Here is a 56,695-nt window from a genome sequence, read left to right as displayed (position 1 = left end):
CCGCCGCACGGCCGATGATGACGCGGGCTATCATGCCGCCGCGCAGGCGATGGTGGAAGAAGCCGGCCGCCAGCCGGGATTCGTCGGCATCCACAGCGTGCGTGCCACCGATGGCGAAGGAATCACCATCAGCTATTGGGCCGATGAAGCCGCCGCACTCGCCTGGCGGAAAAATGCCGAACATGCCGCGATCCGCGAACAGGGCCGCGCGCGCTGGTACGAATATTATCACCTGATCGTCGCCGAGGTTCGCCGGGACTATCAATGGCATCGTTGAACATGTCCGGCACCCGGCGCGATTTCGCGCTGCTGTTTCTCGTCATGCTCACCATCGCGGCGGGCAACACCGCGCTGCAATCGGTGCTGCCCGCGATCGGCCGGCTGCTGGCGCTGCCCGATGCGGTGATCGCGCTCACTTTCTCCTTTTCCGCGCTGGTCTGGGCGCTGGCCGCGCCGGGCTGGGCGCGACGGTCCGACCGGCAGGGCCGCAAGCGCATGGTGCTGACCGGGCTGATCGGCTTCGTCATCTCGCTGCTGCTCTGCGCGCTGGCGCTTACCGCCGGAATTTCGGGCTGGGCCGCCGCCTTGCCCGCTTTTGCCGGCTTCATCGCGGCGCGGATGATCTACGGCTTTCTCGGCGCGGCCGCCCCGCCGGCCGCGCAGGCGCTGGTCGCATCGCGCACCAGCCGGGCGGAACGCACCAACGCGCTCACCCTGCTCGCCTCCGCCTTCGGGCTGGGGACGATCCTCGGCCCCGCGCTCGCCCCCTTCTTCATGCTGCCCGTCGTCGGCCTTGCCGGCCCGGCCTATATCTTCGCGCTGATGGGCGCGGTGGTGCTGGTCGCGACATGGCGGCTGCTGCCCGATGATGGCCCGGACATGCGCGTCCACGGCGCCGCCACCGCCGAACCCAGCATCGGCGGCGAACCCAGCGGCGCATCGGTGATCGCCGCGCTCAACGAACAGACCAGCGAACGCCTGCGCTGGACCGATCCGCGCCTCCTGCCCTGGATGATCTCCGGCCTCGTCGCCGGCCACGCGCAGGCGATGGCCGGCCAGGCGATCGGCTTCCTCGTCATGGATCGGCTGGAATTGCCGCCCATCGCCGCGCAGCCGGTGATCGGCGTGGTGCTGATGGCCGGTGCCGCCGCCGCCCTGCTCGCCCAATGGGGCATCATCCCGCGCCTGCGGTTGGGCCCGCGCGCGATGGTGATCTGGGGCGCACTGATCGCCGCCGCCGGCTGCGCGATGATCGCCAGCGCCAGCGACATTCACGGGCTGGCTGTCGCCTTTGCACTCGCCTCGCTCGGCTTCGGTTTCCTGCGGCCGGGCTTCACCGCCGGCGCCTCGCTCGCCGTCGGCACGCGCGAACAGGGGCTGGTCGCAGGCCGCGTCACCTCGATCAACGGCGCCGTGTTCGTCCTCGGCCCGTCGATCGGCATCGGCCTCTACCAGATCGCGCCGCCCATCCCCTATCTGCTGGCGGCGGGGGCATTGCTGCTCAACGCAGCCTATGCCGCCCGCCGCCTGCAACGCTGATCGGGATCAAGCCGGCCGGCTCACTCCCCCTTCTTCTCGCCCCGGGGCTTCAGCATCCCCGGCCCGACAAAGCCGATCGGCGCCAGCGCCAGCGCATCCTGCTTGATCTTGGCGGCGATCTGTTCGTACTCGCGCTCGATCTCGGGCGTCACGCTGGGCCGCGTATCTTCCAGCGCCTGCTCGAAATGCCTGGCGTTCACGTTCGGCGTGTCGATGCCCTGCCGCAGCGCGAACAGGCCGGCCCGCCGCACCAGATCCTCCAGATCCGCGCCGGTGAAGCGATCCGTCCGCCGCGCGATGCTGTCGAGGTCGACATCATCGGCCAGCGGCATTCGAGCGGTGTGGATATCGAGAATCCGGCGCCGGCCAACCTCGTTCGGCACCGGCACATAGATCAGCTCGTCCAGCCGCCCCGGCCGCAACAGCGCCGGATCGATCAGGTTGGGCCGGTTGGTCGCGCCGATCACCACCACGGACTGCAGTTCCTCCAGCCCGTCCATCTCGGCAAGGATGGTGTTCACCACGCGCTCGGTCACCTGCGGCTCGCCCATGCCACCGCCACGCGCCGGCACCAGGCTGTCCAGTTCGTCGATGAAGATCACCGTCGGCGCCACCTGCCGCGCGCGGGCGAACAGGCGGGCGATCTGCTGCTCGCTCTCGCCATACCATTTCGACAGCAAGTCGCTCGATTTGGTGGCGATGAAGTTCGCCTCCGCCTCGCGCGCCACCGCCTTGGCCAGCAGCGTCTTGCCGGTGCCCGGCGGGCCATAGAGCAGAAAGCCCTTGGCCGGGCGGATGCCCAGCCGGCGGAACGCATCGGGGTTCTTCAGCGGCAGTTCTACGCCTTCGCGCAGCCGTTCCTGCGCGTCGTCCAGGCCGCCCACGTCCTCCCAGCGGACATTGGGCTTCTGCACCATCACCTCGCGCATCGCGGAAGGCTGGACGCGCTTGATCGCCTCCTGGAAATCCTCGCGCGTCACCGAAAGCGTGTCGAGCACCTCGGGCGGGATCGTCCGCTCCTCCAGGTTCAGCCGGGGCATGATCCGCCGCACGGCCTCGATCGCCGCCTCGCGGGCCAGTGCCCCCAGGTCGGCGCCGACGAAGCCGTAGGTCTGCCGCGCCAGTTCGGCCAGATCCACCTTGTCGCCCAGCGGCATGCCGCGCGTGTGGATGCCCAATATCTCGCGCCGGCCGCGCTCGTCCGGCACGCCGATCACGATCTCGCGGTCGAAACGGCCGGGGCGGCGCAGCGCCTCGTCGATCGCCTCGGGCCGGTTGGTCGCGGCGATGATCACCGTGTTCTGCCGCGCTTCCAGCCCGTCCATCAGCGTCAACAACTGGGCTACCAGCCGTTTCTCGGCCTCACCCTGCACCTGCCCGCGCTTCGGCGCGATCGAATCGATCTCGTCGATGAAGATGATCGAAGGCGATGATTTCGCCGCCTCGTCGAAGATCTCGCGCAGCCGCTTCTCGCTCTCGCCATAGGCCGAACCCATGATCTCGGGCCCGTTGATCAGGAAGAAACTCGCGTCGCTTTCATTGGCCACCGCGCGCGCCAGCCGCGTCTTGCCGGTTCCGGGCGGGCCGTGCAGCAGCACGCCCTTGGGCGGATCGACCCCCAGCCGCTGGAACAGTTCGGGATAGCGCAGCGGCAGCTCCACCATCTCGCGCACCTGATCGATCGTCGCGCCCAGCCCGCCAATATCGTCATAGGTCACATCGGCGCGGCGCTGGTCCTGCGGCGCCTGATATTCGGATCGCAGCTCGACCTCGGTATTCTCGTCGATATGCACGATGCCCTTGGCCGGCACCGTCGACACCACGATCAGGCGGATTTCCTGCAAGGCAAAGGCCGGCGCATTCAGCATCTGGCGCAACTGCGGCGGCATGTTCGACTGATCGATCCGCTGCTGGCCTGCGGTCGCCACGGTGTCGCCTGCGGTCAGCGGCCGCATGCCGAAGCTGCGCTTCAGCGCCTCGCCCGATCCCTGCAGCCGCAGATTTTCCACCGCAGGCGCGAAAACCACGCGCTGCGCCGGCTTCGATTCGGCCTTGCGCACCTCCACGAAATCGCCCGATCCGATCCCGGCATTGGCGCGTTGCAGGCCGTCGATGCGCAGGATTTCCAGCCCCTCATCCTCGGAATAAGGCAGCACCGCGCGCGCCGCCGTCATCCGCTTGCCGGTGATCTCGACGACATCGCCTTCCGTCAGGCCCAGCGCGCCCATCGTGGCGCGCGACATGCGGGCAATGCCCCGGCCGCTATCGTCGGGGCGGGAATTGGCTACTTGAAGCTTGCGGTTTCCGGTCTCGGGGGCGGGATTGTCGTCGTCTGCCATATCATCCTCTCCGCTCGGGACTGCAGACATAAGAGTTCGAAACCGGATTTCGATCCGGCCAAGCAACAAAAAATCTGCGGAGGAGATAAGCCGGGCTGCCGAAGCCCGCGCGAGCGCCATGCGGTGACACGCCATTGCGCCGGGCAAAAAAAGGGCCGACCCAAAAGGGCCGGCCTTGAAAGTCTTTAGGAGAGGATGCCTGAAAGGCCCGTCCCTTTTGCGTCGCAGCGATAAATTGTGCAAGTGCGAAAAGATTGATTGTGGTTGCATAATATGCAATCACAATCGCAAGTTTTTGGCGGACACGCGTGTTCGCTCTGGCGAAGCGCCAGATTGCAGTGCACAATAAACGCCAGTCATTGGAGGCCAGCATTGCGTCGATTGCCACCGCTTACCGCTGTCGAGGCGTTCGTGCAGGTTGCGCGGCTGGGTTCCGTAAAGGCAGCGGCCGAGGAACTGGCACTGTCGTCCCCCGCGCTCAGCCGCCGCGTGCAGGCGATGGAACGCTTCGTCGGCCGCTCGCTGTTCGAACGCCGTCATCAGGCGATGCTGCTCAACAGCGATGGTGAACTTCTCCTCGCCCGCCTCGCACCCGCGCTCGACTCGCTGGCCGAAGCGATCGAAATGACGACGGGTGAGGCCGAACTGCTCCGCCTGCGCCTGGCCGTGCTGCCGCTCTTCGCCTCGCAGCGCTTGATGCAGCGGCTCCCCGAACTGCGCGGCCTCCATCCCGAACTGCATATCGATATCGACACCGCCGCCCATGGCCTGTCGCGCCTCGGCGAAGGGGTGGATGCCGCAATCGTCCTCGCACGCGAAGTCGAACCCAGCCTCTATTCGCGCCGGCTCGATCGCAACAAGGTGGTGGCCATCGGCGCACGGCGCCTGCTCGACGGGCGCAACCCGCTGCGCGCGCCCGATGATCTGCGGCGGATGACGATCTTCCTCCACCGCGACATGCCCGAAACCTTCAACAGCTGGCGCGAAGCGCTGCGCCGCCCCGATCTCGAGCCTGCGGCCGTCGATCATTTCGATTCTGGCCACCTGATGCTCGATGCCGCCGCGCAGGGGCTGGGTGTCGCCTTCATGCTCGACAGCCATCTCCACGACGCCAACGATGCCCGGCTGGTCGAACTGTTCGACGATGTCGATGTCGACAGCCAGTATAGCTACTGGTTCGCCTGCCGCCGCTCCGCCCTCTCGCGCCGCCCCGTCCGCATCTTCCACGACTGGCTGTTCGAAGCGATCGCACGCGATTGAACGCCGCCGGCCGCGCCGCCCGTCGCGAACGGCCGACACCGTCCGCTTTCAGAATCAACGCCCCGTCCACGCCGTGACCGAAAGGCAGGGTCTAGCGGTCAGCCGAATGCACGGCGACCAATCAGAAGATTGCCGAGAGAACCTCCGTTCCCGCGCTTTTTAGTAGCGGCTCGTTTCTCTTCTGCACCTCAGCGCCGACACGGTTGGCAAATTTCATGTATGTGGCTTTATCTCTGTCGCCCAGAGCGGTGCAGACCTGCGCAAGCTCATCTGAGGAAAGTGTGCCCCAAGCGCTGACGAGGTTCCGCTCCCATTCACGATGATGGCGCTCAACGGCAGCGTCGATGGCTTTCGAAAGTGCGTCACCTGCTGATGATCCGCCACGCTGCGCAGCGATGGCGGCGGTCTGGGTCCGCTTCGCAACCGCCTCCAGCATCGACCGAAATTGCTCTTTAGGTTGCAAAGCACTCACGACGCCTTGAGCATCGAGAGACGCGCACTTAGGCGCTGAACCGCAACCAGTTAGGGCGTATGTGGCGGCAAGCAATAGGACGGCGCGGTACATGGAGGAAAGACTTGGCACGCCACCGTTAAGTGCGGCTTAAGGCGGCGCCTCGAATGTCAACTCCGTCCGCGTGTCCCGACGGGCAGCTTTAAGCGCCCCCCTACGGAAAACGCCCCGCCCGGCCACAGCCGAACGGGGCGTCCTCAAAAAGCCCGGCGTGCGGCCGGAGCTCGATCGGCCGATCAGGCGTCGGCGGCGATCTTCGCCTTGACGATCTTGCCCGGCGTGCGCGGCGGCTCGCCCTTGGGCAGCGCGTCGACATGCTCCATGCCTTCGCTCACGACGCCCCACACCGTGTACTGGCGGTCGAGGAAGGTCGCGTCGTCGAAGCAGATGAAGAACTGGCTGTTCGCGCTGTTCGGGTTCTGCGCGCGCGCCATCGAGCAGACGCCACGGACGTGCGGCTCGGCGTTGAATTCGGCCTTCAGGTCCGGCCGGTCCGAACCGCCCATGCCGGTGCCGGTCGGATCGCCACCCTGCGCCATGAAGCCGTCGATCACGCGGTGGAACACCACGCCGTCATAGAAGCCCTCGCGGACCAGTTCCTTGATCCGCTCGACATGGCCCGGCGCCAGATCGGGGCGAAGCTGGATCACGACGTCGCCGCCGCTGTCGAGCGAAAGGATCAGGGTGTTCTCGGCATCGGCCATGATGGTCTCCTGGGAAATAGGCCTTGGAAATGATTAGGCCCAACTACGCGGCGGCGGCGATATCCGCCAGCCCATATTCGGCGGCGATCAGCGCGTAGCTGCGCCGCCGCGCCGCATGGTCGGACATGATGTTGACCAGCATTACCTCGTCCGCGCCATATTCGTCGGCCACCGCATCCACCTGGGCGCGCACGTCGGCCGGCGTGCCAAGGATCGTGCGGCGCTGGCGGCGATGCCCGTCGCCATGTTCGGCAAGCCAGGCGAGCGCCTTGTCCATCGGCGGCACCGCGATCAGCTCGCCCCGGAACAGATGGGCGAACATCATCGCCGCCGGCGCGGCCAATTGGGTCGCCTCCTCTGCCGTCGGCGCGGCGATCGCCCAGCTCGCCACCATCACATGCGGCGCGTCGAGCCAGCGCGACGGTTTGAAGTTGCGCCGATATTGTTCGGCCATTTCGGCGCCCGCCGGGTTGATGAAATCGGCGAAGCAATAAGGCAGCCCGCTGCCCGCCGCCCAGATCGCCGAATCCATCGACGATCCCAACAGCCATGGATCGGGCGATCCCTGCCCGCCCGACGGCAGGCTTGCCACCAGCGGCGCGAAGGCATGATCCTCGGGCATCGTATCCGAAAGATAAGCGAGCAATTCGGCCAGATTCTGCGGAAAATCGTCCGAAGGCATCCGGCGTGACCGGTCCCGCTGCAGGGCATAAGCGGTGCGCCCGTCCGTTCCCGGCGCACGGCCCAGCCCCAAATCGATCCGCCCCGGCGCCAGCGCGGCCAGCATGCGGAAGGTTTCCGCCACCTTGAAGGGCGAGAAATGCGGCAGCATGATCCCGCCCGATCCGACACGGATGCGTTCCGTGGCCAGCGCCACCGGCCCGATCAGCGCCTCGGGCGCGACGCCGGCGATCCCGGGCGAGGCATGATGTTCGGCCAGCCAGTAGCGATGATAACCCAGCTTATCGGCGGCGCGCGCCAGATCGAGCGTGTTGGCAAGCGCGTCGGCCGCAGTGGAACCTTCGGCAATCGGCGACTGGTCCAGAACGGACAGGCGATAGGATCGGGTCATAGATGGACCATATGGGTATTCCGTAGCGGGTTGAAACCCTTGTCCACCGGGTCTAGCGGCGATCTGTCATGGAAGCCCACGCCTCGGCCCCGCAGGCCCTGCCCTCACCCGCCAAGCGGCTGGCGATCACCATCACGGTGATGGCCGCCACGCTGATGCAGGTGCTCGATTCCACCATCGCCAACGTGGCGCTGCCGCATATGCAGGCGTCGCTGGGCGCCACCCAGGAATCGATCGCCTGGGTGCTCACCTCCTACATCATCGCCGTCGCCATCGCGACGCCGGTGACGGGCTGGCTCGAATCGCGCTTCGGCCGGCGCGAACTGTTCACCGCCTCGGTGATCGGCTTCACGGTCGCCTCCGCCGCCTGCGGCCTGGCGCCGACGCTGGAAACGATGGTCGCCGCGCGCATCCTGCAGGGCGTGTTCGGCGCCTTCATCGGCCCGCTCACCCAGGCCGCGATGCTCGACAGCTATCCGAAGGAAAAGCACGCCCAGGCACTCACCATCTGGGGCATGGGGGTGATGATCGCGCCGATCATGGGCCCGGTGCTTGGCGGCTGGCTGACCGATCAGTGGAACTGGCGCTGGGTGTTCTTCATCAACGTGCCCTTCGGCATCGTCACCGCCATCGCCTGCTGGGTGCTGCTGTCCTCGGCCCGGCTGCAGAAGACGGCGCTCGACATCACCGGCTTCATCCTGATTTCGATGATGCTCGTCGGTTTCCAGCTCATGCTCGATCGCGGCACGCATCTCGACTGGTTCGAATCGACCGAGATCATCATCGAATGCGCAATCTTCGTGATCGGCCTGTGGATGTATATCGTCCACAGCGCCACCACCGCGCACCCGCTGATCCCCCTCGGCCTGTTCCGCGATCGCAACTTCATGGTCGCCAACCTGTTCATGTTCCTGGCCAGCGGCGTCAGCATCGCGGGTTCGGCGCTGATGGCGCCCATGCTGCAAACCCTGCTCGGCTATGATGCCTATGGAGCGGGCCTGCTGGTGGCGCCGCGCGGCGCGGCGATGATGCTGTCGATGTTGCTGGCCGGCATCCTCGCCAAGCATGTCGACGGGCGGATCATGATCGGCTTCGGCCTCGCGCTCATCGCGATCTCGCAGATGATGATGGCGGGTTTCGATCTCGACATGGGGTCGGGGCCGATCATCTGGTCCGGCGTGATCCAGGGCCTCGGCACCGGTTTCGTCGTGCTCTCGCTCAACCTGCTCGCCTTCGCCACGCTCGCCCCGCATCTGCGCACCGAAGGCGCGGCGCTCTACAGCCTGTCGCGTAATATCGGCTCGTCGGTGGCAATCTCGGTGTTGTCGGCATTGCTCGCCCGCAATGTCCAGGTCAGCCATTCGGACCTGTCGGCGCATGTCACCGCTTCGTCCCTGCCCTTCGTCACCCCGGCGGTGATCGAAAAGCTGGGCGCCCAAGGCGCCGATCTTCTGCGCCTGATCGATAGCGAGGTGAACCGCCAGGCGCTGATGATCGCCTATATCGACGATTATTGGCTGATGGGCTGGGCGGTGGTCGTGCTTCTGCCCTTCGTGCTCCTGATGCGCAGCGCCAAGCCGCAGCCGGGGGCCGAACCGCCACCGATGATGGAATAGGCACGATCCCGCGATCGCCACAAAAACCGCGATCGCGGGCAAAGGCCCCGCCCCGCCCGCCGATTTTCGCGTGAATGAAGGCATTCTGCAGGCTGACAGCGGCCGCTTGCCCGCCTAGAAAGCAGCCGAATCCAAGACGCGCGCCAAAGGTGGGGACCGATGAGCGAAACCGAAATCGATCCCGCGCACGCCGAAGCGATCGTCGAAACCAATCTCGACGAGGATGATCGGCTGAAGCCGGAATTCGTCACCGCCGTCCTCACCCATGTCGAGGCGGGCGACGATGAAGGCACGCGCGCGCTCGTCGCCCCGCTCCACCCGGCCGATATCGCCGATCTGTTCGAACTGGTGCCGGGCGAAATGCGCCGCCCGCTCGCCGCCGCCATTGCCGACATGCTCGACGGCGACGTGCTGTCGGAAATGAACGAATGGGTGCGCGAGGAGCTGATCGACGCGCTCGCCCCGCACGAAGTGGCCGAAATCGCCACCCAGCTCGAAACCGACGATGCCGTCGCGATCATCGAGGAACTGGAGGAGGATGAGCAACGCGCCGTCCTCCGCGCGATGGAGCCGGACGATCGCGCCGCGATCGAGGAAGCGCTTAGCTACCCGGAGGAATCCGCCGGCCGCCTGATGCAGCGCGATCTGATCGCGGTGCCCGAACATTGGACGGTGGGCGACGTCCTCGATTATCTCCGCTCGAACGAGGATCTGACCACCGATTTCTGGGAAATCTTCGTGGTCGACGGGCGTCACCATCCGGTCGGCACCTGCAATCTCAGCTGGATCCTCCGCACGCCCCGCGCGATCGCCGTCGCCGATGTGATGAAGCGCGAACAGACGCTGATCCCGGTCGACATGGATCAGGAGGAAGTGGCCCTCCGCTTCCAGAAATATGCGTTGATCTCGGCCGCCGTGGTCGATCAGTCGGGCCGCCTCGTCGGCATGATCACGGTCGACGATATCGTCCACATCATTCAGGAAGAAGCGGGCGAGGATATCCTCCGCCTGTCCGGCGCGGGCGACGACGATATCAACCAGCCAGTGGTCGACAGCTACAAGGCGCGCGTCCGCTGGCTGCTCGCCAATCTGCTGACGGCGCTGGTCGCCTCCACCATCATCGGCATCTTCGAAGGCACGATCGCCAAGATGGTGGCGCTCGCCACGCTGATGCCCATCGTCGCCGGCGTCGGCGGCAATGCCGGCACGCAAACCATGGCCGTCACCGTGCGCGCCATCGCCACCAATCAGCTCACCCAGTCCAACACGGTGCGCGCCATCGTCCGCGAAATCCGGATCGCGCTGCTCAACGGCCTCACCGTCGCGGCGGTCATCGGCTGCGGCGTGGCGATCGTCTTCGCCAATCCGGCACTGGGCGCGGTGATCGCTGCCGCCATGCTCACCAACATCGTCATTGCCGGCCTGTCCGGCGTGCTCGTGCCGGTCGCGCTCGATCGCATGGATGTCGATCCGGCGGTGTCCTCATCCATCTTCGTCACAATGACGACGGACTCCATGGGATTCCTTGCTTTTCTTGGCCTCGCCACGGCTGCCGGGCTCGCCGGCTAGAGCACCCGGCCACGCACCTTTGCAGTCGCGCCGTCTGCTCGACTTCGTTTTGCACAGGCTTGTTTCGGCATCCGTCGCCGCTACATCGGCAATGCCATCGCGCCATGGCGCCCGGCCTTCGTCGGGACGGCGCGGTCAATTCAGGTAAGCGGTTCGTGACACTCCATCTCACCAAGATCGCCGTCGGCTGTTCCAGCCTCGACATTCTCGATGAACGGATCGCCGCGCGCGCGGGCGGCGGCACGGTCGCGATCCACACCCGATACCGCCCCAAGCGCGCCGAAGAACTGGTCGGCGGCTCGCTCTACTGGATCATCGCACACCGCCTCGTCGCGCGACAGGCGATCCTCGGTTTCGAAGAAGCCGAAGGCGGCCGCTGCATCATCCGCGTCGCAGCCCGCCTCATCCCCGTCCGCGCCCGCCCCAAGCGCGCCCATCAGGGCTGGCGCTACCTGGAAGCCAAGGACGCCCCCGACGATTTTGGCGACGGCGGCGATACCGACATCTCGGCCATGCCCAAGGCCCTCGCCGACGAATTGTCGGCGCTGTCCTTGATCTAGAAGGCCGGCGACACCGTTTCGCGAAGCCGCCGGTTATCCCCAATTTGCCTTAAGCTTAGCCGCAGCGCGCGTCGCCGGACCCCAGCTTGCGGACGCTGCATTTGGCGCCGCCGGTGATCGTGGCGTTGCCCGATCCGATCAGCGTCACCGATGCGGTCTGGCGCACGCCAAGGCTGGTGTCGCCCGATCCGGCGGTGGTGATCGACGCCGCGTCGCTGGTCAGGCCGGCGCCTTCGATATTGCCCGATCCCGCGATCGAGCTGCTCACCTTCTGCGCGGTGCCGGTGATCGTGATGTCGCCCGATCCCGCGATCGAAAGGTCCACCGTCTCGGCTTCCAGCGCGCCCACGGCCAGATCGCCCGATCCCGCCACCGAACCGCTGAACGCCCGGCCCTTCACCCGGTCGATGCGCATGTCGCCCGATCCCGCGATCGCGGCCTCGGCCAGCTGCGGCAAGGTCACCGTCACCTTGGCGGCACCCTTGGGGCCGTTGGTGTTCCAGCTGTCCTTCTTGCGCTTCACGCGCAGCTCGTTGTCGACGACCACGATCTCCATGCGGTCGAGCACCGCATCGTCGCCCTCGGCGCGCACGGACGCCGCCGGGCCGACGCGCACCGTTACGTCGTCGGGCCCTTCCAGCGAAATCTTGTCGAACCCGGTCAGCGCATATTGGCGGCTGCCGGCGGTGCCGGCCTTGCCGGTTTCGCTATGGCTAACCTCCGCCTGGCCGATGTCTCCGCATCCCGCCAGCACCACCAGGGGCATGATAAGCAAGCCAAAACGCATTCCGAAGCCTCCTGCCGTATTAATACAGCAATACAGAAGTCGGAGGACCGCTGCAACCCCCGCCGGCAGTGCCGACCAGACGATCCACCGCGCGCCTTACCGCACCCGGATCCGAGGGTCCGGCGCGCCGCGCCGCATGCGGTTCAGGAATTCGCCGATCGGCGCGGGCGCCGCCACCTCGGGTTCGTCCTCCTTAGGCGGGTTGGCCCAGAAATCCTTCCACGACGGCCACAGCGCATGGAAGCTGCCTTCATAAGGCTCGCGGCCCGGCCAGCGCATCTTCATGTCGCCGATCGGCGGCTTGTTGAGATCGGTGGCGTACCAGTAGCAGGGCAACCGCCGGCGGAAATACCACACGCCGTCGATCCGCTCATAATTGTCCCAGTAGAGCATCTGCATGATCACCCATTCCGGGCCCGTCTCATGCTCGTTCTTGGAATAGACGACGCCATGGGCGTGATCGGCATCGTCGAACTCGATCACATGGTTGCCCACATGGTGCGAGGTGCCGGTGAACTGCAGGCGAAGCGTGTCATCCAGCCAGCGCTTCAGATGGCCCCGCCCCACCTTTTCGCGGCTGACGCGAATATCGGGCGCGAACAGGCCGACATGCGCGTCGAGATCGCGCATATCCAGCGACAGCGAGTATTTGGAGACGAGCTGGCGGATGGCGTCGGTCGATTCCAGCCGGTCGATCCGGGCTTCCAGGTCAGTCATCGGCTTGTGTCTCCTGCGCTTTATGGGAACAGTATCGGCGGACGAGCGTCGACAGTCACGACTGGCGTTGCCGCGAATGCGGACGGGCGTCTAGGGTGTGGATGTTGCGCTGGAGGACTATCGCTTGCTGAATTGCGCCAGATGGCCATTTTGGGCCGCACTGCTGAGCCTGCTTGCGGGTTGCGCATCAAGCGGCGATCGGGCGGATGCCGCCACGGCACCGTCACCCGCGAACTGGCGAAGCCTTGCCACGGTGAACGACCGCGAACGCATCCGCACCTGGCGCGATGCCTGGGTGAAGGCCACCGCCCAGATCAACGCCGCCGGCGAAGGCGCGAAGCTACCCCCGCTCGGCCCGCTGATGCAGCCCGATGCCGCGCTTGCCAATCCCGGCCTGCCGCCGGGCGCCTATTCCTGCAAGATCTACAAGCTCGGCACGCGCCAGGCCGACGGCCCCGTGTTCCGCGTGTCCCAACCCTTCACCTGCCGTGTCGCGCAGGAGGGCGACATGCTGAGCCTGAGCAAGCTGGGCGGCGTCCAGAAGCCGGTCGGCTTCCTGTTTCCGGGCGACGACAGCCGGATGATCTTCCTGGGCACGATGATGCTGGGCGACGAACAGCGCGCGCTGGATTATGGCCGCGACCCCGAACGCGACATGGCCGGCGCGCTCGAACGGATCGCGCCCCAAAGGTGGCGGCTGATCCTGCCCTTCCCGCACTGGGAATCGACGCTCGACGTGATGGAACTGGTGCCGAAAGCCTGACTCCTCAGCCGCGTTCGGCGCGCCATTTCGCGGTCAGGATCTGCGCCGCCTCAAGATCGGGCATGAAATCCACTTCCTGCCATTCGAGGCCGTGGATCGACGTGGTGGACACGATATCGAGCGGCGCAAGCTGATCGATCAGCTTGAGATACCAGCTGGAAACCCCTTCCGGCCCGTGCATCAGTGCATCAACCGCATCAACGAAGACCTGCGGCCCCTGCCCGCGAAACGCCAGGAAGCCGATCGACTCGGCGTTGCATTCGGTGATCGTCTTGCCGATGCGCAGCAGGCGATCGCCATCGCGCAGCACCTTCATGTCATCATCGTCATAAGCGGGCTTTTCATCGACCGTGACGGTGATGGGCGCGGTCGCCCCCGCGATCACCTTGCGGACGATATCCGGGCCGATCAGCGTGTCGCCGTTGAGGATCAGGAAATCCTCCTTCATCTCCTCGCGCGCCATCCACACCGATCCGGTATTGTCGGCGACGTGGTAGAAGGGGTTGTAGAGCGTCCGCGTCTTGCCATCGGCACGCGCCGCGACCAGCGCATCGACCAGATCGGAACGGAAGCCGGTGACAATCACCGCTTCTTCCACACCGCCGGCATACAGGGCATCCAATTGCCATTCGAGCAGCGTCTTGCCCGAACAATCGAGCAGGCATTTCGGCCGGTTTTCGGTGAGCGGCAACAGGCGGGAGCCCTTGCCCGCGCTCAGGATGACGGCCTTGCGAATGCTCATGATCGGATCGTGCTTCTCGAAAAATATGGGGGATCGAGCCAGCGCCTATCGGCTGCAATCGTGACTTTTCCGGGGCGAACGCTATAGCCTCGCCTTTCCAATATCATCGCAAGGCGCAACGGCGGCGTGAACGAACAAGGCAAGTGGACCGCGATCCTGCTGGCGGGATCGCGCCCCGGTGGAGACCCCTTCGCCGAACAGCATGGCGAACGGTTCAAGGCGCGCGTGCCGATCGCCGGCGAAGCGATGATCGCCCATGTCGTCCGCACGCTGGCCGCCGTCGATCGCATCGGCCGCATCGTCATCCTGTCGCAAGAGCCCGAAGCAGTGATTGCCGGCGATCTGGGCTGGATCGGCGAGCATCCGAAGGTCGCGCTCAAGACGAGCGGCCAGGGGATTTCGCGGAGCATCGCCGATATCGCCGGCACTGCGGCCGCGCCATGGCCCGTGCTGATCGCGACCGCCGACCATCCGCTTCTTGCACCATCCGACGTCGAGCTGTTCCTGAATGGCGTGGGCGATGCCGACGTTGCCGTGGCAATGGTGCCGCAGCATGTGCTGCTGGCCGCTTATCCCGACAACAAGCGTACCTGGCTGCGGTTCAGCGACGGCGGCTTCACCGGCGCCAACCTATTCGGGCTTACCGGGCCCAACGTGTCCGCCGTTCTGGATCTGTGGGCCAACGCGGAAAAGGATCGCAAGGCCGCGCGCAAGCTGATGCTCCGCTTCGGCCCCTGCCTCGCCATCCGCGCGCTCACCCGCACCATCACGCTGGCCAGCGCGCTGGCAACCGCTGGCAAGCGGCTGGGGGTGAAGGTGCGCCCCGTGCTGCTCGATCGCGCCGAGGCGGGAATCGACGTCGACAAGGCAAGCGACTACGCGCTCGCCTCAAGCATATTGGAACGGCAGAACGGCTAAAGCGAGGTTCAGTCGCCGAGGATCAGCGTCATATGTTCGACGCGCGGCGGCTTGGCGAAGCATGGGCCGGCGAGCTTGCGCCATTCCAGAAATGCATCCGAATTGCGGAAGCCGACCATATGATCGTCCACCGTTGCCCAGCGGACGAGCAGCCGGAAACGGTGCGGATGCTCGATCGAACGCGTCACCTTCATCCCCAGGCAGCCCGGCGAACCGAGAAAATAGCGCGATGCTTCGCCGATAACGGCTTCGAAATCGGCTTCCTTGCCGGGCAGGATATCGATTTCGGCGAGTTCGAGGATCATGGCCGTAACCTTAGCCCAGCGTGGCGTAACAAGCGAGTGCGATCGTCGCGCCTGCGCAATGGATCGGCCGGCTGTGGCTGCCGTGCATCGGGGCCGCATGCATTCTATGTCGTTACTGGCACGGTCCGGCGACGTTACCCGTAAATTTAACCCGCAAGCAGTTTACATCAGCGAAAGTAGGGCGCAGAAACTGCATATGACTTAACCCGTTACCCGTCAGGGTCGCGGAGAAGCGCTCGGCGGATCAACCGCCGAGCGCTTCTTTCATTTCTGGCTATGCTATTTGTGGCTGGCGCGCAGGCCGCTGATCGTTGCCGCCGGCCCGATCTGTTCAATATCGGTCTTGAGGTGGAGCAGCGCGACACCTGTCTGCTCCTTGGCGCGGGCCAGCGCCGGGCCGAATTCCGCCGTCTCGGTCACCGTCTCCGCCCAGGCACCATAGGCGCGGGCCAGCGCGGCGAAATCGGGGTTGGCGAGGTCCGTGCCCGAAATCCGCGCCGGATAGCGCTTTTCCTGATGCATGCGGATGGTGCCGTAACTGCCATTGTCGATCACCAGGATCAGCATCTTGAGGCCATAACGGACGGCGGTCGCCAGTTCCTGCCCGTTCATCAGGAAACAGCCATCCCCCGCCAGCACGACAACCTGCCGCTGCGGCGCGCGCAAGGCGGCGGCGACGCCCGCTGGCAACCCATAGCCCATCGAGCCGGCGGTCGGCGCAAGCTGGCTGACCGGCCCGGCATAATGCCAGAAGCGATGCCACCAGCTGGAGAAATTGCCCGCCCCATTGCAGATGATGCTGTCCGCCGGCAGCTGATCGCGCATCATCGCGACACACTGGCCGAGATCGAGGCGCTGGCCATTGGGCGCGGGCGTTGCCCAGGCTTCCCATTCGGCATGCGCCTCCCGCCCCGAAGCGAAGCGCGGAAACACCTTGCTGGAAGGCATGCCCGCCTCCCCCACCCGGTAGAGCGCGGTTTCCAGCGCGAGGGCGAAGCTGTTGACGCCCGCGCAGATCGCGAGATCGGTCGCAAAGACGCTGCCCAACTCATTGGGATCGGGGTGAATATGGATCAGCTTCTGCCCCGGATGATCGGGCGTGATCAGCGTATAGCCATCGGTTGTCGCCTCTCCGAGACGCGGGCCCACGACGAGCAGCAGGTCCGCCGCGCGCACCCGGTCCAGCAGCTTGGGATTGGGGCCATAGCCAAGGTTGCCGGCATAGACCGCACATTCATTGGCAATCGCATCCTGCCGGCGGAAGGCGACTGCGACGGGCAGTCCCCACGCTTCGGCAACCTTGGCGAAGCTGCGCGCGGCCGTATCCGTCCAGCCCGCCCCGCCGACGATCGCCACCGGGTTCTTCGCCTCCGCCAGCAGATCGGCGACCTGCGCGATGGTGCCGGCTGCCACCGCCTGGCTCGGCCGTTCGACGCGGGGACGGTCGGTGGCGTCGGCCAGATCGGTCAGCATGTCCTCCGGCAGTGCCAGCACGACCGGGCCGGGCCGTCCCGACATCGCCACCGCATAGGCCCGCGCGACATATTCGGGGATGCGGGCGGCATCGTCGATCCGTGACGCCCATTTGGCGATCGGCGAGAACATCGCCGTGAAATCGATTTCCTGAAACGCCTCGCGATCGCGATCGCCGCGCGCAACATCGCCAATGAACAGGATCATCGGCGTCGAATCCTGCATCGCCGTGTGCACTCCGATCGACGCGTTGGTGGCCCCCGGCCCGCGCGTGACGAAGGCGATACCCGGCCGCCCCTTCATCGCGCCATCGGCTTCGGCCATGAAGCCGACGCCGCCTTCCTGCCGCGCGACGATCAGGTCGATCTCCGGCGTGTCGTGCAACGCATCGAGCACGGCCAGATAGGATTCGCCGGGAACGCAGAAGATGCGGTCACAGCCTTGGGCGAGGAGGGCGTCGACAAGGATGCGACCGCCGGTGCGCTGATTGCTCATTGCGCATTCATAGCGGGGGCGGATCGACGGAAAAAGGCCCCTCCCGGCGACGCATCCGGCGTGCGCGGTTGCGTCGGGCGTAATCGGAACGCGCTTTGATTGACGGCCCTCCCCGTGGCCATCTATTTGCGCAGTCATACACCCTTAGCGGAGAGGGGAATGGCGAAAAAAATTTATCCCGACGCGGCAGCGGCGCTGGAAGGCCTGCTGTTCGACGGCATGACGATCGCAGCCGGCGGCTTCGGCCTGTGCGGCATTCCCGAACGGTTGATCGATGCGATCCAGGCATCGGGCGTGAAGGGCCTGACGGTCGCGTCCAACAATGCCGGCATCGACAATGAGGGGCTGGGCAAGCTGCTGCGCACCCGCCAGATCGCCAAGATGATCTCGTCCTATGTGGGCGAGAACAAGGAGTTCGAGCGGCAATATCTCGCCGGCGAACTGGAGGTTGAGTTCTGCCCGCAAGGCACGCTGGCCGAACGGATGCGCGCGGGCGGAGCCGGCATCCCCGGTTTCTACACCAAAACCGGCGTCGGCACGCTGGTGGCCGAGGGCAAGGAACTCAAGGAGTTCGACGGCGAAACCTATGTGCTCGAGCGCGGCATTCGTGCCGACCTGTCGATCATCAAGGGCTGGAAGGCGGACGAAGCGGGCAATCTCATCTTCCGCAAGACCGCGCGCAACTTCAACCAGCCGGCGGCGACGTCGGGCAGGATCTGCGTGGCGGAGGTAGAGGAGATCGTGCCGGTCGGCAGCCTCGACCCCGACTGCATCCACGTGCCGAGCATCTATGTGAAGCGTCTCGTGCTGGGCGCGCCATATGACAAGAAGATCGAGTTCCGCACCGTGCGGACGCGGGAGACGGCATGATGGCCCAGGACAGCAAAGGGTGGGATCGCAACGCAATGGCCGCGCGCGCGGCCAAGGAATTGCAGGACGGCTTCTACGTCAATCTCGGCATCGGCATCCCGACCCTGGTGGCGAACAACATCCCGGCCGGCATGGAAGTCACGCTCCAGTCGGAAAACGGGATGCTCGGCATCGGCCCCTTCCCTTATGACGACGAGGTCGATGCGGATCTGATCAACGCCGGCAAGCAGACGATCAGCCAGTTGCCGCAATCCTCTTATTTTTCGAGCGCGGACAGCTTTGCTATGATCCGCGGCGGGCATATCGACCTGACCGTGCTCGGCGCGATGGAAGTCGCCGAAAATGGCGACATCGCCAACTGGATGATCCCCGGCAAGATGATCAAGGGCATGGGCGGGGCGATGGATCTCGTCGCCGGCGTGAAGAAGATCATCGTGGTGATGGAACATAACGCCAAGGATGGCAGCCCGAAGTTCATCCCGGCCTGCACCTTGCCGCTGACCGGCAAGAATGTGGTCGACATGATCGTCACCGATCTCGCCGTGTTCCAGCGCCCCGATCATCAATCGCCGTTCCGGCTGATCGAGCTGGCGCCGGGCGTCACCGCCGAGGAAGTGGCCGCCAAGACGACGGCGCATTATCTGAGCTGAACATAAAGCCCCGGCACGCGGACCGCCCGATGGCGACGCGCGTGCCGGCCGGTCAGGGGCGTCCGTTGACGACCGCGACCGAGGCTATTTCCCGGGCGAGCTTCGCGGCGAGCGCGGCGGTGATCCCGCCGACATCGCGGGTCGGGTTGAACTCGACGATATCGGCGCCGACCAGCGGCGCGCGGATGCGATGGATGAGCGCGAGCACCTCGCGCACGGTCAATCCACCCGGTTCGACATGCGACACGCCCGGCGCAAAGGCGGGATCGATGCCGTCGATATCGAGGCTGAGATAGACCGGCCCGTCGAGGCCCGGCACCGCATCGAGCGTAAAATCGCGCATCGCCACAATCTCCACGCCGAAGCGCGCGGCCTGTTCCCGGCAATGGCGGTTGAGTGTGCGAATGCCGACCTGAACCAGCCGTCGGGCAAGCCCGCGCTCCATGATCCGCGCAAATGGCGACGCGTGGCTGAGCGGATCGCCTTCGAAATCGTCATAGAGATCGGGATGCGCGTCGATGTGCAGGATATCGACCGGGCCATGCGCCGCAGCCACCGCCTCGATAATCGGAAAGGTGACGCTGTGATCTCCGCCCAGAGCCAGCGGGAAAGCCCCGTCCGCGATCGCGCGCGCTACGGCATCGCGGATCAGCGCGCGATCGCCCGCATCCTCGCGCAGGGGCAGATCACCGATATCTTCGATGGGAATGTCGCTGCCGAGTTCCAGCCCGTTCTCGCACGCCGCGTTGCCGGCCTCGCTCCACAAGGCCGAGCGGATCGCGGCGGGCGCCGAGGCCGCGCCGCGCAGGAAGGAGGAATGCGTGTCGGTCGGCAGCCCGATGATGCGGACCGGCCGCGCCTCCCCCTTCCCCATCACCGTCTCAGATATCGTCGTCGGGTTCCGGCCCCGCCATCATGGCGTCGCCAACTTCGGCCGAATTGCCGCGAATGGCCTTTTCGAGGCGAGTGGCGACCTCGGGATTTTCGCGAAGATAGTTCTTCGCATTTTCACGCCCCTGGCCGATGCGGATCGAATCATAGCTGAACCAGGCGCCCGACTTTTCGACCAGGCCCGCCTTGACGCCAAGATCGAGAATCTCGCCGACCTTGGACACGCCTTCGCCATACATGATGTCGAATTCGACCTGCTTGAACGGCGGGGCGACCTTGTTCTTGACCACCTTCACCCGCGTCGCATTGCCGACGATATCGTCGCGATCCTTGATCTGCCCGGTGCGGCGGATGTCGAGACGGACCGACGCGTAGAATTTCAACGCGTTGCCGCCCGTCGTGGTTTCCGGATTGCCGTACATCACGCCGATCTTCATGCGGATCTGGTTGATGAAGATGACCAGGCAGCGCGACCGGTTGATCGAGCCGGTGATCTTGCGCAGCGCCTGGCTCATCAAGCGCGCCTGCAGGCCGACATGGCTGTCACCCATCTCGCCTTCGATTTCGGCGCGCGGCACCAGCGCGGCGACCGAATCGACCACCAGCACGTCGATCGCGTTCGAGCGGATCAGCGTGTCGGTGATTTCCAGCGCCTGTTCACCCGTATCCGGCTGCGATACGATCAGTTCGTCGATATCGACGCCAAGCTTCTTGGCATAGATCGGATCCAGCGCATGTTCGGCATCGACGAAGGCGGCGGTGCCGCCGGCCTTCTGCGCTTCGGCGATGGCGTGGAGCGCCAGCGTCGTCTTGCCCGAGCTTTCCGGGCCGAAAATCTCGATGATGCGGCCACGCGGCAGGCCGCCAATGCCGAGGGCGATATCCAGGCCCAGCGATCCGGTCGAGATCGCTTCGATCTCGATCTTCTCGCGGCTGCCCAATTTCATTGCGGAGCCCTTGCCGAACGCGCGATCGATCTGCGCGAGCGCGGCTTCGAGGGCTTTTTGCCTATCCATGTCGGCCTTTTCCTTTTCGGAACCGATGAGCTTCAACTGTGCGGCCATCCGGTCAGCTCCCTCGTTAGATCGCGCGTCCGCGCGGTTCAACCGGGATGCTTCGTACACGGATTGTTCTTATCGAACAAGAGGGGAACAAATCAGGCCGATGCGGTGATCCCGTCGAGCCCCATACGCACCCCATCCATCGTGTAGGGCTTGGTCAGCACAGGTGCCGATGCGTGGCGGGATGGCGGCGGTTCGACATGCCCGCCGGTCGCCACGAGGAATGGCTTGGCGGCCGCGACCAGCGCATCCGCCACCGGCCAGCTCGCTTCGCCACCACGCAAATGAACATCCAGGATGGCCGCATCGAAATCGCCGGCCGCAACGAAAGACAGCGCCGTTTCAACCGTTTCGGCCAGCCCGGCGACCCCGTGGCCGAGCATGTCCAGATAGTCCTCGAGAACCATCGCGATCAACGGTTCGTCCTCAATGACGAGGATGCGCAAAGGGCTGGTCATTGCGTAGGTCATACAATGGGCGCGCGCCGCCCGCCAGCATCTGCGCGTCGTTTCGTCGCTTTCCTATGCGACGAGCGGTTCGACCTTGCGAACGAGGCGGCCGGGGCGTTCGCCCGTCGGTTCGCCATTTTGCCATGTCATCCGCCCGGCGACAAAGGTCGCGTCATAGCCCTCGGCGTCCTGCAACAGCCGTCGCCCGCCCGCCGGAAGGTCCGCCGCCCAGCGCGGCGGCAGGAGCCGCAGCCGATCGAAATCGATGATGTTGAGGTCCGCGCGCTTGCCCGGCGCGATCACGCCGCGATCGGTGAAGCCCCACATCGCGGCGGTTCGCCCGGTCTGGAAATGCACCGCTTCCTCCAGCCCCAGCCGGGCGCCGCGCTCACGCGCCTTCACCCAGTGGGTCAGCTGGAAGGTCGGCGCGCTCGCATCGCAAATCAGCCCGCAATGCGCCCCGCCATCGGCGAGGCTGATCACACCGCCCGGATCGCGCATCATCTCCAGCTGCGGTTCCAGGCTGCCTTCCGAATAGTTGATCATCGGGAAATAGAGCCATTCCAGCCCCTCCCCCGAGATCATTAGATCATAGACCAGTTCCTGCGGCGTGCGGCCCGCGCGCGCGGCCTGCGCGGCAATCGAACGCTCCGGCCCCGGCTCATATTGGGGCGGATCGCCGAGCGGGAACATATTGCCCCATGCCTGCATCTTGGGGCGCCAATAACGGTTCTGGCTGATGCTTTCTTCGGCCAGAAGCTGCGTGCGGAATGCAGGATCGCGCATCCGCTGCAGCTTCGCGGCGAGCGGCAGCTGCGCGATCGCCGCGTAAGACGGGTGATCGGAAAAGGGATGGATCTTGCTTTCGAGGTTGATCAGCATGCCCACCGGGCGTGATCCGACCCCGGCGTGAATCGGCAATCCTTCCGCCCGCGCCTCGGCCAGCAGCGAAAGCAGCCGACGCGGATGGTCGGGCGTTTCATCGAACTGGACGAGCGTGAACGACAGCGGCTGCCGCGTCTCCCGCGAAAGGCGCCTGATCCATGCGAATTCGCGCGCCGGATCGTCGCGCGACCAATCGCAGACGAGCTGGAGCATCCCGCCCCCGCCCGCGCCGACCGCATGGCCAAGGCCGAGCAATTCTTCCATCTCGACAAAGCTGCCGGGCACCGGCTTGCCATCGGCGCCGAGGTGCAGCTTGGTTCGCGACGTCGAAAAGCCGATCGCGCCGGCCGCCATGCCATCGCGGACGATGGCCTCCATCTCGGCCATCTCCGCCGGCGTCGCGATGCCGCGTATCGAGGCTTCCGGCCCCATCACATAGGCCCGCACCGCGCTGTGGGGGATCAGGGCCGCGATATCCATCACGCGCGGCATCTCGTCCAGCCGGTCGAGATATTCGGGGAAGCCCTGCCACGTCCACGGCAGTCCTTCGGAAAGGGCGCTGCCGGGAATATCCTCAACGCCCTCCATCAGCGTGATCAGCGCCTCGCGGTCCTCGGGCCGGGCGGGCGCGAAGCCGACGCCGCAATTGCCCATCACCGTGGTCGTCACGCCATGCTGCCCGGATGGCGAAAGCAGCGGATCCCAGGTCGCCTGCCCGTCATAATGCGAATGGATGTCCACCCAGCCCGGCGCCACGATCCGCCCATCGGCGTCGATATCTTCGCGTGCGCGGCCGAGATCGCGGCCCACGGCAGCGATCTTCCCGTCGGCGATCGCGACGTCCGCGATGAAGGCGGGCCGGCCGGTTCCATCGACGACACGGCCGTTCCTGATCACCTTGTCGAACATCGGCCCTCCTCCACGGTCGGGTCGCCCCTTCAAGGGCCGCCCGTCTCTCGTCCGGCGCGCGCTGTATCCAATCGGGAGAGCGCGCGGACCCGATGGTGCGATGCAGGTGCGATTCGCGCAAGATGAATGCGCTTCACCGTGGAAGGAGGGCTCAGCCCTTGTTCTGGACCAACGCGTCGCGCGCGGCTTCCGCCAGCTGTTGCACCGAGAAGGGCTTGGCGAGGAAGGCCACGCGATCGAGGTCGATCGAACGCCGCAACTGCTCCTCCGCATAGCCCGACATGAACAGGATCGGCAGCTGCGGGAATTTCTCGCGCGCGTGGCGGACGAGCGTGGGCCCGTCCATCGTCGGCATCACGACGTCGGAAACCAGGAGGTCGATCACCTCGCCATCCTCGGCCGCCATTGCCTCCAGCACCTCCAGCGCCTCCTCGCCATTGGCCGCCGTCAGCACCTTATAGCCCTGACGGGTGAGCGCGCGTTCGGCAACGGCGCGCACCATGTCCTCATCCTCGACGAGCAGGATGGTGCCGGTGCCCCACAATTCGCCCTGCTTGGGCTTCTTGGTGGGCACGGGCGGCGCATCGGTGACGGGATCGGCGCGATGAACCGGCAGATAGATCACGAAGCTCGTCCCATCGCCCGGCTTCGAATCGGCGAAGATGAACCCGCCCGATTGCTTGACGATGCCGTAAACCGTGGAGAGGCCGAGGCCGGTGCCCTTGCCCACTTCCTTGGTGGTGAAGAAGGGTTCGAAAATCTTGCCGAGCAGTTCGGGCGGAATGCCGGTGCCGGTGTCCGACACACTGAGCGCGGTATAATCCGCGACGGGCAGGATATCGCTGTTCAGGCGCCGCACTTCGGCCGCGCTCACCGCATAGGTCTGGATCGTCAGCGTGCCGCCGCCGGGCATGGCATCGCGGGCGTTGACCGCCAGATTGACGATCACCTGTTCCAGCTGCCCGGGATCGGCACGCACCTGGCCGAGATTGCGGCCATGTTTGACGATCAGCTTCACCTGTTCGCCCATCAGTCGCTTGATGAGGTTCGAAATCTCCGAAATCACGTCCGGCAGCTGCAGGATCTGCGGCCGCAGCGTCTGCTGGCGCGAGAAAGCGAGCAGCTGGCGGGTCAGGCCGGCGGCGCGGTTGGAATTCTGGCGGATCTGCTGGATGTCGTCATAGTCGCTCTCGCCCGGGCGATGGCGCAGCAGCATCAGATCGCAATGGCCGATGATCGCGGTCAGGATATTGTTGAAATCGTGGGCGACGCCGCCGGCGAGCTGGCCGACAGCCTGCATCTTGGTGGCCTGCGCCACCTGATTCTTGAGCCGCGATTCCTCGCTATTGTCCTTCAGGCTGAGCAGCGCGGCCGCCTCGCCCAACCCGCGCGCGCCGGCGATGGTGAGTGCCACCGGCTCGTCGGCGCGATAGCGCAACCGCACGGCAATATCACCCGACATGCGCTGCCCGGCGGCAAAGCGCCGCACGGCATCGGCCACCGCCGCCTTGTCTTCCTTGACGACGAGATCGCTGGGATAGAGCACCGGCTGCCCCGGCGGCAGCCCGGCGGCGCGGCGGAAGGCCTCGTTCATGAACAGGATGCGGCCATCGCGTTCGGCCAGCGCGAGGCCGAGCGGCAGCATCGCCAGCAGCGCCTCGATATGGCCGGACGCCGCCTCCACGGCCGGGCGCAGCGCGGCGGCATCGTCGAGCAACAGGAAAAGCGTCGGGCTTTCGCCGATGCCGTCGTCGAGCGGCACCTGAATGACGCGCAGCGGCGTGGCGTTCGCGCCTTCGCTGTGGAAGCGAATGAGATCGCGGCTGTCGTCCAGCAGATGGGCCAGAACCTGCCCGGTCCCGTCGCCATTGCCATCGCCCAGCGCGCGCTGGAGGAATACCCGATTGGCGGAAACGATCCGGCCGCCGCCATCGACGATCGCGGCCATCACACCGGCGGCGCCAAGACGGACGCCGCCATCGCCTTCGACCAGACGGCGCGCCTGATGGGTCAGGTCATTGCCCTCCATCCGCCGCAACCGCCAGACGAGATGATCCTCGCTAAGGCCCGCACGCATCACCGTCGCGCTCAGCCGGCCGCGCCCGCTGGCAAGGCCGTCGAGGCTTGCCGATCCGTCGCGCCATGCTGCGCGCCCGATCTGGGCCAGGCGCTCATCGCCATTGTCGGCGATGGCCAGCCCCGGCGGCGATGGCAGGCCGGGAAACCATTCGCCATAAACGCGGCTTGCGCAGATCAGCCGGCCGGCACGATCGGTGATCGCCACGGCATCGCCGGAATCGTTGATGGCGGCGCTCATCAGCCCGATATCGGCGGGCGCCGACACGGTGTAGCTCGTGCTCCGGCGGCTGGCATAGAGCACCACCAGCCCGACGGTGGAGCAGAAGAGCGCGATGAAGATGCCCGCCGCAACCAGATCGCCCAGCAACCACAGCAGCAAAAGCGCCGTCACCAGCCCGATCGCCAGCACACCCCAAAGGATCGGCCGGTCGGCCGTGCGCAGATCAGGTGGGGTTAGTGGCGGAGAGGCGGTGGCCATGGCGGCCTTCATCATCCGATGCACGCCACCCCGTCAAGCAGGCGCGCAGCAGCCTGTCGGCATGTTCCACCGTCAGGCCTCAACTATCGAAGCGCCAAGCCGAAATCGGACGCCTCAGCCGCGAATGATCCGTTCATTGCGGCGCTGGCGCCACTTGCGGGCGATCCACATCCGCCACATCACCGACGCGATGACATAGCCGAGCGCCGCACCGACCACGGACACCACCACCAGCCCGAGCGCCAGTGCCGGGCCGACATCACGGACGATCCATTCGGTCCAGCCGATCGACTGGCTGACATGCCCGGCCAGCGCCGCCGGATCGCCAAGATCGTGACCGAGCAGCTTGCGCCCGATCCAGATCGAAAAGGCCCAGATGGCCGGCGTGGTGAAGGGATTGGTGATGAAGGTCGTCAACGCCGCGACGGGCACATTCGCCCGCGAAGGCAGCGCGAAGATCGCCGCGAAAACGGTTTGCGCGACGGGGATCAGCACGCCCACCAGCACGCCCAGCGCCACGCCGCGCGGAACCGAACGGCGGTGGAACCGCCACAGTTCCGGCAACAGGATGCGGTGGGCGATCGGCCGCAGCCAGCCGATCTTCTCGAAAGTTTCGCGCGTCGGCATGTTGCGTTCGGACCACGCCCGCATTCTGTCGAACATGCGTCAGCCCCGATCGCGCAGCAGGCGCTGCTGTTCGCGCTTCCAGTCGCGCGCCTTTTCGGTCGCCCGCTTGTCGTGCAGCTTCTTGCCCTTGGCCAGCGCCAGTTCGACCTTCGCCCGCCCGCGCGGATTGAAATAGATCGACAGCGGAATCAGCGTCATGCCTTCGCGCGCCACCGCGTTGCGCAGCTTGTTGATCTCGCGCTCGTGCAGCAGCAGCTTGCGGGGCCGCTTCGGTTCATGGTTGAAGCGGTTGCCATGGCTGAATTCGGGCACGTTGGCGTTGACCAGCCAGACCTGATCGTCCTTCAGCTCGGCATAGCTTTCCGCGATCGAACCTTCGCCGAAGCGAAGCGACTTCACCTCGGTGCCGGTGAGCGCGATGCCCGCCTCGAAGAATTCCTCGAGAAAATATTCGTGCCGCGCCCGCCGGTTTTCGGCGACCGTCTTCACTTTTTCGAAGGTTGCAGGCTTGGGGCGGGCCATCTCTTACTTTCTTGGGCGCGCGAATCGCGTCACGCGCCCATATGGGCAATCTCGCGCCTTACACCAGCCCCGCATGGGCCAGCGCCGCATCCACCGCCTTGCGGCTCGCCTCTGACGGCCAAGTCATCGGCAGGCGCAGCTCGACGGGGAAACCGGGACGGGTGCGGCTCATCGCGTATTTCACCGGGCCGGGTGAAGCATCGGTGAACAACGCCGTGTGCAACGGGAAAAGACGATCCTGCAACGCCAGCGCTGCCTTCCAGTCGCCCGACAGGCAGGCAGCCTGGAAATCGGCGCACAGGCGCGGCGCGACATTGGCGGTGACGGAGATGCAGCCGACACCACCCATCGCCATGAAGCCCAGCGTCATATCGTCATTGCCCGAAAGCTGGCAAAAATCCGGCCCGCAGGCGAGCCGCTGGGCCGCCACGCGCTCCACCTTGCCGCTCGCATCCTTGACACCCACGATCGTCGGGATCTTCGCAAGATGCGCCATCGTGTCGACGTTGATGTCGGTCACCGTGCGGGCCGGCACGTTATAGAGCACGATCGGCAGATCGCAGTGATCGGTCAGATAGGCGTAATGCGCGATCAGGCCGTCCTGGTTGGGGCGGTTATAATAAGGCAGCACCACCAGCCCGGCGGTGGCGCCCGCCGCCTTGGCATGCTGCATATGTTCCAGCGCGACCTTGGTATCGTTCGATCCGCAGCCGGCGATCACCGGCACACGCCCCGCCGCCTGCTCGATGCAGACCGCGACGACATGGTTATGTTCCTCGATCGACATCGTGGCGCTTTCACCCGTCGTGCCGCACGGCACGAGCGCGGACGAACCGTTCTCGATCTGGAAATCGACGAAAGAGCGGAAGGCCGCCTCATCGAACTTCCCGTCGCGAAACGGGGTCACGAGAGCCGGAATCGACCCGCTGAACATCATGCACTCCCTTCACCTGAAGCCCCATTGTCGGCATAGTGGCCAACCGGGAGGGCCGGTTTCATTCACGGGCTGATAAGGATGGCTGCCACATCATGTCCAGCATGTTGACGCGCGTTTTTGGGCTTGGAGTATTGATGGCGTCTGTCGCGAGTGCGGCGACGCTGACGAGCGAACAGCGGGACTGGTATCGAAGCAGGCTCGGGCTGGGCGCATCCAGCACGTTTTCGGCCACATCCGTGCCGTCCGATCCGGTTGCCGAAGGCGTCGTGCGCTGGAACCGGTTGCGCCAGACGGATAGCCTGCCTTTCTCCGAATATGCCGGTTTCCTGCTGGCCTTCCCCGGCTGGCCGGGCGAATCGGCAATGCGGCGGACGGCCGAGCGGCAACTCGAATCCTATCCGGTGGCGCCGTCCGAAGTGGCGCGATTCTTCGATCGCTTCCCGCCACTCACCAATGCCGGGCGGCTGCGCCAGGCCGAGGCGCTGGCGTCGATCGGGCGGACGGCGGACGCAACCGCCGCCGCGCGTGCGGCATGGACCGGCGGCGCGCTCAGCGAATCCGACGAATTGCGCCTGCTCGGCCGCTTCGGCCCGCAACTCACCCAGGCCGATCATGACACCCGCATGGATCGCCTGCTGTGGGATCGCGCGACGACCGCCGCGGCCCGCCAATATGCGCGCACGTCGCCGGTGAAGCAGGGCCTGTTCGACGCCCGGCTGTCGATGCAGACCAAGCGCGCCGACGCTGCCGAGAAGGCGATGGTGTTCGCGTCGAGCGGTAATAACGATCCCGGCTACGTCGCCGATCGGGCCCGCTGGCTGCGCGACAGCGGCCAGGGCGTGACCGCGCGATCCTGGCTCGGCCAGCGCCGCACCTTCGCCGCGCCGCCGCTCGATCCCGCGAAATGGCTGGAAATCCTTGTCATCAACGCCCGTGCTGCGTCCAACGACAACCAGTCCACTTATGCGCTCGACATCGCCCGTCAGGCGGACAGCGCCTTCGCGCCGGGCACGTCGGTCCGCACGCGCAGCTTCGCGGAACGCGATGCCTATACCGATCTCGTCTGGCTGGGCGGCGTGACCGCGCTTCAGAAGATGAATCGCCCGGCCGACGCCGTGGGGATGTTCAGCCGCTATGCCGCCGCCGCCCAGTCACCCGGCACGCAAACCAAGGGGCTTTATTGGGCGGGCCGCGCCGCCGTGGCTGCGGGCGACCAGCCCAATGCGACGCGCTATTTCACCGAAGCCGCGTCGCATCCCGATCAATTCTACGGGCAATTGGCGGCCGAGCGGATCGGCCGGCCGGCAGCCACGCCGCAGGTGGCGCCAACCAGCATCGCCGCCGCCGAACGGACGAGCTTCATGCAACGGCCGATCGTCCGCGCGGCGCGCATTCTTGGCGAGCTGGGCGACTGGCGCAACCAGAGCCAGTTCCTCCGCACGATCGCGCAGGACGCCAAGACCGACGCCGATCACGCGCTGACAGCCGAACTGTCGCGCGAGATCAGCCGCCCCGATCTCGGCGTGATGGTGGCGCGTAACGCGCGCAATACCGGGCTCAGCGATTTCGTGCCGACCGGCTTCCCACAGGTCTCCGTGCCGCCCACCGAACGCGGCAATTGGGTGATGATCCACGCGATCGCGCGGCAGGAAAGCCAGTTCGATCGCGAAGCCGTCAGCCATGCCGGCGCGCGTGGGCTGATGCAGCTGATGCCCGCCACGGCACGCGAACAGGCCGGGAAGCTTGGCCTGCCATATGATTATGGCCGGCTGACCGCCGATCCGTCCTACAACATCCTGCTCGGGTCCAGCTTCTTCCAGCGCATGCTCAGCTATTATGGCGGAAATCATGTGCTTGCGGTGGCAAGTTACAATGCCGGCCCAGGCAATGTGAACAAGTGGCTGCGATCCAACGGCGATCCCCGGATGCCGGGCGTCGACGTGGTGGACTGGATCGAACAGATCCCGCTTTCCGAAACACGCGGCTATGTGCAACGCGTGCTGGAAAACGCGGTCGTCTATTCGGCGATGAACCCCGAACACGCCAGAATGCCGTCGCGCAACAAGCTGTCGGCCTATCTCGGCAAATCGACGCCGGGCTGATATCTGCCCGGCCATGAACGATCGCCCGCCCAATTATATCACGCCCGCCGGCCTCAAGGCGCTCAGGGAACGCTATGACCAGCTTTTCGCCGTCGATCGGCCCAAGCTGGTCGAGGTGATTTCATGGGCGGCCGGCAACGGCGATCGCTCCGAAAATGGCGATTACATCTACGGCCGCAAGAAACTGCGCGAGATCGACCGGGAACTCGGCCATCTTTCGCGGCGGATGAAGGCGGCCAAGGTGGTCGATCCCGCCACGCAGGCGGATCGCGATCGGGTCTGGTTCGGCGCCACCGTCACGCTCGTCGACGAGGACGACAAGGAACGCATCGTCACGCTGATCGGCGAGGATGAGGCGGATGCCGGCCAGGGCCGGATCAGCTGGCGCTCCCCCCTCGCCCGCGCGCTCAAGGGCGCCACCATCGGCGATGTCCGTCGCGTCGAGCTACCTGCCGGCCCCAAGGAATGGGAAGTGCTGACGATCAGCTATCCCGCAGGCTGAACGCCCGCACCGACACGGTAGCAATAATAGGATTTGGGCACGCCCAGCACCCGCTCAACCGCGATATGACCATCCGGTAGCAGATGGCGAAGCCGATCCCGCCCGATAGGGCGTGTTCCAGCCATCTGCCGTGCATCCCATGTCCGGCCCGCGCGCTTCCAGGCGCGGATCACCGCGCGCCGGCGTGCCGCGGGGCGCAACCACCAGAACAGCGCCTTGCAATGATGCTCCAACGGAAATTCGGGTGCGGGCACCTGCAGCCAATAGCTCGGCGCGCTGGCCACCGCCGCCGCGAAGGCCCGTTGCCGCGCCAGCGACCCGACATGTTCGAGCACGCTGTTGCTGAACACCAGATCGTAGCCCGAAACCAGATCGGCATTCCGACAGATATCGCCAACCACCACCCTGCCCCGCCAGTGCGGCGGAATGTCGTTGAACGCGCCCGGCAGATTAAGGAGCGTCACGTTCAGCGGGGCGCCCAGCATATCCCACAGCTCGGGCATTCCCCCGACGTCCACGATCCGGCAGCGGGGCGAAGGTCGCATCACGGCCATGAAATGCCGCATCCGCCGGATCCGAAACTGCCGAGCGACCCACGCGTCGAACGTCAAGCGACACCCCGACGGCTGGACAGCCAGGTCAGGCCACGACGAATTTCCTGCGGCAAGGTGCGATGGCTGGTGCAGGCAGTGGCGCAGAGGCCCGTGCCAGCATGCTCGCAAACCAATGTCCGGGGCAGAACATCGGCGCGCTGCGCTCCTTCCCAGAGCGCCTTCACGGACTGGCCGACGATATTGCCAATGGCCGGCATCCCCCAGCAATGCCGCACCTCCCCATCCGGCCGGATTTCTAGCGAGCGCAGCCCTGCCCGGCATTCGGCATATCCATGAAATTGCCTTTCGCCCCGAAAATGCGGCCCGATCGCGCGGAGCTTCTCCACACTCGTTTCGATAGGGGCCCCGCCATTTTTGCGATCGACCAGATGCTCCACTACTTCATCGAGGTCGCGAAGATCATCGTCTCGGCGCACATATAGCGCCTCGATCTCGTGCTCACGCCAAAGCCGAACGGGTGAAAAATCAACGACGACACCCGCCAGCCCAGAACATAGGTCGACCAATTGCGGCAGATCGCGAAAATTATCGCGCGACACGGTCGTCTTGATTCGGATCAGCGTCCGCGCACCAGCCCGCGCCCGGCAGGCAATCAGATGATCCAGTCCGGCGCGCAGACGACCAAATGATCCTGGAACGCCACGAAGCCGATCATGAACATCGGCATCCGCGCTATCGATAGAAAGGTCGATATTGAGTGGATGAGCATCGAGCAACATCGCCGCCACCGACGAGCGGAATGCAAAACCGTTGGAGCAGATGCCCCAATCTATGCCCTGTTCCCGGCAAAGGCCAAAGAGGGGATAAAGATCGCGCCTGATCAATGGCTCTCCACCGATGAACTGGATCGTGCATCGACCAAGATAGGCGCGCAGGCCGGCTATGACATCCGTCCATTGGGGGAGGCCCATCTCCGACGCATAGTGGTCCTGCCGCCAATGGTCGCAATATAGGCACCGGTAATTGCATCTCTCGGTCAAAAATGCCCGAATGCTTACCGGCCGCGTATAATCGATCCGCGTGGCCACATAGAGGCGCTCAGCCAATCCCTGCCGCACAACGCGCGCACCCGCGCGAAAAAGCGCACCTCCATCGGACATGCAGCCACCACTCCCCCGGAACGCTTCTTGCCACTTTTCAGCCCAGCGGCAATGGCGCTCCAAAAAGGTTAAAGCGATTTCTACAATTTAGCAGGTGTTATTTTCAGCTTATCTCGAAATCCGCGCCGAAGTTCGATCGCGCGAGCGCGATCAGTTCGGGGCTGGCCGGTGGCGGCGTCATCGGCACCGATTTTTCCAGGCGATCGGCGATATAGGTGAGCGCCGCGATGCGCGCGGCCTTCTTGTTGTTGCCGTCGATCACCTGCCAGGGCGCCCAGCGGGTGTTCGTCAGTTCGAACATGTCGGCCATGGCGGCCAGATAGTCCGCCCGGCGGGCACGGTTGCGGAAATCCTCTGCACCCGTCTTCCAGCGCTTCCAGGGATGCTGGATGCGCTTCTTGATCCGTTCGTCCTGCGATTCCTGCGTGGTGTGCATGAACAGCTTGACGATGGTGGTGCCGTCTTCCTTCTGCTGCGCCTCGAACTCGTTGATTTCGTCATAGGCGCGGCGCCACTGTTTCTCGGTGGCGAAATTCTCGACGCGCTCGACAAGCACGCGGCCATACCAGCTGCGATCGAAGATGTTGATCTCACCACGGCCCGGCAGCCGCGTCCAGAAACGCCAGAGGAAATGGCGCTCCTTTTCCTCCTCGGTCGGCGCGGCGATCGGCCACACCTCGAAATAGCGGGGATCCCAATTGGCGGTCAGCCGCTGGACGGTGCCGCCCTTGCCGGCCGCGTCCCAGCCTTCGAACACGATGATCGCGCGGCGGCCATGGACGATATGGGCGACCTGGATACGGGCCAGGCGCTCCTGAACCGCCTCCAGCGCCTCATCATAATCGCCGTCGAACTTGGCGCCCGTTTCATAGTCCGAAAGATCGATGGTCACGCCATCCCTCCGTCCCGCGTCACCCCGACAAAGGCCGGGGTCTCATGCCATCAGGGCGCACCCTTGCCGCACGAGATGCCAGCTTTCGCCGGCATGACGCAAGGTCGGTCGCGCTCTTAGCTCTTGGACGGCTCGACCACCCGGATGTTGAGCTCGCGCAGCTGCTTCATCGTCGCCGGCGCGGGCGCCTGCATCATCAGGTCTTCCGCCTTCTGCGTCATCGGGAAGACGATCACCTCGCGGATGTTCGGCTCGTCCGCGAGCAGCATGACGATGCGATCGACGCCCGGAGCCGAGCCACCATGCGGCGGCGCGCCGAACTTGAAGGCATTGATCATGCCGGCGAAATTGGTGTCGACTTCCTGCTGGCTGTAGCCGGCGATCTCGAACGCCTTGTACATGATTTCCGGCCGGTGGTTCCGGATCGCGCCCGACGACAGCTCCACGCCGTTGCAGACGATGTCATACTGATAAGCGAGGATATCGAGCGGATCCTTGCTCTCCAGCGCCTCCAGCTCGCCCTGCGGCATCGAGAAGGGGTTGTGGCTGAAATCGACCTTCTTGTTGTCCTCGTCATATTCGAACATCGGGAAATCGACGATCCAGCAGAATTCGAAGCGCTCGGGATCGATGAGGCCGAGCTGTTCGCCGACGCGCGTGCGGGCGAGACCGGCAAGCTTCGCCGCCTGCGCTTCCTTGCCGGCAGCGAAGAACAGGCCGTCGTCCGGCCCGAGGCCGAGCGCCTCGGCCATCGCCGACATCTTGTCCTCGCCATGGTTCTTGGCGATCGGGCCGCCCCATTCACCGCCCTTGCGGGTGGCATAGCCCAGGCCCGCAAAGCCTTCGGACTGCGCCCAGCTATTCATGTCGTCGAAGAATTTGCGGCTCTTGTCCGCCGTCCCCGGCGCCGGGATCGCGCGCACCACGTCGCCCGCCTCGACGATGGAGGCGAAGCGGCCGAAGCCCGATCCCTTGAACTGGTCCGACACGTCCGAAATGATCAGCGGGTTGCGCAGATCCGGCTTGTCGTTGCCGTATTTCAGCATCGATTCCTTGTAGGGGATGCGCTTGAACGGCAGCGGCGAAACGCTGCGGCCCTTGCCGTCGAAATCGGCGAATTCCTCGAACACGCCATGCAGCACCGGCTCGATCGCGGCGAACACGTCTTCCTGCGTGACATAGCTCATCTCGAAATCGAGCTGGTAGAATTCACCCGGCGAACGGTCGGCGCGGGCATCCTCGTCGCGGAAGCAGGGCGCGATCTGGAAATAGCGATCGAAGCCGGCAACCATCAGCAGCTGCTTGAACATCTGCGGCGCCTGCGGCAGCGCGTAGAACTTGCCGGGATGGACGCGGCTCGGCACCAGATAGTCGCGCGCGCCTTCCGGCGACGAAGCGGTCAGGATCGGCGTCTGGAACTCGGTGAAGCCCTGCCCGATCATCCGCTGGCGCAGCGATGCAATGACGTTGGAGCGCAGCACGATATTCTTGTGCAGCCGTTCGCGGCGCAGATCGAGGAAGCGGTAACGGAGACGAATGTCCTCCGGATAATCCGCCTCGCCCGCCACCGGCAGTGGCAGTTCCTGCGCGGTCGACTGCACCGTCACTTCGCGGGCATAGACTTCGACATCGCCGGTCGCGAGATTGGCGTTCGCCGTCCCCTCGGCGCGCAGCTTCACATTGCCGGTGATGGTGATCACCGATTCGACGCGCATCCCGTCGAGCGTGGCGAAGGCCGGCGAATCGCTGTCGGCGACAATCTGGGTGAGGCCATAATGGTCGCGCAGGTCGACGAACAGCACGCCGCCATGGTCGCGCTTGCGGTGGACCCAGCCCGACAGGCGGACGGTCGCGCCCTCGTCGGAGGCGCGCAGTTGGGCACAGGTGTGCGAGCGATAGGCGTGCATGATTGTCTTTCAATGATCGATTATTCGCGAGCGCCGCGCTTCGCGCGCACATGTGCGCCTTGTCAAGCCGTGAGACCCGGCTATGGACCTGACATGCAGATTCATCCGCTGATTACCGACAGCGACACGCTCGCCGCTTTCATCGCCCGTATTGCGCAGTCGCCCTATGTTACGGTCGACACCGAGTTCATGCGCGAAAACACCTATTGGCCCGATCTATGCCTGATCCAGATCGCCGACGCCAACGAGGCTGCCGCCATCGACCCCAAGGCAAAAGGCATTGATCTCAAACCCTTGCTCGATCTCCTCGTCAATAATGAGGACGTGCTGAAGATTTTCCACGCCGGCGGCCAGGACCTCGAAATCGTCTACAACCTGACCGGCAAGACCCCCCATCCGCTGTTCGATACGCAGGTTGCGGCGATGGCCCTCGGCATGGGCGAACAGGTCGGATACTCGAATCTCGTCGAATCGATGCTCGGCATCAAACTCGACAAGGGGGCGCGATTCACCGATTGGGGCCGCCGCCCGCTCGACAAGCGCCAGATCGATTATGCGATCGGCGATGTCACCCACCTGATGGCGATCTTCCCCAAGATGCTCGATCGCCTGCGCCGCACCGGCCGTGGCCAGTGGCTCGATCAGGAAATGGAGCGGCTGGGCGATCCTTCCAACTACGAAAACCTGCCCGAACAGGCCTGGATGCGCATCCGCGTGCCGAGCCGCCGGGCGGACGTCCTCGGCCGGCTGAAGGCGCTGGGGGCATGGCGCGAGCGCGAGGCGCAGGGCAAGAATTTGCCGCGCGGGCGCATCGCCAAGGATGAGACGCTGGCCGATCTTGCCTCCCACCCGCCCAAGGTGCAGGCCGATCTGTCCAAGGTGCGCGGCCTTTCCCCAAGCTGGGCGACCAACGATATCGGCGGCCGGCTGATCGGCGCGATCGAGGCGGCGACGCCGCTGTCCGACGACGAAATGCCCCCGCGCGAGGACCGCAAGCCCGGTCTGGGCAAGGAAGGCGCGCTGATCGCCGATCTGCTCAAGCTGCTGCTCAAGATCCGATCGCGCGAATCCGATGTCGCGCCGCGGCTGATCGCGCGTTCGGACGAACTGGAGGCTCTGGCCGCCGGCCAGCGCGAAGGACTGGGCCTGCTGGAAGGCTGGCGGTTCGATCTGTTCGGCAAGGACGCGCTGGCGCTGGTCGAAGGCCGCATGGCGTTCAGCGTCCGGCGCGGCAAGCTGGTGATGTCGGCCGTCGAACCCGAATGATCCTGTCGCCCGGCTCACAATGAACGATCTTCATTTTGAGCTTGGCGCCCTGCTCCGCCACAGGCACACTCCGCCGCGACAGCGCGCCCGGACACGAGGCGCGCGTGGAGCAGGAGGCGGATCATGGATGATTTTTCGCGGATCGGCGTCATCGACACTGCCACCGAAAGCAGCGTGCTCGTCAGTTCGTCGCGTTACCTGAACAACCCCCGGCTGGGCGACGCGATGACGACCGCGATGCTCCGCCGCAACGGCGCCGACCGGCGGGTGGGCTGGGACAGCACCAATATCGTGCGCGCTTATTGGGAAGTGCGCGACACGGCCGAAGTGAACCGCCTGCTGGGCGAGGAACGCCGCCGCAATCCGGCCTTCGACGCGTTCATGGAAGAACGCTTCATATCGAGCTTCACGCGCGAGGACCTGGCCGATTATGCCAAGGGCACGCTGGGGCGCATCTTTTACGACTATCTGGTTGCCGGCGATCTCGACATCGCGCTCGACCCGCGCCTGCGCGTCGATCCCAGTTGGCGGCCGGCCACCGACCTAGAATATTTCGAGCTTCGTTCCGCCCAGACCCATGATTTCGAACATATCCTGGGCGGCGTCGGCTTCGACGCGATGGCGGAGGTGGTGCCGTTCTGGATGCGGATCGAAAACTGGAACCGCAACATGTCCCCCGAACTGGCGGGCGAGATGGTAGCGGTCCACATGCTGCTGATCATGCCGATGTTCACGCGCGTCCAGCTTCATTATCCGGCCGCCTATGCGACGCTTTCAGACTTCGTGGAGCGCGGCATCCAGATCGGCCGCGCCGCCACGCCGCTGTTCATGGCGAAGTACGAACCGCTGTTCGGCCTCAGCCTGGACGAGGCGCGCGCCGCATTGAACATTCCCCCCGTGAAACTTTATGACTCGTCGGAGATTTCAACCTATTTCGGCGAAGGCGCGCCGGGCACGGCGAAGAAAGCCATGGCGGCCTGATTTCGGGAGGATGACATGCGGACGATAGCCCTGATCGCAACCGGCGCCGGCGCCCTGATGCTGGCCGGTTGCGCCGACAAGGCGGAAACCATGCCGACGCCGGCCCCGAACGGCGCCTGCAATGCGGACCCCGGCCAGGCCTTTGTGGGCCAGACGGCCGAGCAGGGAACGGTGGAGAAGGCCCGCCGCGCCACCGGATCGGGCACGGTGCGCGTGGTCCGCCAAGGCCAGCCGGTGACGATGGATTATCGCGCCGACCGGTTGAACATCGAGGTGGACGGCAATCAGGTGATCCTGTCGGTGCGCTGCGGCTGACCCGGCCATAGCGAGCGCGACGCGACACCCAAGTTGAGGAAGTTGAGGCATGCCAGCGCATTCCTCAACTTCCGTGCATCGCGCTGAGCCTGCGGTGAGAAAGAACTGAAACGGCGGGTTTTCCGTCGCTTCCGCCTCCCTCCTATCATCGTGCTTTACGTGTAGGACAGCGTATGCCGGCATGACACGGGGAGCGCCGTGCCGTTCAGCCGGCGATGACGAGCGTGGGCTTGAGGCCGAAGGCGCTGGCGAGCGTCTTGTGGCGACGTTCCACCGATTCGCCGTAAAGCGCGGCATCGGCGGCGCGGAGCGTGAGGGTAAGCGCGTCACGGGCGAGCCCGAGCGCGCTGGTTTCAAGCGGTTCGGCAACGCCCCCGCTCAGGCGCTGGCCAAGCCGCATCGCCAGCCCCCAGCGTTCGGCCTGTGCGATTTCATCCGGGCTGAGCAGTTGCGCCACGACGGCCGAAACGCCATCGCCACCGAAGCTGCGATAGAGCGCGTGCGCCATCTTCGCCCGCCCCTGCGCATCAATGCCCACCCAATTGCCGTGCAGCGCGGTTTCCAGCCCGCGCGTCGCGCGAAATTCCGGGTGAGCGCGCCAGCCCACATCGGCGAGCAGGCAGGACGCATGGCGCAACCGGGCGTCGGCCGGGCCTTCGCCGGTGAACAAAGGCGCGATCCAGCGATCGAGCAGATCGCCATGTTCGGGAAAACGGCCCTGCCGCACGCCTTCTTCGCGCGTGGCGCTGATCAGCGGATCCTGCGCGCGCACGGCTTCGGGCAGGCTGCGATGCAAAAGCCCTTCGCGCAGGCCATAAGCGGAAACGACGAGGCTGGACGAACCGAGGTGACGGACAAGCACCGCCAGCAGCGCGGCGGCGTGCCCCAATGTCGGGATGCGCGACGGCGAAATGCCGGAAATTTCGCGCAGGCGGGCTTTGTCGAGATGGGCGAGCGAGCGGATCAGGCGCTGGGGCGCTTCGATCGGCATGCGATAATGGTGGATGATCGGCAGCGGAAAGCCCGACAGGTGCATGTCGAGCCGGGCCAGCGAACGCCATGAGCCGCCGACCAGATAGAAAGGCAGGCCCTCGCCCCGGCCCTCCCACCCCGTCGCGCCGAGAGCCTCGACAACGACGCGCTCCAGCGCCTTCGGCCCATGGTCGCGAATGGCGGCGACGCGGAGGACGCCGAGCGGGAAGGAGACGCGTTCCCCCACCTTGCCATCGCCGACGCGAATCAGTTCGAGGCTGCCGCCGCCGAGATCGCCGACGATGCCGTTGGCGTCGGGAATACCCGCGAGCACGCCATAGCCCGCCATCCGGGCTTCTTCCTCACCCGAAAGCACTTCAACCTGCAGGCCCAGCGCTTTGATATGATCGATGAAATCGGCGCCGTTGCTCGCTTCGCGCACGGCGGCGGTGGCCACGGTGCGGACCTGCGCCACACCCATCTGGCCGGCGAGCCGCTGGAAGCGGGACAAGGCGGTCAGCGCCCGATCGGTGGCTTCGCTGTCCAGCGCGCCATCCTTGACCAGGCCACGGCCGAGCCCGGCCATCACCTTTTCGTTGAACAGGATCGAAGGGATACGAACCGGCCCGTCATAGACGACGAGGCGGATGGAGTTCGAACCGATGTCGATGATGGCCGTGCGGCCGTCATCCCGGCCCTCGCGGGCCTTTTTGCGGTAGAGCGATGCGGCGACCATGCTGGACTGCGATTAGCGGGATTCGGCCTGCGCCGGAAGTGCGGAGCGGCGATTTTCGCAAGTTTTCGTTCGCCTCACCTGCCGTCCCCGCGCGGACAAAGGCTTGCACGGCATCGTGAAATCCACGCGGACACCCCGCCTGCCAGCCTTTAGAGGTAAGCCTGCTTCGGCTTCAGCCGGCGCGCCGCAGGCTGAGCTTGGGCACCGCGCCGCTGCGCTCCAGCGCCGCGCCGCGCCCGGACAAAGACGGGTTGGTCATGAAATAGCGGTGCAGGTTGAACGGCCGTTTACCCGGCACGACGCGATCATAGCTGCCGTCGGAATTGAGGTGCCAGCTCTGTTCGTTGTCGATCAGGTTGGCGACCATCACCTGATCGAGGATCTGGGCATGCACCGTCGGGTTTTCGATCGGCAGCATATATTCGACCCGACGATCGAAGTTGCGGGGCATCCAGTCCGCCGAGGAGATGAACACGCGCGCATTCTTGTTGGGCAAGGCCGCGCCGTTGCCGAAGCACATGATGCGGCTATGTTCGAGGAAGCGGCCGACGACCGACTTCACATGGATATTTTCCGACAGGCCAGGCACACCCGGGCGCAGGCAGCAAATGCCGCGCACGATGAGATCGACCTGCACCCCGGCCGCCGAAGCGCGGTAGAGCTGTTCGATGATCGCGGGATCGACCAGCGAGTTCATCTTCGCCCAGATCGCGGCGGGCTTGCCGGCGCGGGCATTATCGATTTCGACCTGGATCAGATCGCACAGCCGATCGCGCATGCCGAGCGGCGACATGACCAGCATTTCCAGATTGCTGGGTTCGACATAGCCGGTGATGTAGTTGAACAGCTGCGCGGCATCGCGCCCGGCACGCGGATCGGCGGTGAAGAAGCTGAGATCGGTGTAAATCTTGGCCGTGACCGGGTGATAGTTGCCGGTGCCGAAATGGCAGTAGGTGCGGTAGGCCCCGCCTTCGCGGCGGACGACCATCGACACCTTGGCGTGGGTCTTCCAGTCGACGAAGCCATAGACCACCTGCACGCCCGCGCGTTCCAGCTGCGAGGCCCACATCAGGTTCTGTTCCTCGTCGAACCGCGCCTTGAGTTCGACGACGGCGGTGACCGACTTGCCGGCTTCCGCCGCATCGACGAGCGCGCGGATAACGGCCGACTGCTTGCCCGCGCGATAGAGCGTCTGCTTGATCGCCACGACATCGGGATCGCTGGCCGCCTGGCGCAGGAAGGCCAGCACGACATCGAAGGTTTCGTACGGATGGTGAACGACGATGTCCTTGGCGCGGATCGCGGCGAAGCAATCCCCGCCATGTTCGCGAACCCGTTCCGGAAAGCGCGGGCTGAACGGCGGGAATTTCAGATCGGGCCGATCCTCGTCGACCAGCTGTTCGAGATCGGCGATGCCGAGGAAGCGTTCGGTATCGGTGATGATCGCATCGGTGCCGACGATTTCGTCCTTCACCAGCCGTTCGAGCGATTCGGGGGTGCCGGCCAGCAATTCGAGCCGGATCACCCGGCCCTTGCGCCGGCGCTTGATGGCGGAGCGGAAGTAACGGACCAGATCCTCCGCTTCTTCCTCGATTTCGATATCGCTGTCGCGAATGACGCGGAAGGCGCCATAGGCCTCGACCGAATAGCCGGGGAACAGCACGCCGGTGAACCGGCGGATCGCCGCTTCGATCGACACATAGCGCGCGGCCGCGCCGGGCAGGCGGATGAAGCGGGGCAGCGTGGCCGGCACCATCACCAGCTCGCGAATCGGTTCGCCATCGGACAGCCGCTTCAGTTCGAACATCAGGCTGAAGCCCTTGTTCGGGATGAAGGGGAATGGGTGGGCGGGATCGAGCGCCTGCGGCGTCAGCACCGGGAAGATCTGATCACGGAAATGGCTGTGGAGCCATTCGGCCTCTTCGACCGAAATATCGTCATGGCCGACAAGCGAGATGCCCGCCACGGCGATTTCCGCCTTCAGTTCGCGCCAGACGGCCTGCTGCGAATCCATGAGCTGATCCGCCTCGCGCTCGATCGCGGCGAGCTGCTGGGCGACGGTGAGCCCGTCGGCCGAGCGCGCGTCGACATCCTCCAGCAGCTGGCCCTTGAGACCGGCGACGCGGACCATGAAGAATTCGTCGAGATTATTGCCCGAAATCGACAGGAAGCGGAGCCGTTCGAGCAGCGGATGGGCGGTGTTGCACGCTTCCTCGAGCACGCGGCGATTGAAGCCGAGCCAGGAGATTTCGCGGTTGAAATAGCGCTGGCCGGGCTCCACCGGCGAGGCGACGGGCTCGATTTCGTCGATCGGCTGCAGGGCGGCGGCGTCTTCCATCATTTCAGGATAAGCGAATAATCATGAATCGTCGATGACACCGACGGCGGCCAGCGCCTCGCGCGCAAGCGGCACCGTGATCCGCGACCGCTTGGCCAGCGACAGCGAATCGAGCGCGTCAATCACATGCAGGATCGCCACATAGCTACGCTCGATCCGTGGCAGCAGATAGGCGATCACGTCTGGCCCGGCGGCAAGGCCGCGCTGGCCGAGCAGCCGTTCGAGCAAGGCGGCGGCCAGCGCGTCATCGGGCTCGGCAATGGCGATATGGGGCGTGGCCGCCATGCGCGAGCGGAGATCCGGCAGGCCGATCTGCCACACCGGCGGCGGCGCATCGGCGATCAGCAGCAGCGGCTGGCGTTCGGCCTGGGCGCGGTTCCAGGCGTGGAACAGCTCCTCCTCGTCGCGCCGGTCGGCATTGTCGATCAGCCGCGCGCCGGCCTTGGCCACGAAGATGCGGCCGAGCAGGCTGCGCCCCGATTTGCGCGGGCCGGTGAGCAAGGTGGCCATGACCGGCCAGAGCGCGCGATGTTCGAGATGGCGAAGGGCGGCGGCATTGGCTTCGCCGCGACAGAAATCCCGTTCATCCTCCGCCTCCGGCCATGCGAATGGCAGGGCGATCTGGCTCATCGGGCGTCCGGCCCGCCCGCCGGCGCCGGCGCCGCATTGGGTGGCGGTGCGGCGGGCGCGCCGCGACGGATGCGCAGCGTGCCCGGCCCTTCCTCGACCCGCCAGCCACGGGCCTGGAGGGCGATCTTCAGCCCGGAAATCTCGCCTTCATAGTTGACCCGCATGACCGAAAGGCCCCCCAGCGCCATGCTGGTCGTTTCGACCCCGCGAACCCCCGGCACGCCGCGCAACGCGCCTTCGGCCGCGGTGAGCGCGGCGGCGTCGGCGGTTTCGACCTGGACGTTATAGGCAATGGCGGTGACGGCCATGTCGTCGGCCATGGTTTCCGCCGCGAAGGCATCGTCCGACAGTTCTTCCGGCTCCTCCTCGATCACCAGCGAGGGATCGGGGCGCAGCCGCCCGTCGCGCAGCGCCTGCGAGAAGCTGGCGTCCATCCGGCGGACGCCTTCGTCCATCAGCGCGGACAGGCCATCGCCATTGGGCGCGCGCAGGGTGAAGCGATCGAGAATGCTGTCGTCGGGCCCATGGCGGGCGGTGAAGCGGGCGAGGACCGGCCCGCCCGGCCAGCTGCGTTCGACCGCGACCTCGGCCACGATCACGTCGGCCGCGCCGAACTGATCGAGAATCATCCGCCACCAGCCGCGCCCGGGCCGGCCGGTCTGCGCTTCGTTCAGCAGCAGCGGATCGCTGCCCGTGCCGGTCGGCCGCACATAATCGATCGGGCTGCCGCCGGGGCGGAAGCGCGCCCAGGCCCGCTGCCATTCGGTGCGGGTTTCGAAGCTGGTGGCCGTTCCGCCCGACCACATCACCGGAATCAGCAGCAAGGGCGGGGAACGCAGGCCCTGCCCATGCGCGCCGAGCAGTTGCCCCGTGCGGGCGCGATCGAACAGCACGCCCAGCCGCGCGATATAGCGCTTCGGCCCGATCTGTTCGTCTTCGACGACGATGCCGGCGACGATCGAATCGAGGGTCGAATCGGAGAGGCCGGGCGCGGCCGAAACCGGCTGGGCGTTGGTGCGGCTCCACAACAAAGCCCAGCCCTTGCGCTGCGCGACACGCCAGCCGGCGGTGCGCGCAGATTCGGCATCCCTGGCCGAAACATCGACGGTAACGCCGCCGACTTCGTAGCTGGAACTGCTGTCGATCGGCGCGATTCCGCGGTCGCTGCCCTCGATCTGCGCGATCACGACGCCACCGGCGCCGAGCAAAGCGGCGCCAGCAAGCGCGATCCAGATGCGATTCAGGTGCGGCAGGGATCGAACGGCGGAAGTCACGCGCGTCTTTTGGCGACTTGGGCGTGGAAATCCAAGCGGGATATGTTTAGGGGCCGTGCATGACCGACGATACCCCCTATACCTACGCCAAGGCCGGCGTCTCGATCGCGGCCGGAAACGCGCTCGTGAAGGCGATCGCACCGCTGGCGCGCGCCACCGCGCGACCGGGCGCCAATGCCGATCTCGGCGGCTTCGGCGGCTTCTTCGATCTCAAGGCGGCGGGCTATAACGATCCCCTGCTCGTGGCCGCCAATGATGGCGTCGGCACGAAGCTGAAACTGGCGATCGACAGCGGCAACCATGATGGCGTGGGCATCGATCTTGTCGCGATGTGCGTGAACGATCTGATCGTTCAGGGCGCCGAACCGCTTTTCTTCCTCGATTATTTCGCGACCGGCCGGCTCGACAACGGCGTTGCCGAGCGCGTGATCGCCGGCATCGCTTTGGGCTGCCGCATCGCTGGCTGCGCGCTGATCGGCGGCGAAACCGCCGAAATGCCGGGCATGTATGCCGATGGCGATTATGACCTCGCCGGTTTCTGCGTCGGCGCGGTGGAGCGCGATCAGGCGCTGACGGGCACGCGCGTTGCCGATGGCGACGTGATTCTCGGCCTCGCTTCGTCGGGCGTCCATTCCAACGGCTTCTCGCTCGTCCGTCGCCTCGCCGCGGACAAGGGCTGGAAGCTCGACCGCCCTGCCCTGTTCGATCAGGACGTGCGGCTGATCGATGCGCTGCTGGCGCCGACCCGCATCTATGTGAAGTCGCTGCTGCCGCTCGTCCGTTCGGGCAAGGTGCAGGCGATGGCGCACATCACCGGCGGCGGCCTGCTGGAAAATATCCCGCGCGTCCTGCCCGAAGGCCTGCACGCGCATGTCGACGCCGATGCCTGGCCGCAGCCCCGGCTGATGGCGTTCCTGCAGGCGCAGGGCAATATCGAGCCCGAGGAAATGGCCCGCACCTTCAACTGCGGCATCGGCATGGCGGTGATCGTTCGCCCCGGCGATGTGGACGCGGTGACGGCGGCGCTGGAAGCGGCCGAGGAACATGTGTTCCGCATCGGCCATATCGCCAGCGGCGAAAAGGGCTGCACCGTCGCGGGTTCGCGCGATGCCTGGAGCGCGCGCGACGCGTGGAGCGCCACGCATAATGGCTGACCCGGTCCGCGTCGGGATTCTCATCTCGGGACGCGGTTCGAACATGGCATCGCTGGTCGACGCGAGCATGGCGGCGGATAGCCCCTATCGCGTCGTCCGCGTGCTTTCCAACGTGGAGGATGCCGGCGGCCTCGCCATCGCGACGGCGGCCGGCGTGCCGATCTGGGCCAGAAGCCACAAGGGCCTGAAGCGCGCCGAATTCGACGCGCTGATCGATGCCGAACTGCGCGCCGCCGATGTCGAACTGGTCGCGCTCGCCGGTTATATGCGGCTGCTTTCGCCCGAATTCATCGCCGGGTGGGAAGGCCGCATCCTCAATATCCACCCGTCGCTGCTGCCGCTCTACAAGGGCCTCGACACCCATGCCCGCGCGATCGCGGCGGGCGATGCGGAAGCCGGCTGCTCGGTCCATGTCGTGACGCCGGAACTGGATGACGGCCCGGTGATCGCGCAGGCGCGCGTCGCCATCCGGCCCGGCGACACGCCCGGCAGCCTGGCCGATCGCGTGCTGGTGGAGGAGCACAAGCTCTACGCCACCGCGCTCGCCGATTATGCGCGGAGGCTGCGTTGAACCGCGACGCGCTGCTCGAACGGGTGAGCGCGATCTGCCTCGCCCTGCCGGAAGCGACCACCAAAATGTCCCACGGCGCCCACGCCTTCCAGGTCGCGGGCAAGAAGATGTTCGCCTATTTCACCGACGAGGGGCACCATAATGCCCCGATCAGCATCACGGTGAAGACCAGCGGCCGCGACGAACAGGCCATGCTGCTGGAGGCCGACCCGGACCTTTATTACATGCCCGCTTATATCGGCGTTTCCGGCTGGATCGGCATCAACCTCGTCCGCGACGAAGCGCCCGACTGGGACCATATCGAGGACCGCGTGCGGCAAAGCTATCGACGGGCCGCACCGCGCAAACTGGCGGACCTCGCCTGATCCCACCCATTGCCGCCGGCCTGCGGTCTACATCCAGGCCGCGTGGACACATTTTGATGGGGAATGGCCGTCAGGTTTCGGATGCGGCGCGAGATCGTCTGATGGCGGCTATGTCGGGGGAAGCGGACGCTAGCCGATCACGCCACAGCGTTGGCCTTGGGTGGAAGGCGGACATTCCGCCGGGAGCTCAAAGGAGGCTCTGTGCTCTTGTCTGTTGCAACTGCCGTCGGCCGCCAACTACAACATCAAGATCGTAATCGTCCCCCAACTTGTGAGATGCACGATGTGGTCCGCGTTCAGAGCACTTGCAGCCCGAATCGGCCTAGGCGCTGAGGAAGTGGACGGGGTGGAACGCGGGGAAAATGCCACGCTCGTTCAGCACCCGCTTAACCATCAAATCCAGTTCAAGGTGCGCCCCGATCCCGACTGGACGCAGCGGATAGGAGAAGCCTGGGCGGGCGCCCTAGTCAACAGTCGGCGAGAATCGGCTGGAATTATTGCCGTCATGGAGGGCCGATTGGTGATCGCCGATCCGAACAACTCTGAAGGGGCCATAACTGCCGAAGTCGTCGCAGGCGAATATGAGGTGGTCCTGACGGTGGCGCATCTGGGGTCAGAGGCAACATACGATTATGAGGAGTATGTCTCGCATGCATTTGCGTTGCGGCGCGACAATGAAGGCGTGACGACGATTGAGCCGCTGACCGACGAACATGGAACTGAACTGGGTGTGGAGGGCACAATCACGACTTTCGCCGGTGAGGGCGTGATTGCTCGGATCGCAGCCGATTACCCGGACCTACGCATCTGGACTATTCCCCGGTTGCTAAGCGCAGTCTCCCCAGAAGCGAATTTGCCGGACAGTAAGTCGGTGCGCGCCCCTACGAAGGATGGGTCAAGTGTGCTCATCGCCGTCGAGGCGGGTAGCGGGAGGCAGGATTATCCCTTGTTCAGGCTCGCCGATGCGAAGGGCAACACCGTCGGAGTGCTGGTGGACTTCTTCGTTGATAATCGCCCCTACGACGAGTGATTCTCCATTGATCGCTAATTTCCGCTTTGGGTCGTGAGCTACCAAAGCCAGCAGCGGCAGCCTTGTCGGCGTGTCCTGACAGGCAGGAATTTTCCACAAAGCGCGGGAAGCTGACGGTCAGCAATCAGGCCGCCGGACGCCACGATCGAAGGGCCGAAAAGTCGGGGGAAGCGGACGTCGAATGAGAACGTCATGCCAGCGAAGGCTGGCATCGCTGTCGGCTACAGGATGCGCTCGAACAGATCATCCCATTGAGGATTGGCGGCCTCGATCAACCGGATTTTCCATGCGCGTTGCTACGCCTTCAGAGCTTTCTCGCGGGTGATGGCTTCGACGATGCTGTCATGCGGCTCGACAAGGACCAGCCGATCGACGCCGTATTTCCGGCAGAAGGCCGAACCCGCGCCTCTGCGATGCTGCATCATGCGCGCGGCGAGATCGGTGGTGACACCGATATAGAGAACGCCGTTCGGCTTGTTCGTAAGGATATAGGTCCAGCCACCCTCGCTTATGCGGCGACGCTACACCAGCCACAACGCGATGCCAGCCTTCGCTGGCATGACGTATATGAACGAACGTCCGCTATGTCGCGGTCCTGACCGTCAGGATTCACGCGGAAAAAACACCGATAGCGGCCGTGATCCGTATTTGCGCGTGCGACCTTGGCGGCGCGGCAATGGGCCCTGACTTTCGCCAGGGCACCCAAAGGAATATCGGACGGGTGAGCCTTAGCCCGCCGCGCCTTCGATGATCGGCACGAACTGCGCCGCGGTGAGGCTGGCCCCGCCGACGAGCGCGCCATCGACATCGGCGACCGCCATCAGTTCGGCCGCGTTGGTGGGCTTCACCGATCCGCCATAAAGGATGCGGACCTTGGCGCCTTCGCCACCCAGCAGCCCACTCAGGCGCGCGCGGATGGCCGCGTGCATTTCCGCCACGTCGGCGGTGGACGGCGTGCGGCCGGTGCCGATCGCCCAGACGGGTTCATAAGCGACGACGAGCGTGGCGCCCGTGCCCGCCGGCGGGACCGAACCATCGAGCTGGCCTTCGACCACCGCGACGGCGCGGCCGGCATCGCGCTCGGCCTCGGTTTCGCCGACGCAGACGATGGCGACGAGGCCCGCTGCGATCGCGGCTTCCGCCTTGGCGCGGACCAGCGCATCGCCTTCGCCATGATCGGCGCGACGCTCGCTATGGCCGACAATGGCATATTTGCCGCCGGCTTCGGCGATCATGCCCGCCGCGACATCGCCGGTGTGCGCGCCGCTGGTGCCGGTGTGGCAATCCTGCGCGCCGATGGCCAGGCCCGGCTGGCGCTGCGCGGCGGCGGCGATCAGCGTGAAGGGCGGGCAGATCGCCACGTCGAGGCCGGGATTCGCCGCCGCCGCCGCCGCGATCGCATCAAGCTCGGCAAGCGCCGCGATCGATCCGTTCATCTTCCAGTTGCCAGCCACCAGCTTGCGCAAAGCCATCACCGCCCTCCAATTGCAAAGTCGCCGCCGCCCGTAGCGCCCCCCCGCTTGATGGCGCAAGCCCGCACCTCTATGGCGGAACATCTTCGGCAACCGCCTCGGGACCAGCGATGATTTCCTTTTTCCGCCGTGCACTTTCCTCCTGGCTGGTTCTGGCCCTGTTCGGGCTGGTGCTGATCGCCTTTGCGGTGACGAGCATCGATCCCAGCTGGATCAGCGGCAATGGCGGCGGTGGAAGCCAGATCGCGACCGTGGGCAGCAACAAGATCAGCTCCAACGAAGCCCGCCAGCGCGTCGATACCGCGCTGCGCCAGGCCCAGCGCGAAACGCCGGGAATCGACATGGCGGCATTCGCCGCGCAAGGCGGGGTCGACCAGGTGATCGGCCAGACGATTTCCTTCGCCGCGCTCGAAACCTGGGGCCGCGAACAGGGGCTGACGGTGAGCGACCGGCTGATCGACGGCGAGATCGCCAGCACGCCGGCCTTTTTCGGCCTGACCGGCAAGTTCGATCGCAGCGCGATGGAAGCCGCGCTGGGCCAGGCGCGGATGAGCGAACGCCAGCTGCGCGCCGAAATGGCCGGCGATGCGCTGCGCCGCCAGATGTTCGTGCCGATCGCCGGCGGCGCGCGGGTGCCCGACGGCATCGTCGTGCCCAATGCTTCGCTGCTGCTGGAACAGCGCGCCGGCCTGATCGGCGTCGTTCCCGCCGAAGCCATCCCGGCCGGCCCGGCGCCCACCGACGCCGAAATCCAGGCCTTCTACAAGGCGAACGCCCAGCGCTTCACCATCCCCGAGCGCCGCGTGCTGCGTTATGCGCTGTTCGGCACCGACCAGATCGCCGCCGCCGCGCCCACCGAGGCGGAAATCCAGGCCTTCTACAAGGCCAATGCCGCGACCTATGGCGCCAGCGAGACGCGCACGATCGCGCAGGTGATCGTGAGCGACCAGAAGGCCGCCGAGGCGATCGCCGCCAAGGCCAAGGCCGGCACGCCGATCGCCGATGCGGCAAAGGCGGCGGGTTCGGAAGCGATCACGCTCGACACCGCCAAGGCGCAGCTTGCCGAAAATGCGTCGGCCGCCGTGGCCGATGCCGCCTTCGCCCTGCCGCAGGGCGGCACCAGCGGCGCGGTGAAGGCCGATCTCGGCTGGTATGTCGTGCAGGTGGCGAAGATCACCGGCCAGGCGGCCCGCCCGCTGGCCGCCGTTCATGCCGAAATCGCCGATTCGCTGACCAAGCAGAAGCGCGATGAGGCGCTGAGCACGATGATCAGCGGCATCGAGGATGCGATCGCCGACGGCGCCAGCTTCGACGATGTTGCCCGCGACAAGCGCCTGACCGTCGTCACCACGCCCGCGATCCTGCCCGACGGCCGTGCGCCCGCCCAGCCCCACTGGAAGGCGCCGCCGGAGCTGCCGCTGCTGATGCGTTCCGCCGCGCAGATGACCACCGAGGACGATCCTGCCGTCGAAACGATCGGCACCGGCCAGCGTTATGCGCTCGTCGCCGTCTCCGAAGTCGTGGCCGCCGCCCCCGCACCGCTGGCCGATGTGCGCGAAGGCGTGATCGCCGGCATTCGCAACGAACGGTCTGCCAAGCAGACCCGCGCCATCGCCGACGCGATCCTCGCCAAGATCAAGGCCGGCACGCCGATGGCCGAAGCCTTCGCCCAGACGCAGGTCCGCCTGCCCGCACCGGCCAAGGCGAACGCCCGCCAGATGGATCTGCTGCGCCGCGACCGCCCGGCCCCGCCGCCGCTGAAGCTGATGTTCGGTATGAAGAAGGGCGAAACCCGCCTGCTCGCCGCGCCCGACAATAGCGGCTGGTTCGTCGTGCAGCTGGGCGAGGTGATCCCCGGCGATGCCCGCACCCAGCCGATGCTGATCGCGTCGCTGCGCGGCGATTTTTCGCGCAGCATGGGCGATGAATATATCCAGCAGTTCATCGCCGCCGCGTCGAAGGACGTGGGCGTGAAGCGCAACGAAGCGGCGATCACCGCGCTCAAGGCCGAACTCGGCGGCCAGGGCCAGTGAATCCGGCAGAGGACGCGAAGGCGGCGGCACGGCTGCGCGCGGGGCAGCCCGCGCTCGTGTGGCGGCGGCAGATCGCCGATGTCGACACGCCGATCGCCGCCGCGCTCAAGCTGATCGAACCGGGGCGTGGCGATTTCCTGCTCGAATCGGTCGAAGGCGGCGCCGCGCGCGGCCGTTACACGCTGCTCGGCCTCGCGCCCGACCTCGTGTTCCGCGCGCAGGGCACCGAAGCGGCGATCAACCACCGCTGGCTGACCGACCGCGAAGCATTCGAGCCGTGCGGGGCCGACACGCTGACCGCAATGCGCGGGCTTGTCGCCGCGTGCCGGATGGACGTGCCCGAAGGGCTGCCCTCCGCGCTCGCCTGCCTTGTCGGCTATTTCGCCTATGAAACGGTGGGTCTGGTGGAAAAACTGCCGCGCCCGCCGGCCAATCCGCTCGACCTGCCGGACATGCTGTTCGTGCGGCCGACCGTGATCCTGATCTTCGACCGGCTGGCCGACGAACTGTTCCTGGTAGCGCCGGTATGGCCCGATGCGGTGGTGGATGCCGACGCCGCCGTCGCGCTCGCCAATGAACGGATCGAGGGCGTGGCCGCGCGGCTGGCCGCTGCCCTGCCCGCGCGCGGCGCGACCCCGGCCAATCTGCCCGACGCGGTTCCGCAACCCGCCGTCGATCCGGTGCGCTATCGCGACATGGTGTTGAAGGCGAAAGATTATATCGCGGCGGGCGATATCTTTCAGGTGGTGCTGGCACAGCGTTTCTCGCTGCCCTTCCCGCTGCCACCCTTCGATCTTTATCGTGCGCTGCGGCGGATCAACCCGTCGCCCTTCCTCTATTTCCTCGACATGCCGGGCTTCGCGATCATCGGGTCGTCGCCCGAAATCCTCGTCCGCGCGCGCGATGGCGAGGTGACGATCCGGCCGATCGCGGGGACGCGGCCGCGTGGGCGCACCGCCGCCGAGGATGCCGCCAACCGCGATTCGCTGCTCGCCGATCCCAAGGAACGCGCCGAACATCTGATGCTGCTCGATCTCGGGCGCAACGATGTGGGCCGCGTGGCGGAAGCCGGCACGGTCACCGTGACGGACAGCTATACGATCGAAAAATACAGCCACGTCATGCACATCGTATCCAACGTCGTCGGCCGGCTGGCGCCGGAGAAGGACGCGGTGGACGCCCTGTTCGCCGGCTTCCCCGCCGGCACCGTTTCCGGCGCGCCGAAGGTGCGCGCGTGCGAGATCATCGCCGAGCTGGAACCCGAAACGCGCGGCGCTTATGCCGGCGGCGTCGGCTATTTTTCGCCCGACGGATCGATGGACAGCTGCATCGTCCTGCGCACCGCCGTGGTGAAGGATAGCGTGATGCACGTCCAGGCCGGCGCCGGCATCGTCGCCGACAGCGACCCGGCTTATGAGCAACGCGAGTGCGAGGCCAAGTCCGGCGCGTTGATCGCCGCGGCGCGCGAAGCGATCAGCCGTGCAACGGATGCGGGGTTCGGCCAGTAGCTGCCATTGCAACAGGGTTAACTCGCCCTTAGCGAATGCCGCGCATTGTGCATGTGCGAAGAGCGGGAATCGGGTAACTGAGATGTTGGAAGCGGCTGCGTTGACCTATGGGATGCTGGCGAGTTTCGTGCTGTCGAGCGCGAACCGCAACCGCAAGGCGCAGCGCGCCAACCCGAAGATCGTCGAAGTGTTCGGCTATCTGCTGGTCGGCACGTCGGTCGGCGGCGCGATGGCGCTGGGCGGCTATGCGCTGATGGTGGCAGGCGCCTGACGGGCAATGCCAGGCTTGCCGGAGGGGCAACCTGCGATTGCCGGCAAATTAGGTAAGCTCCCTTCCCCAATCGTGCCCACGCCCCTAAAGCATCGGGCATGATCCTCGTCATCGACAATTATGACAGCTTCACCTGGAACCTCGTGCATTATCTGCGCGAACTTGGGGCCGAGGTGGACGTGGTGCGCAATGACGCGATCAGCGTCGGCCAGGCGATGTCGAGCGGAGCCAAGGGCTTCCTGATTTCGCCCGGCCCCTGCACGCCTAACGAAGCGGGGATCTCGCTCGATCTGGTGGCGGCCTGCGCGGCGGACAAGCGCCCGCTGTTCGGCGTGTGCCTGGGCCACCAATCGATCGGCCAGCATTTCGGCGGCCATGTCGTCCGCGCGGCCGAACTGATGCACGGCAAGACCAGCCCGGTTGAACATGACGGCAGCGGCGTCTTTGCCGGCCTGCCCTCCCCCTTCACCGCGACGCGCTACCACTCGCTCGTCGTCGAGGACATTCCGGCGGAGCTGGTCGTCAACGCGCGCACCGCCGATGGCACGGTGATGGGTTTCCGCCATCGCGAGCTGCCGATCCACGGCGTCCAGTTCCACCCCGAAAGCATCGCGACCGAGCATGGCCATGACATGCTGGCGAACTTCCTGCGCGAAGCGGGAATCGCGGCGAGGCTGCCGGCATGACAACGCGCGTGCTGTTGCCTGACGCCGCCCGGCCGCTCGACCACGCGACCGCGTTCGCCGCCTTTGGCGACCTGCTCGACGGCCGGGTCGCGGAGGAGGACGCCCGCCTTTTCCTGACGGTGATGGCGGAACGCGACGAAACCAGCGTCGAGATCGCGGCCGCCGCGATGGCGCTGCGCGAACGCATGATCTCGATCGCGGCGCCAGCCGGCGCCATCGACGTGTGCGGCACCGGCGGTGACGGATCGCACAGCCTGAACGTATCGACCGCCGTTGCCATCGTCGTCGCGGCCTGCGGCGTGCCCGTGGCCAAGCATGGCAACCGCGCGGCTTCATCCAAGGCGGGATCGTCGGACACGCTGGAGGCATTGGGCCTCGATCTCGACCGCGCATCCGCACGCGCGGCGGAAAGCCTTGGCGATCTTGGCATCGCCTTTCTGTTCGCCCAGCTCCATCACCCCGCGCTCCGCCATCTGGCTGCCGTGCGCCGCGCGATCGGCCGCCGGACGATCTTCAACCTGATCGGCCCGATCGCCAATCCCGCGCGCGTGACGCGCCAGCTGATCGGCGTCGCACGACCGGATTATCTGCCTGTTTATGCTGAAGCATTGCGCCTGATCGGCACCGAATCGGCGATGATGGTGGCGGGCGACGAGCCGCTGGACGAGCTTTCCATCGCGGGGCCCAGCACCATCGTCCGCATCGGCGCGTGCGGCGAAGGCACGATCCGCATCACGCCGGAGGATGCCGGGCTGACCCGCCACCCGAACGAGGCGCTGCGGGGCGGCGACGCAGCCTTCAACGCCGCCGCGCTGCGCCGCCTGCTGGATGGCGAAGAAGGCGCCTATCGCGATGCCGTGCTGCTGAACGCCGCCGCCGCGCTGATCGTCGCCGGCCATGCCGATGATCTGCGCGCGGGCGTGGAGGAGGCCGCCGAGGCGATCGACAAGGGGCTGGCCAAGCAATTGCTCGACTGCTGGATCGCCTTCTGATGAACAAGCTCGTTGAAATCTGCGACGCCAAGCGCGCCGAAGTGGCCCGTCGCAAGGCGCGGACACCGCTGGGCGAACTGGAAACGCGCGCGGCCGCGCAATCGGCGCCACGCGGATTTCGCGCCGCGCTGGATGCCAAGGTGGCCGCCGGCGGCTTCGGGCTGATTGCCGAGATCAAGAAAGCCAGCCCGTCCAAGGGCCTGATCCGCGCCGATTTCGATCCGCCGGCCCATGCCCGCGCGTATGAAAGCGGTGGCGCGGCCTGCCTGTCGGTCCTGACCGACGAGCCGTATTTCCAGGGCCATGACGATTATCTGGTCGCGGCCCGCGCCGCCTGCGCATTGCCGGTGCTGCGCAAGGACTTCATGGTCGATCCGTGGCAGGTGGTGGAAGCGCGCGCGCTGGGCGCCGATGCCATCCTGATCATCGCCGCCGCGCTCGACGACGGGCAGATGGCCGAGATCGAGGCCGCGGCAATCGCATTGGGGATGGACGCCCTGATCGAAGTGCATGATGCCGACGAGTTCGATCGCGCGCTGAAGCTGAAATCCCGGCTGATCGGCGTAAACAATCGCGACCTGCGCGACTTCACGATCGATCTCGCCCGCACCTACGAACTCGCCGATCGCGCGCCAGCCGGATGCACCTTCGTCACCGAAAGCGGCATCGCCTCCAAGGCCAATCTGGACGGGATGGCCAAACATGGCGTGCGCTGCTGTCTCGTCGGGGAATCGCTGATGCGGCAGGCCGATGTGGAAGCAGCAACGCGCAAGCTGCTGACCGGCCAATGACCGAAGGCCGCCTCACCCATCTCGACGAAACGGGTTCGGCCCGCATGGTCGACGTATCGGCCAAGGCAACGACGACCCGCGAAGCGACGGCGAGCGGGCGGATCACCATGTCGGCCGCCGCCGCTGCCGCGATCCGCGATGGCGCGGTCGCCAAGGGCGACGTGATCGCGGTGGCGCGCGTGGCCGGCATCATGGCCGCCAAAAAAACCAGCGACCTGATCCCGCTCTGCCATCCACTGCCGATTGCCGGCGTGACTCTCGATCTGGTGGTCGAAGACGATGGCGTCGCGGCCACCGCCACGGTGCGGACCACGCATCAGACGGGCGTGGAAATGGAGGCGCTGACGGCGGTTTCCGTCGCCCTGCTGACCATTTACGACATGGCCAAGGCACTCGATCGCGGGATGACGATCGGCGACGTAAGGTTGATCGCCAAGTCCGGCGGGCGCTCGGGCGACTGGCGCGCGGCCTGACGTGGCGTGGACCAATTCCGATGGTGAATGACCGTCGGTTTTCGGGAGCCGGGTTGGATACTTGAATGGCCGTTTTGTCGGCGGAAGCGAACTGTCAGCTATAGACACGCCGCAAGAAGTGAAGCCGCCCTGCGCTTAGCGCTCCCACCGCTGCAAATTTGCGGTCGATTGATCGTATAGAGCCTGAAGCGAAGCTATCTGATTATCGCGAAAGTAGATCGTCAGGACGAGGTCACCATGCGGCAGACTTGCAGTGCAGAGCCCCTGTCGAGAACCATCCGCCATCGCAAAACAACTCGCCAGTGATACGGTTGATTTCCGGTCCACTCCCGTTCGCAGATCATAGGTCCAGAAAACCCCATCGCTTACTTTCCGTAGTGGTTGGCCACGCCATGGAAGCGAGCGAGATGCACAAACAGTCGCATTTATTCGCGCCTCAGTTCCGGCCGCGCGGGCACACATTCGTTCCTTGCTAGCCACACCAATTAGATTTCGATCGGGTGGGCTCGCCTCCGGGTTGAGATAAAAGGAAAAGCCGTCACTTGGATCGAGCGCTGGTAAAAAAAAACGGCGTGTCACTGTCCGCAATGTCGTTGACCTTAGGAATATCGAAGACGTGCCCTTCGAGTTGCCGCTCGACCGACGAGGAGCAAGCACCGAGTAAGCCCGTGATCAATAACGAAGCTGCGATCGAGTGGCTGTTCATGTCGGCACGCTATGAGAGCAAGCTGTCGTCTGCAATCAGGCACACGCGCCAATGCGCGGATATTTGCAACGTCGGCGTGTCCTGACCGTCAGGATTCAAGCAGAAAACACGGACAGCGGCCTCACCCCGCATTTGCCCACGTCGCCTGAGGCCGCTTGGGCTGGGCGATCTCGGGATTTCTCCCGATTGCCGGGATCGGTTGGGGGGTTAGCTTGGGGCCATCCAGGCGGGCCTTGCCCGTCCGACGACCGGGATGGACGTCCGATGAAATCACTCGCCGAGCTATTGAGGCTGCGCCCTGCGAAATCGACCTATGATCCACCGGCGGACCTGCCGATGGATCGCACGACCGGCGGCTCGCCACCCTATGCCTTCCCGCCGGAACTGATCAAGGAACTGGCCGGCAAGACCGAGGATGAGGTGTCTTCGACGCTGTCGAAGTTCCGCACCGGCCTGTCGGAACATCGCACGCGATTGTCGGAGCATCGCACCGACCTGTCCGAACATCGCACCGACCTTTCGGACTATCGGACCGAGTTGTCGCAGCACCGGACGGAATTGTCCGACGACCGTTCGCACCTGTCGAACGAGCGGACGCACCTTTCCTATCTGCGAACCGCCGTGTCGATGATGAGCTTCGGCGTGACGCTCAACCGGTTCGCGGTGTTCCTGGCCGAGAATGAGCGCGCGGCGACGCCGGCGAAGGAAACCGCGCTGCGCATGCAGAGCACCGAACTGATCGGCCTTGGCATGGTGGTGATCGGCGTGTTCCTGCTGGTCTGGTCGCTCTATCGCTACCAGTCCGTCCACACCCAGATCATGGCGGGCCATTTCGAGCCGCCGGCGACATCGGTGACGATGCTGACCATCGCGATCCTGGTGTTCGGCGCGGTGACGACGATCGCGTTGCTCGTGATACGCTAGGCTGTAGTGACATTTTAGGGATTCACGTTGGACTGGATTTCTGATTCAACGCTGACTTTTGGAGGTTGGCGTGGAAGGGGAAGTGCTGCGGGACGATCAGTGGGAGCGATTGCGAGAGTTTGTTCCGGGCGGCCGCAAGGGTAAGCGCGGCCCGCGCAGTGATGGCAGACTGTTTCTCGACGCCTTGCTCTGGCTAGCCCGATCAGGGGGGCGTTGGCGTGATCTTCCGGAGAGGTTCGGGCCCTACCAGACGGCCAAGCGCCGCTATGAGAACGGCGGAGCAATATTCGACCACGGTAGCGGCGGGATAGCCCTGCTGCGGGCGGCGTAAAAGTCGTCCACCTTGAAGCCTTTCTGCCAAG

General features: G+C 65.6%; 54 protein-coding genes and 2 pseudogenes (1 of these 56 cut by a window edge). 28 read left to right on the top strand and 28 right to left on the bottom strand.

Annotated elements, in window-relative coordinates; translation table 11 throughout:
• Both CHB74_RS04135 and CHB74_RS04130 read left to right on the top strand, forming a co-directional pair.
• Positions 1-277, top strand: partial view of an antibiotic biosynthesis monooxygenase family protein gene (locus CHB74_RS04135; RefSeq protein ID WP_089218358.1) — the 3' portion only. 44 nt of this gene lie to the left of the window's left edge; 277 of the gene's 321 nt are visible here — the last part of the coding sequence; its start codon lies off the left edge, out of view; the stop codon is at positions 275-277.
• A complete protein-coding gene (locus CHB74_RS04130) occupies positions 265-1,539 on the top strand; it encodes an MFS transporter (RefSeq protein WP_089218357.1) in 1,275 nt (424 codons plus the stop codon). Before CHB74_RS04135 ends, CHB74_RS04130 begins: the two co-directional genes overlap by 13 nt.
• A 20-nt stretch (positions 1,540-1,559) precedes the next feature.
• Here the strand turns inward: CHB74_RS04130 and CHB74_RS04125 are convergent, their stop codons facing one another.
• Entirely contained in the window at positions 1,560-3,878 is a 2,319-nt protein-coding gene (locus CHB74_RS04125; RefSeq protein WP_089218356.1) for a CDC48 family AAA ATPase, read from the bottom strand.
• A 372-nt stretch (positions 3,879-4,250) separates the two neighbouring features.
• On the opposite strand from CHB74_RS04125, the gene CHB74_RS04120 reads away from it, so the two are divergent.
• Positions 4,251-5,138, top strand: coding sequence for a LysR substrate-binding domain-containing protein (locus CHB74_RS04120; protein ID WP_179220711.1), 888 nt, complete (start codon positions 4,251-4,253; stop codon positions 5,136-5,138).
• A gap of 121 nt (positions 5,139-5,259) precedes the next feature.
• Here the strand turns inward: CHB74_RS04120 and CHB74_RS04115 are convergent, their stop codons facing one another.
• From CHB74_RS04115 to CHB74_RS04105, 3 genes are all read right to left on the bottom strand, one after another.
• Positions 5,260-5,574 carry a hypothetical protein gene (locus CHB74_RS04115; RefSeq protein WP_089218354.1) on the bottom strand — a complete coding sequence of 105 codons (315 nt, stop codon included), beginning with the start codon at positions 5,572-5,574 and terminating at the stop codon, positions 5,260-5,262.
• Positions 5,575-5,885: 311 nt separating this feature from the next.
• Entirely contained in the window at positions 5,886-6,353 is a 468-nt protein-coding gene (locus CHB74_RS04110) for a peptidylprolyl isomerase (protein ID WP_218821382.1), read from the bottom strand.
• 43 nt (positions 6,354-6,396) lie between these two features.
• Positions 6,397-7,425 carry an LLM class flavin-dependent oxidoreductase gene (locus tag CHB74_RS04105; protein ID WP_089218352.1) on the bottom strand — a complete coding sequence of 343 codons (1,029 nt, stop codon included), beginning with the start codon at positions 7,423-7,425 and terminating at the stop codon, positions 6,397-6,399.
• A 68-nt stretch (positions 7,426-7,493) separates the two neighbouring features.
• Here CHB74_RS04105 and CHB74_RS04100 point away from each other — a divergent pair, with 68 nt between their 5' ends.
• The 3 genes from CHB74_RS04100 (at position 7,494) to CHB74_RS04090 (ending at position 11,170) form a co-directional block, all read left to right on the top strand.
• Positions 7,494-9,041 carry a DHA2 family efflux MFS transporter permease subunit gene (locus CHB74_RS04100; RefSeq protein ID WP_089218351.1) on the top strand — a complete coding sequence of 516 codons (1,548 nt, stop codon included), beginning with the start codon at positions 7,494-7,496 and terminating at the stop codon, positions 9,039-9,041.
• 159 nt (positions 9,042-9,200) lie between these two features.
• A complete protein-coding gene (gene mgtE, locus CHB74_RS04095) occupies positions 9,201-10,610 on the top strand; it encodes a magnesium transporter (RefSeq protein WP_089218350.1) in 1,410 nt (469 codons plus the stop codon).
• Between the two features lie 104 nt (positions 10,611-10,714).
• Positions 10,715-11,170, top strand: coding sequence for a DUF1489 domain-containing protein (locus CHB74_RS04090; protein ID WP_089218349.1), 456 nt, complete (start codon positions 10,715-10,717; stop codon positions 11,168-11,170).
• A gap of 55 nt (positions 11,171-11,225) precedes the next feature.
• Here CHB74_RS04090 and CHB74_RS04085 read toward each other — a convergent pair whose 3' ends face one another.
• Positions 11,226-11,957, bottom strand: coding sequence for a head GIN domain-containing protein (locus CHB74_RS04085; RefSeq protein WP_089218348.1), 732 nt, complete (start codon positions 11,955-11,957; stop codon positions 11,226-11,228).
• Between the two features lie 96 nt (positions 11,958-12,053).
• On the bottom strand, positions 12,054-12,674 hold the full coding sequence (locus CHB74_RS04080) for a nuclear transport factor 2 family protein (protein ID WP_089218347.1): 621 nt from the start codon (positions 12,672-12,674) through the stop codon (positions 12,054-12,056).
• 97 nt (positions 12,675-12,771) lie between these two features.
• On the opposite strand from CHB74_RS04080, the gene CHB74_RS04075 reads away from it, so the two are divergent.
• Positions 12,772-13,437 (top strand): DUF4893 domain-containing protein, encoded by a 666-nt coding sequence (locus CHB74_RS04075; RefSeq protein WP_281253520.1) that lies wholly within the window; start codon positions 12,772-12,774, stop codon positions 13,435-13,437.
• Between the two features lie 4 nt (positions 13,438-13,441).
• Here the strand turns inward: CHB74_RS04075 and CHB74_RS04070 are convergent, their stop codons facing one another.
• Positions 13,442-14,179, bottom strand: coding sequence for a phosphocholine cytidylyltransferase family protein (locus tag CHB74_RS04070; RefSeq protein ID WP_089218346.1), 738 nt, complete (start codon positions 14,177-14,179; stop codon positions 13,442-13,444).
• A gap of 126 nt (positions 14,180-14,305) precedes the next feature.
• Here CHB74_RS04070 and CHB74_RS04065 point away from each other — a divergent pair, with 126 nt between their 5' ends.
• Positions 14,306-15,097 carry a nucleotidyltransferase family protein gene (locus tag CHB74_RS04065; RefSeq protein WP_089218345.1) on the top strand — a complete coding sequence of 264 codons (792 nt, stop codon included), beginning with the start codon at positions 14,306-14,308 and terminating at the stop codon, positions 15,095-15,097.
• 8 nt (positions 15,098-15,105) lie between these two features.
• On the opposite strand, the gene CHB74_RS04060 is transcribed toward CHB74_RS04065, so the two are convergent.
• Together CHB74_RS04060 and CHB74_RS04055 are read right to left on the bottom strand one after the other, a co-directional pair.
• Positions 15,106-15,402 carry an antibiotic biosynthesis monooxygenase family protein gene (locus CHB74_RS04060; protein WP_089218344.1) on the bottom strand — a complete coding sequence of 99 codons (297 nt, stop codon included), beginning with the start codon at positions 15,400-15,402 and terminating at the stop codon, positions 15,106-15,108.
• 279 nt (positions 15,403-15,681) lie between these two features.
• Positions 15,682-17,370: a thiamine pyrophosphate-binding protein gene (locus tag CHB74_RS04055; RefSeq protein ID WP_089218343.1), complete on the bottom strand. Its 1,689-nt coding sequence runs from the start codon at positions 17,368-17,370 to the stop codon at positions 15,682-15,684.
• 159 nt (positions 17,371-17,529) lie between these two features.
• Here CHB74_RS04055 and CHB74_RS04050 point away from each other — a divergent pair, with 159 nt between their 5' ends.
• The gene (locus CHB74_RS04050; protein ID WP_089218342.1) at positions 17,530-18,240 is read left to right on the top strand and encodes a CoA transferase subunit A; all 711 of its coding nucleotides are present in this window, start codon (positions 17,530-17,532) and stop codon (positions 18,238-18,240) included.
• Positions 18,240-18,890: a CoA transferase subunit B gene (locus tag CHB74_RS04045; RefSeq protein ID WP_089218514.1), complete on the top strand. Its 651-nt coding sequence runs from the start codon at positions 18,240-18,242 to the stop codon at positions 18,888-18,890. The genes CHB74_RS04050 and CHB74_RS04045 overlap by 1 nt, the downstream gene beginning before the upstream one ends.
• 52 nt (positions 18,891-18,942) lie before the next feature.
• Here CHB74_RS04045 and speB read toward each other — a convergent pair whose 3' ends face one another.
• The 8 genes from speB to dapA form a co-directional block, all read right to left on the bottom strand.
• Positions 18,943-19,764: an agmatinase gene (speB, locus tag CHB74_RS04040; protein WP_089218341.1), complete on the bottom strand. Its 822-nt coding sequence runs from the start codon at positions 19,762-19,764 to the stop codon at positions 18,943-18,945.
• 7 nt (positions 19,765-19,771) lie between these two features.
• Complete coding sequence (gene recA / locus CHB74_RS04035) at positions 19,772-20,845, bottom strand: recombinase RecA (RefSeq protein ID WP_089218340.1); 1,074 nt, start codon at positions 20,843-20,845, stop codon at positions 19,772-19,774.
• Between the two features lie 92 nt (positions 20,846-20,937).
• Entirely contained in the window at positions 20,938-21,300 is a 363-nt protein-coding gene (locus tag CHB74_RS04030; RefSeq protein WP_089218339.1) for a response regulator, read from the bottom strand.
• 63 nt (positions 21,301-21,363) lie between these two features.
• Positions 21,364-23,085 carry an N-acyl-D-amino-acid deacylase family protein gene (locus CHB74_RS04025; RefSeq protein WP_089218338.1) on the bottom strand — a complete coding sequence of 574 codons (1,722 nt, stop codon included), beginning with the start codon at positions 23,083-23,085 and terminating at the stop codon, positions 21,364-21,366.
• Between the two features lie 151 nt (positions 23,086-23,236).
• Complete coding sequence (locus CHB74_RS04020) at positions 23,237-25,642, bottom strand: hybrid sensor histidine kinase/response regulator (RefSeq protein WP_089218513.1); 2,406 nt, start codon at positions 25,640-25,642, stop codon at positions 23,237-23,239.
• Between the two features lie 114 nt (positions 25,643-25,756).
• The gene (locus CHB74_RS04015; protein ID WP_089218337.1) at positions 25,757-26,305 is read right to left on the bottom strand and encodes a DUF2062 domain-containing protein; all 549 of its coding nucleotides are present in this window, start codon (positions 26,303-26,305) and stop codon (positions 25,757-25,759) included.
• 3 nt (positions 26,306-26,308) lie between these two features.
• A complete protein-coding gene (gene smpB, locus CHB74_RS04010) occupies positions 26,309-26,791 on the bottom strand; it encodes an SsrA-binding protein SmpB (RefSeq protein ID WP_089218336.1) in 483 nt (160 codons plus the stop codon).
• A gap of 58 nt (positions 26,792-26,849) precedes the next feature.
• Complete coding sequence (gene dapA, locus CHB74_RS04005; protein ID WP_089218512.1) at positions 26,850-27,725, bottom strand: 4-hydroxy-tetrahydrodipicolinate synthase; 876 nt, start codon at positions 27,723-27,725, stop codon at positions 26,850-26,852.
• Positions 27,726-27,820: 95 nt separating this feature from the next.
• Here dapA and CHB74_RS04000 point away from each other — a divergent pair, with 95 nt between their 5' ends.
• Both CHB74_RS04000 and greB read left to right on the top strand, forming a co-directional pair.
• Positions 27,821-29,830, top strand: coding sequence for a lytic transglycosylase domain-containing protein (locus CHB74_RS04000; protein ID WP_089218335.1), 2,010 nt, complete (start codon positions 27,821-27,823; stop codon positions 29,828-29,830).
• A gap of 13 nt (positions 29,831-29,843) precedes the next feature.
• Positions 29,844-30,332, top strand: a complete 489-nt coding sequence (gene greB / locus CHB74_RS03995; protein WP_089218334.1) for a transcription elongation factor GreB — start codon at positions 29,844-29,846, stop codon at positions 30,330-30,332.
• Here greB and CHB74_RS03990 read toward each other — a convergent pair.
• The 4 genes from CHB74_RS03990 to aspS form a co-directional block, all read right to left on the bottom strand.
• Positions 30,317-30,850: a hypothetical protein gene (locus CHB74_RS03990; RefSeq protein WP_218821381.1), complete on the bottom strand. Its 534-nt coding sequence runs from the start codon at positions 30,848-30,850 to the stop codon at positions 30,317-30,319. The genes greB and CHB74_RS03990 overlap by 16 nt on opposite strands.
• Before the next feature lie 89 nt (positions 30,851-30,939).
• Positions 30,940-32,046 carry a radical SAM protein gene (locus tag CHB74_RS03985; protein WP_089218332.1) on the bottom strand — a complete coding sequence of 369 codons (1,107 nt, stop codon included), beginning with the start codon at positions 32,044-32,046 and terminating at the stop codon, positions 30,940-30,942.
• A 103-nt stretch (positions 32,047-32,149) separates the two neighbouring features.
• On the bottom strand, positions 32,150-32,938 hold the full coding sequence (locus CHB74_RS03980) for a polyphosphate kinase 2 family protein (protein WP_089218331.1): 789 nt from the start codon (positions 32,936-32,938) through the stop codon (positions 32,150-32,152).
• Between the two features lie 116 nt (positions 32,939-33,054).
• Positions 33,055-34,845, bottom strand: a complete 1,791-nt coding sequence (gene aspS, locus CHB74_RS03975; RefSeq protein ID WP_089218330.1) for an aspartate--tRNA ligase — start codon at positions 34,843-34,845, stop codon at positions 33,055-33,057.
• Between the two features lie 93 nt (positions 34,846-34,938).
• Between aspS and rnd the strand changes: the two genes are divergently transcribed.
• The 3 genes from rnd to CHB74_RS03960 all read left to right on the top strand — a co-directional run bounded on the left by rnd (position 34,939) and on the right by CHB74_RS03960 (position 37,407).
• Positions 34,939-36,111 (top strand): ribonuclease D, encoded by a 1,173-nt coding sequence (rnd, locus tag CHB74_RS03970; RefSeq protein ID WP_089218329.1) that lies wholly within the window; start codon positions 34,939-34,941, stop codon positions 36,109-36,111.
• 123 nt (positions 36,112-36,234) lie between these two features.
• A complete protein-coding gene (locus tag CHB74_RS03965) occupies positions 36,235-37,092 on the top strand; it encodes a Coq4 family protein (RefSeq protein ID WP_089218328.1) in 858 nt (285 codons plus the stop codon).
• Between the two features lie 15 nt (positions 37,093-37,107).
• Complete coding sequence (locus CHB74_RS03960) at positions 37,108-37,407, top strand: I78 family peptidase inhibitor (protein ID WP_089218327.1); 300 nt, start codon at positions 37,108-37,110, stop codon at positions 37,405-37,407.
• A gap of 205 nt (positions 37,408-37,612) precedes the next feature.
• On the opposite strand, the gene CHB74_RS03955 is transcribed toward CHB74_RS03960, so the two are convergent.
• The 4 genes from CHB74_RS03955 to CHB74_RS03940 form a co-directional block, all read right to left on the bottom strand.
• Entirely contained in the window at positions 37,613-39,115 is a 1,503-nt protein-coding gene (locus CHB74_RS03955; RefSeq protein ID WP_089218326.1) for a Ppx/GppA family phosphatase, read from the bottom strand.
• A 172-nt stretch (positions 39,116-39,287) separates the two neighbouring features.
• Complete coding sequence (locus tag CHB74_RS03950; protein WP_245842600.1) at positions 39,288-41,453, bottom strand: RNA degradosome polyphosphate kinase; 2,166 nt, start codon at positions 41,451-41,453, stop codon at positions 39,288-39,290.
• 21 nt (positions 41,454-41,474) lie between these two features.
• Positions 41,475-42,083 carry an HdaA/DnaA family protein gene (locus CHB74_RS03945; RefSeq protein ID WP_089218325.1) on the bottom strand — a complete coding sequence of 203 codons (609 nt, stop codon included), beginning with the start codon at positions 42,081-42,083 and terminating at the stop codon, positions 41,475-41,477.
• Entirely contained in the window at positions 42,080-43,357 is a 1,278-nt protein-coding gene (locus CHB74_RS03940; protein WP_089218324.1) for a hypothetical protein, read from the bottom strand. The genes CHB74_RS03945 and CHB74_RS03940 overlap by 4 nt, the downstream gene beginning before the upstream one ends.
• Positions 43,358-43,416: 59 nt before the next feature.
• Here CHB74_RS03940 and purM point away from each other — a divergent pair, with 59 nt between their 5' ends.
• The 4 genes from purM (at position 43,417) to CHB74_RS03920 (ending at position 46,477) form a co-directional block, all read left to right on the top strand.
• Positions 43,417-44,511, top strand: coding sequence for a phosphoribosylformylglycinamidine cyclo-ligase (gene purM, locus CHB74_RS03935; RefSeq protein ID WP_089218323.1), 1,095 nt, complete (start codon positions 43,417-43,419; stop codon positions 44,509-44,511).
• Positions 44,504-45,082: a phosphoribosylglycinamide formyltransferase gene (gene purN, locus CHB74_RS22720; RefSeq protein ID WP_089218322.1), complete on the top strand. Its 579-nt coding sequence runs from the start codon at positions 44,504-44,506 to the stop codon at positions 45,080-45,082. Before purM ends, purN begins: the two co-directional genes overlap by 8 nt.
• A complete protein-coding gene (locus CHB74_RS22715; RefSeq protein WP_342746569.1) occupies positions 45,079-45,447 on the top strand; it encodes an MmcQ/YjbR family DNA-binding protein in 369 nt (122 codons plus the stop codon). The genes purN and CHB74_RS22715 overlap by 4 nt, the downstream gene beginning before the upstream one ends.
• A 337-nt stretch (positions 45,448-45,784) precedes the next feature.
• Complete coding sequence (locus CHB74_RS03920; protein WP_144033713.1) at positions 45,785-46,477, top strand: hypothetical protein; 693 nt, start codon at positions 45,785-45,787, stop codon at positions 46,475-46,477.
• Between the two features lie 221 nt (positions 46,478-46,698).
• Here CHB74_RS03920 and CHB74_RS03915 read toward each other — a convergent pair.
• Positions 46,699-46,989 (bottom strand): annotated as a pseudogene (locus tag CHB74_RS03915) (GIY-YIG nuclease family protein).
• A 216-nt stretch (positions 46,990-47,205) separates the two neighbouring features.
• On the bottom strand, positions 47,206-47,949 hold the full coding sequence (gene tpiA, locus CHB74_RS03910; RefSeq protein ID WP_089218320.1) for a triose-phosphate isomerase: 744 nt from the start codon (positions 47,947-47,949) through the stop codon (positions 47,206-47,208).
• Between the two features lie 110 nt (positions 47,950-48,059).
• On the opposite strand from tpiA, the gene CHB74_RS03905 reads away from it, so the two are divergent.
• The 7 genes from CHB74_RS03905 (at position 48,060) to moaC (ending at position 54,703) form a co-directional block, all read left to right on the top strand.
• A complete protein-coding gene (locus CHB74_RS03905; protein WP_089218319.1) occupies positions 48,060-49,982 on the top strand; it encodes a peptidylprolyl isomerase in 1,923 nt (640 codons plus the stop codon).
• Positions 49,979-51,490, top strand: a complete 1,512-nt coding sequence (gene trpE, locus CHB74_RS03900) for an anthranilate synthase component I (RefSeq protein WP_089218318.1) — start codon at positions 49,979-49,981, stop codon at positions 51,488-51,490. The genes CHB74_RS03905 and trpE overlap by 4 nt, the downstream gene beginning before the upstream one ends.
• 82 nt (positions 51,491-51,572) lie before the next feature.
• The gene (locus CHB74_RS03895) at positions 51,573-51,761 is read left to right on the top strand and encodes a hypothetical protein (RefSeq protein WP_089218317.1); all 189 of its coding nucleotides are present in this window, start codon (positions 51,573-51,575) and stop codon (positions 51,759-51,761) included.
• Positions 51,762-51,859: 98 nt separating this feature from the next.
• A complete protein-coding gene (locus CHB74_RS03890; protein WP_089218316.1) occupies positions 51,860-52,447 on the top strand; it encodes an anthranilate synthase component II in 588 nt (195 codons plus the stop codon).
• The gene (trpD, locus tag CHB74_RS03885; RefSeq protein ID WP_089218315.1) at positions 52,444-53,439 is read left to right on the top strand and encodes an anthranilate phosphoribosyltransferase; all 996 of its coding nucleotides are present in this window, start codon (positions 52,444-52,446) and stop codon (positions 53,437-53,439) included. The genes CHB74_RS03890 and trpD overlap by 4 nt, the downstream gene beginning before the upstream one ends.
• Positions 53,436-54,230: an indole-3-glycerol phosphate synthase TrpC gene (gene trpC, locus CHB74_RS03880; protein WP_089218314.1), complete on the top strand. Its 795-nt coding sequence runs from the start codon at positions 53,436-53,438 to the stop codon at positions 54,228-54,230. Before trpD ends, trpC begins: the two co-directional genes overlap by 4 nt.
• Positions 54,227-54,703 carry a cyclic pyranopterin monophosphate synthase MoaC gene (moaC, locus tag CHB74_RS03875; RefSeq protein WP_089218313.1) on the top strand — a complete coding sequence of 159 codons (477 nt, stop codon included), beginning with the start codon at positions 54,227-54,229 and terminating at the stop codon, positions 54,701-54,703. The genes trpC and moaC overlap by 4 nt, the downstream gene beginning before the upstream one ends.
• A gap of 538 nt (positions 54,704-55,241) precedes the next feature.
• Here the strand turns inward: moaC and CHB74_RS22215 are convergent.
• Complete coding sequence (locus tag CHB74_RS22215; protein ID WP_218821380.1) at positions 55,242-55,409, bottom strand: hypothetical protein; 168 nt, start codon at positions 55,407-55,409, stop codon at positions 55,242-55,244.
• Positions 55,410-55,673: 264 nt separating this feature from the next.
• On the opposite strand from CHB74_RS22215, the gene CHB74_RS03870 reads away from it, so the two are divergent.
• Complete coding sequence (locus CHB74_RS03870) at positions 55,674-56,333, top strand: YidH family protein (RefSeq protein ID WP_179220709.1); 660 nt, start codon at positions 55,674-55,676, stop codon at positions 56,331-56,333.
• Between the two features lie 70 nt (positions 56,334-56,403).
• Positions 56,404-56,601: pseudogene (locus CHB74_RS03865) on the top strand (transposase); the annotation flags it as partial.
• Between the last annotated feature and the right edge of the window lie 94 nt (positions 56,602-56,695).

The organism is Edaphosphingomonas laterariae (assembly GCF_900188165.1).
GTDB classification, from domain to species: Bacteria; Pseudomonadota; Alphaproteobacteria; order Sphingomonadales; family Sphingomonadaceae; genus Sphingomonas_E; species Sphingomonas_E laterariae.
The sequence above is the reverse complement of the archived record's forward strand: the minus strand, read 5'-3'. Positions and strand labels throughout refer to the sequence as shown.

Coding starts and splice junctions, on each gene's coding strand:
- CHB74_RS04130 (WP_089218357.1), top strand. CDS start 265: ATGGCATCGTTGAACATGTCCGGCACCCGGCGCGATTTCGCGCTGCTG.
- CHB74_RS04125 (WP_089218356.1), bottom strand. CDS start 3,878: ATGGCAGACGACGACAATCCCGCCCCCGAGACCGGAAACCGCAAGCTT.
- CHB74_RS04115 (WP_089218354.1), bottom strand. CDS start 5,574: ATGCTGGAGGCGGTTGCGAAGCGGACCCAGACCGCCGCCATCGCTGCG.
- CHB74_RS04110 (WP_218821382.1), bottom strand. CDS start 6,353: ATGGCCGATGCCGAGAACACCCTGATCCTTTCGCTCGACAGCGGCGGC.
- CHB74_RS04105 (WP_089218352.1), bottom strand. CDS start 7,425: ATGACCCGATCCTATCGCCTGTCCGTTCTGGACCAGTCGCCGATTGCC.
- CHB74_RS04100 (WP_089218351.1), top strand. CDS start 7,494: ATGGAAGCCCACGCCTCGGCCCCGCAGGCCCTGCCCTCACCCGCCAAG.
- mgtE (WP_089218350.1), top strand. CDS start 9,201: ATGAGCGAAACCGAAATCGATCCCGCGCACGCCGAAGCGATCGTCGAA.
- CHB74_RS04090 (WP_089218349.1), top strand. CDS start 10,715: ATGGCGCCCGGCCTTCGTCGGGACGGCGCGGTCAATTCAGGTAAGCGG.
- CHB74_RS04085 (WP_089218348.1), bottom strand. CDS start 11,957: ATGCGTTTTGGCTTGCTTATCATGCCCCTGGTGGTGCTGGCGGGATGC.
- CHB74_RS04080 (WP_089218347.1), bottom strand. CDS start 12,674: ATGACTGACCTGGAAGCCCGGATCGACCGGCTGGAATCGACCGACGCC.
- CHB74_RS04070 (WP_089218346.1), bottom strand. CDS start 14,179: ATGAGCATTCGCAAGGCCGTCATCCTGAGCGCGGGCAAGGGCTCCCGC.
- CHB74_RS04060 (WP_089218344.1), bottom strand. CDS start 15,402: ATGATCCTCGAACTCGCCGAAATCGATATCCTGCCCGGCAAGGAAGCC.
- CHB74_RS04055 (WP_089218343.1), bottom strand. CDS start 17,370: ATGAGCAATCAGCGCACCGGCGGTCGCATCCTTGTCGACGCCCTCCTC.
- CHB74_RS04050 (WP_089218342.1), top strand. CDS start 17,530: ATGGCGAAAAAAATTTATCCCGACGCGGCAGCGGCGCTGGAAGGCCTG.
- CHB74_RS04045 (WP_089218514.1), top strand. CDS start 18,240: ATGGCCCAGGACAGCAAAGGGTGGGATCGCAACGCAATGGCCGCGCGC.
- speB (WP_089218341.1), bottom strand. CDS start 19,764: ATGGGGAAGGGGGAGGCGCGGCCGGTCCGCATCATCGGGCTGCCGACC.
- recA (WP_089218340.1), bottom strand. CDS start 20,845: ATGGCCGCACAGTTGAAGCTCATCGGTTCCGAAAAGGAAAAGGCCGAC.
- CHB74_RS04030 (WP_089218339.1), bottom strand. CDS start 21,300: ATGACCAGCCCTTTGCGCATCCTCGTCATTGAGGACGAACCGTTGATC.
- CHB74_RS04025 (WP_089218338.1), bottom strand. CDS start 23,085: ATGTTCGACAAGGTGATCAGGAACGGCCGTGTCGTCGATGGAACCGGC.
- CHB74_RS04020 (WP_089218513.1), bottom strand. CDS start 25,642: ATGGCCACCGCCTCTCCGCCACTAACCCCACCTGATCTGCGCACGGCC.
- CHB74_RS04015 (WP_089218337.1), bottom strand. CDS start 26,305: ATGTTCGACAGAATGCGGGCGTGGTCCGAACGCAACATGCCGACGCGC.
- smpB (WP_089218336.1), bottom strand. CDS start 26,791: ATGGCCCGCCCCAAGCCTGCAACCTTCGAAAAAGTGAAGACGGTCGCC.
- dapA (WP_089218512.1), bottom strand. CDS start 27,725: ATGTTCAGCGGGTCGATTCCGGCTCTCGTGACCCCGTTTCGCGACGGG.
- CHB74_RS04000 (WP_089218335.1), top strand. CDS start 27,821: ATGTCCAGCATGTTGACGCGCGTTTTTGGGCTTGGAGTATTGATGGCG.
- greB (WP_089218334.1), top strand. CDS start 29,844: ATGAACGATCGCCCGCCCAATTATATCACGCCCGCCGGCCTCAAGGCG.
- CHB74_RS03985 (WP_089218332.1), bottom strand. CDS start 32,046: ATGTCCGATGGAGGTGCGCTTTTTCGCGCGGGTGCGCGCGTTGTGCGG.
- aspS (WP_089218330.1), bottom strand. CDS start 34,845: ATGCACGCCTATCGCTCGCACACCTGTGCCCAACTGCGCGCCTCCGAC.
- rnd (WP_089218329.1), top strand. CDS start 34,939: ATGCAGATTCATCCGCTGATTACCGACAGCGACACGCTCGCCGCTTTC.
- CHB74_RS03965 (WP_089218328.1), top strand. CDS start 36,235: ATGGATGATTTTTCGCGGATCGGCGTCATCGACACTGCCACCGAAAGC.
- CHB74_RS03960 (WP_089218327.1), top strand. CDS start 37,108: ATGCGGACGATAGCCCTGATCGCAACCGGCGCCGGCGCCCTGATGCTG.
- CHB74_RS03955 (WP_089218326.1), bottom strand. CDS start 39,115: ATGGTCGCCGCATCGCTCTACCGCAAAAAGGCCCGCGAGGGCCGGGAT.
- CHB74_RS03950 (WP_245842600.1), bottom strand. CDS start 41,453: ATGGAAGACGCCGCCGCCCTGCAGCCGATCGACGAAATCGAGCCCGTC.
- CHB74_RS03945 (WP_089218325.1), bottom strand. CDS start 42,083: ATGAGCCAGATCGCCCTGCCATTCGCATGGCCGGAGGCGGAGGATGAA.
- purM (WP_089218323.1), top strand. CDS start 43,417: ATGACCGACGATACCCCCTATACCTACGCCAAGGCCGGCGTCTCGATC.
- purN (WP_089218322.1), top strand. CDS start 44,504: ATGGCTGACCCGGTCCGCGTCGGGATTCTCATCTCGGGACGCGGTTCG.
- tpiA (WP_089218320.1), bottom strand. CDS start 47,949: ATGGCTTTGCGCAAGCTGGTGGCTGGCAACTGGAAGATGAACGGATCG.
- CHB74_RS03905 (WP_089218319.1), top strand. CDS start 48,060: ATGATTTCCTTTTTCCGCCGTGCACTTTCCTCCTGGCTGGTTCTGGCC.
- CHB74_RS03895 (WP_089218317.1), top strand. CDS start 51,573: ATGTTGGAAGCGGCTGCGTTGACCTATGGGATGCTGGCGAGTTTCGTG.
- CHB74_RS03890 (WP_089218316.1), top strand. CDS start 51,860: ATGATCCTCGTCATCGACAATTATGACAGCTTCACCTGGAACCTCGTG.
- trpD (WP_089218315.1), top strand. CDS start 52,444: ATGACAACGCGCGTGCTGTTGCCTGACGCCGCCCGGCCGCTCGACCAC.
- moaC (WP_089218313.1), top strand. CDS start 54,227: ATGACCGAAGGCCGCCTCACCCATCTCGACGAAACGGGTTCGGCCCGC.
- CHB74_RS22215 (WP_218821380.1), bottom strand. CDS start 55,409: ATGAACAGCCACTCGATCGCAGCTTCGTTATTGATCACGGGCTTACTC.
- CHB74_RS03870 (WP_179220709.1), top strand. CDS start 55,674: ATGAAATCACTCGCCGAGCTATTGAGGCTGCGCCCTGCGAAATCGACC.